Genomic DNA, 48,106 nt, shown 5'->3' with positions numbered 1-48,106 from the left:
GATCGAGACGTCGATGTCGCCCGCGTCGTGCTCGGCGGACATGTGGTTCATCGCCGCCATGAGGCCCTTGAGGTTGCCGCGGACCGTCTCGATCGTGTCGTTGATGAAGGCCTTCTTGCCGGGCAGCTGCTCCATCGGGGCGTCGAAGTCGCCCTCGCCGAACGCCTTGATGACGGCCATCGCCTTCTTCTTCACCGCGATGTGACCGCCGACCATGTGGTTGATCGCCTGCGCGAGCGGTCGGTAGGCCTCGGGGAACCGTGCGACGTCGATGACGACGTCGATGTCGCCCGCGTCGTGCTCGACGGACATGTGGGCGATCTCCGCCTGGAGCGTGGCGATCGTGTCGATGAGCGAGTTCGCCGCGAGGCACAGCGGCAGGTCCTCGTGGTCGACCCCCTCGACCGGCGCTCGAAGGGTGAGGTCGTTACGGGCGGCAGCCTCGAGCGCCGTCGTGACGGCGGCGTGCACGGCTGCGGAACGGGACCCCGGACGGGCCCCCTGACGGCTCAGACGGTCGAACACTCGACGACTCCAGCTCTCGAGACGCGCCGGCGGCGCGTGCCTGTTCGGACGGACGGCTCCGGGGTACTGCTGTCCGCTCACTCCGGGCATCGGCCGCAACGGGCGGGGACTGAAGCGTCCTGATCATCCGGCCGCCGAGATCCCGGGCGGGACGTGCCCGGGACTCCCGGCGGGGGCGCGGAGGACCGTTCGCGACGACCGACGTCCTCAAGTCATCGGCAACCGGTCACGGCCGCTGGACGGCACCGACCGCCGCCTGCCGGGTGACGGGTCGTTGACCCGTCCGGGTCGGGCCGTCACCCGGCGCGACGCACCGCCCCGTCGAGCACCTGGGCCCAGCGCCGCAGCACGCCGCGCCGCCGTCGGCTGTCGTCGGTGAGGACGTCGGCGAGCGCCAGGCCGCGGAGCAGGTCGAGCGTGCCCTGGACGAGCTCCCGGTTGCCGGGCAGCGTCTCGTCGACGCCGAGCAGCGCGACCGCCGTCCGGTGCACCTCGGCGTTGACCTCGGCCTCGGAGCGGGCCACGAGCGCCCGCAGGTCGTCCTCGACGGCCGCGGCCGTGTGCAGGTGCAGGGCGGCGCGGAACAGCGGCCCGGTGTAGACACCGCAGAGCATGACGAGGACGGCCTCGGTCCGCTCCCCCGACGGGGCGAGCCGGGCCGCCTCGCGGCGCACGTGGGCGAGCCGCTCGGCGGCGGTGAGCTCGAAGGCCGCGGCGAACAGCGACTCCCGGGTCGGGAAGTGGTGCTGCGCGGCCCCTCGGGAGACACCCGCCCGCTCGGCGACGGTGACCACCGTGGAGCCCGCCCAGCCGTGCTCGGCGAGGGACTCCACCGCCGCCTCGAGGACCTTGCGCCGGGTCAGCCGGCTGCGGTCCTGCTGCGGCTCGCGACCGGCGGGGTCGCCCCCGGGCCGGCCCGCCGTCACCACCACGTGAACCCTCCTGGTCCGTCCTGCTGCTGCGTCGCGCCCGGGGCGTGGAGACCGAGCGTCCGGTGCGTCAGATCGAGCGCCCGGTGCCCTCCCAGTAGGGCCTGCGGAGCACGTTCTTGAGGATCTTGCCCGTCGCGTTGCGCGGGAGGGCCTCGACGACGTCGACGCTGCGCGGGCACTTGTAGCCGGCGAGGTGCTCGCGGGCGTACGCGACGATCTGCGTGGCGTCGACGACCGCTCCCTCGGCGGGGACGACGATCGCCTTGACCGCCTCGCCCCAGACGTCGTCCGGGACGCCGACGACCACCGCCTCGGCGATGCTCGGGTGCTCGACGAGGACGCGTTCGACCTCCGGGCCGTACACGTTCTCGCCGCCGGTGATGATCATGTCCTTGACCCGGTCCTCGATGAAGACGAACCCGCCGTCGTCGACCCGGCCGACGTCGCCGCTGCGGACGTACCCGTCCGGGGTGATCGTCTCCGCGGTGGCCTCCGGCTTGTTCAGGTAGCCGCCCATCCGCTGCTCGGTCCGCCACCAGAGCTCGCCCGCGGCACCGGGCGGGACGTCCTCGCCGGTCGTCGGGTCGACGACCCGCAGCTCCACCCCGGGGATCGGGGTGCCCGCCGACGCGAGCCGCTCGGGCCGGGCGGCGTCCCGGTGCGCCGCCGGCTTCAGCGTCGTCACGACGCCGCTCAGCTCGGTCATCCCGTAGACCTGGAGGAAGTCGGTGCCCGGGCACGCCTCCATCGCGGCGCGCAGCACCGGCAGCGGCGCCGGGGAGGCCCCGTACCCGAGGATCTTCAGCCGCGCGAGCGCGCCGAGCGCCGGGGCCCCGGCCTGGACGAGCCCGGCGATGACGGCCGGCACGAGGAAGGCGTGCGTGCACCCGCCGAGGAAGCTCCCGACGAGGCCGGGGCCGGTCACCTCGCGCAGGACCGTCGTCGGGACGCCGGCGTCGAACCCGATGAGCGCGTAGCAGCTGCCGCCGACGTGGAAGAGCGGCATCGCGACGAGGTTGCGGTCGCCGGGGCCCATCGGGAAGTCGCTGCGCAGCGCCACGGTGTGCGCCACGAGGCCGCGGTGCGTGAGCGTCGCCCCCTTGGGGAAGCCGGTCGTCCCGGAGGTGTAGAGCACGAGCGCGGTGTCGTCCGGCCCGACCTCGGGCGCGGCGTCCGCGGGCGTGGCCGCGGCGAGGAACGCCTCGTAGGTGTCCTGCTCGCCGCCGACGACGACCACGGTGGTGATGCCGGGCAGCCGGTCCCGGACCGCCTCCCAGGCGGGCACCAGCTCGGCGCCGACGAACAGCAGGCGCGGCGCGGCGTCCCCGAGGACGTACACGAGCTCGTCGGGCGCCAGCCGCCAGTTGACGACGGCGTTCGCGGCGCCCACCGCGCTCGCGCCGAGCGTCACCTCGAGGCACGCCGGGTGGTTCTTGTCGACGAAGGCCACCCGGTCGCCGCGGCCGATGCCGGCGGCGGCGAGCGCACCGGACACGCGGCGCACCCGGTCGTCCCACTGCGCCCACGTCCGCGTGGAGCCCTCGTACGCGACCGCCTCGGCGTCGGGCGTCGTCCTCGCCCAGTGCCGGACGATGTCGCTGACGACCCGGGGGCGCGTTCCCGGCCGCTCGGTACCGCCGGCCTCGGTGGTGGTCATGACGGTCTCCTTCGGTGCGGTCAGCGGGCCCAGGACGGCGGACGGCGCTCGGCGAAGGCCGTCATGCCCTCGCGGGCCTCGTCGGAGGCGAACAGCGACGCGGACAGGGTGGCGAGCGCCGGGCCGGTCGCGTCGAGCGCGGCGAGGACGCCGGCCGCGGCGACCTTCTTCGACTCGGCGAGGCCCTGCGGGGAGCACAGCCGCAGCGCGGCGAGGACCTCCTCGGCCGCGGCGGCCGGATCGTCGGCGGCGACGGTCACCAGCCCGGCGTCCTGCGCCTGCGTGGCGTCGAACGTCTCGCCCGTGAGGTAGTACCGGCCGGCTGCGCGGCTCGTCATCCGGGGTGTCGTGACCGCGGAGATCACCGCGGGCGCGAGGCCCAGCCGGGACTCGGTGAACGCGAAGGTGCTCCGGCGGCCGGCGACGACGACGTCACAGGCCCCGACGAGGCCCAGCCCGCCGGCCCGGACGTGCCCGTCGACGAGCGCGACGACCGGGCAGCGGTGCGCGACGATCCCGCGCAGCAGCCGCAGCAGTGTCCGAGCCGTCGCCTCGACGCCGTCCGCGAGCGCCTCCCGCAGGTCGGCACCGGCGCAGAACGTCGTCCCGGTGTGGGTGAGCACGACCGCCCGCACGTCGCGGTCGGCGGCCGCGCGGTCGAGCGCGGCCTCGAACCCTGCGACGAGCGCCCGGGAGAGCGCGTTGCGGTTGGCCGGTGAGTCCAGGGTGACGGTGGCGACGGCGTCCCGGACGGCGTACCGCACGACCTCGCCGTCGTCCGGCTGCGGACCCGTCGGTGTGGCCGTCGGTGCGCCCATCAGTAGGACCTCGGCAGCCCGAGGCTGTTCTGCGCGACGAAGTTGAGGATCATCTCGCGGCTCACGGGAGCGATCCTGCCGACGCGGGACATCGTGAGCAACGGCGCGAGACCGTACTCCCGGCTCAGGCCGTTGCCGCCCAGGGTCTGGATCGCCTGGTCGACGGCCCGGGCGCCCGCCTCGCCGGCGGCGTACTTCGCCATGTTCGCCGCCTCGCCGGCCGCCTCCTCGTGGCCCTCGTCGACGAGGGCGGCGGCCTTCTGCATCATGAGCCGGGCGAGCTCGACCTCGACCTTCACCTGCGCGAGCGGGTGCGAGAGGCCCTGGTGCGCACCGATCGGCACCGACCAGACCTGCCGTTCCTTCGCGTAGGCGACCGCCTTGTCGAGCGCGTACCGGGCCGTCCCGAGGGCGTAGGCGGCGGCCATGACCCGCTCGGGATTGAGGCCGGCGAAGAGCTGGGCGAGGCCCGCGTCGGGGTGCCCGACGAGTGCGTCGGCCGGTAGCGCCACGTCGTCGAGGAAGAGCGCGAACTGCCGCTCCGGGGTGAGCAGCTCCATGTCGATGGCGCGGTGCTCGAAGCCCGGTGCGGTGCGCGGGACGACGAACAGCGCCGGCCGCAGCCGCCCGGTGCGCGCGTCCTCGGTGCGGGCGACGATCATGACGTCGTCCGCGGCGTCGACGCCCGAGACGTAGACCTTGCGGCCCGTGAGCAGCCAGCCCGCGTCGTCACCGGTCCCGTCGCGCCGGGCGACGGTCGTGATGTTGTGCGAGTTCGACCCGGCGTCCGGCTCGGTGATCCCGAACGCCATGACCCGGCTGCCGTCGGCGAGACCCGGCAGCCAGCTGGCCTTCTGCGCGTCGGTGCCGAAGCGCGCGACGACCGTGCCGCAGATCGCCGGCGACACGACCATCATGAGCAGGCCGCAGCCGGCGGCCCCGAGCTCCTCGAGGACGAGCGAGAGCTCGTAGAGCCCCGCACCGCCGCCACCGTGCTCGGCGGGCAGGTTCACCCCGAGGAAGCCGAGCTTGCCGGCCTCGGCCCACAGCTCGTCGGCGTGCCGGCCGGCCCGGGAGACCCGCTGGAAGTACTCGAAGCCGTACCGCCGCCCGAGGTCGCTCACGACCTCGCGCAGGGCGACCCTCTCCGGGCTCTCGACGAAGCTCATCGCTGCTCCTCCTCGCTCCCTGCCGGCGCTCCTGCCGCATTATCAGCCGTGACATCAGCTGTCTCGTCTGCCGTGTCGTCTGGCGTGTCGTCGCTGACGACCGCGAGCACCGCACCGACCTCGACCTGGTCGCCGACGGCGACCAGGACCTGCGCGACGACCCCGGCGGCCGGGGCCGCGAGGACGTGCTCCATCTTCATGGCGTCCAGCCAGACGAGCGGGGTGCCCGCCTCGACCCGTTGCCCCGCAGCGGGTCCGAGCCGCACCACGGTGCCCGGCATCGGTGCGAGCAACGACCCGGCGGCGGCCGTGGCCCCGGTCCGCGGGAAGCGCGCGAGCGGTGTCAGGGCCACGGGGCCGAGCGGGGAGTCGACGCAGACCAGCGCCGCGTCGCCCTCGCCGTGCGGTGCGCTGCCGTGGGCGGCGACGTCGAACGTGCGGCGGACGCCGTCGACGTCGAGGACGACCCGCTCCGGCCCGGCGCAGACGAGGGCGACGGCGTCGAACGCCTCGGCCTGCAGACCGCCGCGGCCGAGCCGGTAGGCGACGTCGACCCGCTCCCCGGCGTGCTCGAACGCCACCGTCTGCGGGTGGGCGGGGACGTTGCGCCACCCGCCGGGCAGGCCACCGAGCACGGGCGCCGCGCGCCGCCGTCCGGCCGCGGTGGCCAGCGCCGCGGCGAGCGCGGACAGCCGGACGGCGTCCGGCTCGGCGAGCGGGGCCGCGAGGACGGCGACGTCGTGCCGCTCCAGGAAGCCGGTGTCGGTGTCACCGGCACCGAACGCGCTGTGCCGCAGCGTGTTCACGAGCAGGTCGCGGTTCGTCGTGACCCCGTGGACCCGGGCCGAGGCGAGGGCCGCGGCCAGCCGGGCGACGGCGTCCTCGCGGCGCGGGGCCCAGGCGATGAGCTTGGCGAGCATGGGGTCGTAGAACGGGGAGACGACGGCGCCGCTCTCGACGCCGCTGTCGAGGCGGAGCACCGCCCGGTCGGCGGGCCGGTCCGGCACGGTGAAGCGGGCGTCGACGCCGGGGACCTCGAACCGGTGGAGCGTGCCGGTGCGCGGCGCCCAGCCGGCGGCCGGTTCCTCGGCGTAGAGCCGCACCTCGACGGCGTGGCCGCGCGGCGCCGGCGGGTGCGGGTCGAGCGTGCGGCCGGCGGCGACCGCGAGCTGGGCGGCGACGAGGTCGAGGCCGTGGCGCAGCTCGGTCACCGGGTGCTCGACCTGGAGCCGGGTGTTCGTCTCGAGGAAGAAGAAGCGCGGCACGCCGTCCGGGCCGGTGCCCGCGGCGTCCACGAGGAACTCGACGGTGCCGGCGCCGACGTACCCGATCGCCCGGGCCGCCGTCGTCGCGGCGTCGAGGAGCCGCTCCCGCAGCGCGGGCACGGCCTCGACGAGCGGGGACGGGGACTCCTCGACGATCTTCTGGTGGCGCCGCTGGATCGAGCACTCACGCTCGCCGAGCGCCCACACCGTGCCGAGGGTGTCGGCGAGCACCTGCACCTCGACGTGCCGGCCGCGCTCCACGTACGGCTCGACGAAGACGGTGCCGTCGCCGAACGCGGCGAGCGCCTCGGCGGCGGCGCTCTCCACGGCGCCCGGCAGGTCCGCGAGGTCGCGGACGACCCGCATCCCGCGCCCGCCGCCTCCCGCCGACGCCTTGACGAGGACGGGCAGGTCGGCCGCCGTGACGGTGCCGGGGTCCAGGTCGGCGAGGACGGGGACGCCGACGGCCTCCATCGCCTTCTTCGCCGCGGTCTTCGAGCCCATCGCGCTGATCGCGGCGGGCGGCGGCCCGACCCAGACCAGCCCGGCCGCGCCCACGGCCGCGGCGAGGTCGGCGTTCTCGGAGAGGAAGCCGTACCCGGGGTGGACGGCGTCCGCCCCGGCGCGCAGCGCGGCCGCGACGACGAGGTCGCCGCGCAGGTACGTGTCGGCGGCGGCGGTGCCGGGGAGCCGGACCGCGGCGTCCGCCTCGGCGACAAACGGCGCGTCGGCGTCGGCGTCGGAGAAGACCGCGACCGTGCCGATCCCGAGGGCGCGACACGTCGCGAAGACCCGGCGGGCGATCTCGCCGCGGTTCGCGACGAGCAGCGTCGTGATCGGCCGGGAGGTGCTGCGCGGCACGGGCTCCGTCGTCATGGGATCACATCCTGAAGACGCCGTAGCCGCGGGCTCCCGCGACGGGCGCGCTGTGCGCGGCGGACAGGGCGAGCCCGAGGACGGTGCGGGTGTCCCGGGGGTCGATGACACCGTCGTCGTAGACCCGCCCCGACAGGAACAGGGGCAGCGACTCCGCCTCGACCTGGCGCTCGACGGCGGCCCGCAGGTGCGCGTCGGCCTCCTCGTCGAACGGCAGCCCGCGGGACTGCGCCGACGCCCGCGCGACGATCGACAGGACGCCCGCGAGCTGGGCCGGCCCCATGACCGCCGACCGGGCCGACGGCCAGCTGAAGAGGAAGCGGGGGTCGTAGGCCCGCCCGCACATCCCGTAGTGCCCGGCGCCGTAGGAGGCACCCATGAGCACCGAGAGGTGCGGGACGGTCGAGTTGGAGACGGCGTTGATCATCATCGAGCCGTGCTTGATGATGCCGCCCTGTTCGTAGGCGGCGCCGACCATGTAGCCGGTCGTGTTGTGGAGGAAGACGAGCGGGGTGTCCGCGGCGTTGGCGAGCTGGATGAACTGCGCCGCCTTCTGCGACTCCTCGCTGAAGAGCACGCCGCGCGCGTTGGCGAGCACCCCGACCGGGTAGCCGTGGACGCTGGCCCACCCGGTGACGAGGCTCGTGCCGTAGAGCGGCTTGAACTCGTCGAGGTCCGAGCCGTCGACGACCCGGGCGACGACCTCACGCGGGTCGAACGGCGAGCGCAGGTCGCCGGGGACGATGCCGAGCAGGTCGTCCGCGTCGTAGCGGGGCTCGGCGTAGACCGGGGCCGGCGGCGGGCCGGCCTTGCGGTGGTTGAGCCGGGCGACGATGCGGCGGCCGATCCGGATCGCGTCGTGCTCGTCGTCCGCGAGGTGGTCGGCGAGCCCGGAGCGGCGGGCGTGCATCTGCGCGCCGCCGAGCGACTCGTCGTCCGACTCCTCGCCCGTGGCCATCTTCACCAGCGGCGGTCCGCCGAGGAACACCTTCGACTGCTCGCGGATCATGACGACGTGGTCGCTCATCCCGGGCAGGTAGGCCCCGCCGGCCGTGGAGTTGCCGAAGACGATGGCGATCGTCGGGATGCCGGCCGCGGACAGCCGCGTGATGTCCCGGAAGATCCGCCCGCCGGGGATGAAGATCTCCTTCTGGGTCGGCAGGTCGGCGCCCCCGGACTCGACGAGGTTGACGAGCGGCAGCCGGTTCTTCGCGGCGATGTCGAGCGCGCGGTAGGTCTTCGCGGCGGTCCACGGGTTCGTCGTCCCGCCCTTGACCGTCGGGTCGCTCGCGACGACGACGCACTCGACGCCCTCGACGACGCCGATCCCGGTGACGACGCTCGCGCCGACCGTGAAGTCGCTGCCCCACGCAGCGAGCGGGGACAGCTCGAGGAACGGGGAGCCCGGGTCGAGGAGCAGCTCGATGCGTTCGCGGGCCAGCAGCTTGCCGCGGGCCCGGTGCCGGGCGACGGCCTTCTCCCCGCCGCCCGCGACGGCCACCGCGTGCTGGGCCTCGACCTCGGCGAGCCGGGCGAGCATCGTCTCCCGGTTCGCGACGGCGTCCGCCGAGCGCGGGTCGAACGTGCTCCTCAGAGCGGTCACAGCAGCGCCTCCGGGATGTCGACGACCCGGCAGCGCAGCCACTCGGCCAGCCCCTTCGCCTGCGGGTCGAAGCGGTGCTGGGCGGCGACCCCTTCGCCGAGGACGCCCTCGACGACGAAGTTCACCGCCCGCAGGTTCGCGAGCACGAACCGGGTGACCGGCAGGTCGGCGGTCTCGGGCAGCAGGGCCTGGAACGTCCCGACGGTGAGGGTGCGCTCGAGCCAGGGCCAGACGTCGGGCGTCCGGGCCCAGACGCCGACGTTCGCGCTGCCGCCCTTGTCGCCGGAGCGGGCGCCGACGACGGTGCCGAGCGGGGCGCGCCGGGTCGGGTCGCCCGGTGCGCAGCCCGGCGGCAGGGCGGGTACCGGGACGGCGTCGTCCGGTGCCGCTGGAGCCTTCTCGCGCAACGGGTTCGGCCGGACGACGACCCGCGCGCCGTCCGGCAGCACGGCGACGTGCTCGACGTCCGCGGCGTCGACGGCGGCTGCGGTGAAGACGCCGTAGGGGCTCGCGTCCCCGGGCGGGGCGGTGAGGTGGAAGCCCGGGTAGCCGGCCAGGGCGAGCTCGACGGCGGCCGCGGAGAACGCCCGGCCGACGACCTTCGGGTCGCCGTCCTTGACGGCGCAGCGCAGGAAGGCGCTGGCCTCCTCCTGCGTCGCGGCGTCCGGGTGGTCGGTGCGGGCGAGCGTCCACCGGACCTCGCGGGGCCGGCGCGGCAGCGCCGCGAGGGCGTGCTCGAGCTGGGCCCGCGCGAGCGCCGCCTTCGCCTCGACGTCGAGGCCGGTGAGCACGAAGGTCACCTCGTTGCGGAGCCCGCCGAGGCCGGCGAGCCCGGCCTTGAGGGTCGCGGGCGGCGGTTCGCCGCGGACGCCCTCGATCCGCACCCGGTCGGGGCCCTCCTGCACGAGCTGCACGGTGTCGAGCCGGGTGACGACGTCGGGGCCGGGGTAGCGCGGGCCGCCGACCTCGTAGAGGAGCTGCGCGGTGACCGTGCCGACGGTGACCGCACCGCCGGTGCCCGGGTGCTTCGTGACGACGCTGCTGCCGTCGGCGTGCACCTCGACGAGCGGGAAGCCGGGGCGGGTGAGGTCGACCCCCGCGGCGAGCAGGTCGGCGAAGAGCGCGTAGTTGCCGCCGGTCGCCTGGGCGCCGCACTCGACGACGTGGCCGGCGACGACGGCGCCGGCCAGCGCATCGAGACAGGCCGGGTCGTCGGGGCGCCAGCCGAAGTGCGCCGCGGCCGGCCCGACGACGAGCGAGGCGTCGGTGACCCGGCCGGTGACGACGACGTCGGCGCCGGCGTCCAGGCACGCCGCGATGCCCCAGCCGCCGAGGTAGGCGTTGGCGGCCAACGGCTGCGCGCCGTGCGACCCGACCGCGTCGAGCCCGAGCGCGGCGGCGCGGGGCAGGAGGTCGTCGCCCTCGACGTGCGCGACGCGGACGTCGAGGCCGAGCCGGTCGGCGAGCGCCCGGACGGCGTCCGCGAGACCCGCCGGGTTGACCCCGCCCGCGTTGGCGACAATCCTGACGCCCCGGTCGAGCGCCGTCCCGAGGGTGCCCTCGAGCTGGCGCAGGAACGTCTTCGCGTACCCGGTCGCGGGGTCCTTGGCGCGATCCCGGCCGAGGATGAGCATCGTCAGCTCGGCGAGGTAGTCGCCGGTGAGGACGTCGAGGTCGCCGCCCTCGAGCATCTCGGCCACCGCGGAGAACCGGTCGCCGTAGAAGCCGGAGGCGTTGCCGATCCGCAGCGGGGGCGGTGTCACGCCGGCTCCCCCGCCACCGGCTCCCCCGCCGGGGGCCGGCGAAGGCCTGCGCGACGTCGAGCCAGGCGTCGGCGTCCGGGCCGGTCGCGACGAGCGCGGTGTCCGCGCGGTGCCGGCGCCGGACGGCGAGCAGGCACAGATCGAGCGCGGGCCCGGTGACGCGCTGCGCGGCGTCCGGCGGGCCGAACAGCCAGGTGGCGCCGTCCGGTGCGGTGAGCTCGACCCGGATCCCGTCGACCGGGGCCGGGCGCCCGTGCACGGCGAAGGAGAAGCCCGTCGTCCGGACCGCGAGCCGCGCCACGTGCCGCAGCCGCGCCGTCGGCACCCGGGTGACCCCGAGCGCGTCGGCGACGTCCTGGCCGTGCGCCCAGGTCTCCATGAGGCGGGCCGTCGCCATCGAGGTCGCCGCCATCGGCGGCCCGAACCAGGGCAGCCGCGTGCCGTCGGGCACGGCCCGCAGCGCGGTCTCGAGCGCGGCGCGGCCGGTGCGCCACCGGGCGAGCAGGTCGGTGCCCGGCGCGGCCGCACCGGCGTCGGCCTCACGGTCGACGACCTCGTCGGCCGGCCGGCCGGAGGCGAGCAGTGCCTGCACCGCCGCGAGGAACCGCTCCGGGTCGGTCGCGGCGAGCGTGGCGACCTCGTCGGTCCAGGCGAGGTGGGCGATCTGGTGCGCGACGGTCCAGCCCGGGGCCGGGGTGGCCGACCGCCAGGTCGGCCCGGTCGCGGTGCCGGCGTCCAGGCCCGCCGGGTCCGCCGGGTCGGCCGGCGCGTCGGGGACGTCCGCGACGAGCGTGTCGAGGTCGGCGCACTCGGCCCGCAGGTCGGTGAGCACCTCGTCGAGCATCGCCCACCTCCTGCGTCACGGCGCCGTCGCCGCCCCAGGAGGGTGACACGGGCCGGCGCGACAAATCAAGCACTCGTGCTTTGTTCTGCGCGAGCGTGCAGCCATGGGTGCAGGGCGGCGGGTGCCGTCACCCCCGGATGGATGCACCCATCGCTGCACGGGTTCGGCCGACCCGGGACACTGGCGCCATGCCCGACTACGGCCACGACCTGATCTTCGGCACCTTCATCACCCCGGAGGCCGCCGCGGCCGAGCGGGTCGTCGCCCTCGCGCGGCTCACGGACGCCGTCGGGCTCGACCTCGTGACGGTCCAGGACCACCCGTACCAGCCGACGTTCCTCGAGACGTGGACGCTGCTGTCCGTCATCGCCGCGTCGACGCAGTCGGTGCGCGTCGTCCCGAACGTCGCGAACCTGCCGCTGCGCCCGCCCGCCGTCCTCGCCCGTGCCGCGGCGAGCCTGGACCTGCTGAGCAACGGCCGGGTCGAGCTGGGCCTGGGCACCGGCGCCTTCTGGGACGCCATCGCCGCGAACGGCGGCCCGCGCCGCACACCCGGCGAGGCGGTCGGGGCGCTCGAGGAGGCGATCGCCGTCATCCGCGGGCTGTGGGCGGACGGCGGCGCGGTCCGGGTCGACGGCGAGCACTACTCGGTCGTCGGGGCCAAGGCCGGCCCCGCACCGGCGCACCCGATCGGGATCTGGCTCGGCGCGTACAAGCCGCGGATGCTCGCGGTGACCGGGCGGCTCGCCGACGGCTGGTGGCCGAGCCTCGGCTACGCGGCCCCCGACACCCTGGCCGGGATGAACGCCCGCATCGACGAGGCGGCGGAGGCGGCCGGGCGCGGGGCGCAGGACGTGCGGCGGCTCTACAACGTGCACGGCCGGTTCACGGTGCGGGGCAACGGGTTCCTCTCCGGCCCGGCCGAGCAGTGGGCCGAGGAGCTCGCCGACCTCACGCTCACGCACGGGATGAGCGGCTTCGTCCTCGGCAGCGACGACGCCGACGACATCCAGCGGTTCGCCGCCGAGGTGGTGCCCGCCGTCCGCGAGATCGTCGCCGCCGAGCGCACCCGGGTGCAGCAGCCGGCCCCGGCAGGTCCGGTCGACCTCGGCGGTCCGGAGGAACCGGCCCCGACCGAGGTCGCCACCGTGGCGGCGGCCTGGCCGGCCGGGCTCGCGGTCACCCCGACGCCGGACGACGGGACCCGGCGCAGCGCCGTCCGCCCCTGGGACGAGACGACCCGGCCCGTCGTCGCGCCGCCCGACCCGGACCGCCGGTACACCGCCCACGAGCTGGCCGCCGGGCAGCACCTCGTCGACGTCCACGACCACCTGCGCAGCGAGCTGCGCCAGGTGCAGGGCCTCGTAGAGCAGGTCGCCGCCGGCACCCTGGACGCCGGCACCGCCCGGTCGCACATCAACGCGATGACGATGCGGCAGAACAGCTGGACGGTCGGCGCCTACTGCGCGTCGTACTGCCGGGTCGTCACGGTCCACCACACGCTCGAGGACGAGAGCGTCTTCCCGCACCTGCGCCGTGCCGAGCCCCGCCTCACCCCGGTGCTCGACCGCCTCGCCGAGGAGCACCTCGCGATCCACGGCGTTCTCGAACGGGTCGACCAGGCCCTCGTCGCGTTCGTCGCGCCCGGCGGCACGGGCACGGCGGCCCTCCGTGAGGCGGTGGACCTGCTCTCGGACACGCTGCTGAGCCACCTGTCGTACGAGGAGCACCAGCTCGTGGAGCCCCTGGCGCGCCACGGTTTCTACTGACCTCGCCCGCGGCCGCACCGCTGCTCAGGCACCACTCCGGTACGTCGGCACCCCTCCGGGGGCCCGTTCTGCGTACTGCGCGGGTGCCTGAGCCCTGCGTGCACGACACGTGATCGTCACCAAGCCTCGAGGGCGCCCCCTGCCGTCAGCCTGCCCGCTAGCGTCCGACGCTGCCGCTGATCACGCGGCGTCGTACGTCGAAGGAGCATCTGTGGATGCAACAGCCATCACCACGCTGGCAGGTGTGACGTTGGGGGCCGGCCTCACGGCGATGTCGCAGCGCTGGGCCGACAACGGCAATCGCCTGGAGCAGCGGCGGCTGGCGCGTGAGGCCACGTTCGCAGAGTTCCTGTGCTCGTACGAGCGCATGAGGAAGCTGCTTCTCACCGCGGCCGAGGTACGTCTGACCGGCGCGCCGGACGGGCGTCGACTGGGGACTCCGCTGATCGAAGGAGCCGCAACTCACTGGGACGCCGTCCAGTCGGCGAACGCTCGGGTGCAGATCATCGCCTGGCGGACGCCGGTCGACCGCGCCGCCTTCCACGCGATGACCGATCTCCTGGACGTCGCCCGCGCCCGCGCCACCTACGGAGCAGGACAGGTGCCGCAGCCGACCGTCGACTGGTCGCACTCCGTCATCCAGGAGTTTCTCGATGCCGTCCACGCAGATCTCGAGCACGGATCCTGGAAGCGCACGGCCGCGTCGTGGCTCGTGCCCCGCCAACGACGCGGCACCTCCGATGCCCAGATGGTGTTGCCGGACCTTCACCCCGCCTCAGCAGTCGCCGGCCCGGGAGCCACGGGGACGCGTCACCGGGGTGAGCCCCAAGGCGACCTGCCGTAGACGTCACCCCGCTCGCCCGAAGTCCCGCCACCACGGCGAGGACGGGCGAGGGTTGACCGCTCCGAGGCGGATCGCCCGGCGACCGGCCGGGCGACCCGCCTCAGAACACGCAGGACGAGGTCACGGCGTCCCGTGCCGCGCGATGACGTCGCGGTACCAGAGCGCGCTGTCCTTGGGGGTGCGCTCGAGGGTGTCGTAGTCGACGCGGACGATGCCGAAGCGCTGGTCGTAACCGCGGGCCCACTCGAAGTTGTCCATGAGGGACCACGCGAGGTAGCCGCGGACGTCGGCGCCGCGCTCGATCGCGCGGCCGACGGCGTTGATGTGGCCGTCGAGGTAGGCGATCCGGTCGTCGTCGTGGACGGCGCCGTCCTCGCTGACGACGTCCGGGAAGGCCGCCCCGTTCTCGGTGATCATGAGGGGCAGGCCGGGGGCGCGCCGGTGCAGGCGCACGAGCAGGTCCTCCAGGCCCGAGGGGTCGATGCTCCAGCCCATCGTCGTGTAGGGCGGGCCCTGGTCGACGAAGTCGACGTCCTCGCTGCCGACCCACGGGGACGCGTCCGAGTCGCCGTGGCCGTCGGCCTGGACCCGCGGCCCGACGCCGTCCCAGGCCTTCACGACGGTCGGCGTGTAGTAGTTCACGCCGAGGACGTCGAGGCGCTGGGCGGCGGTCTTCTCGTCGCCGTCACGGACGAAGGACCAGTCGGTGACGGCAGCCGTGTCCGCCAGCAGCGCGGCCGGGTAGGCACCGTCGAGCATCGGGCCGAGGAAGACCTGGTTGCCGACGCGGTCGATCCGGGCCGCCGCCTCGACGTCCGCGGCGCTCGCCGGGTCGGCCGGGCGGACCTCGTGGAGGTTGAGGGTCACCGAGCAGCGCGCGGCGTCGCCGAGGACGCCGCGGATCGCCTGGACGGCGAGGCCGTGCCCGAGGTTGAGGTGGTGCGCGGCAGCGAGCGAGGCGGCCGGCTCGCGGCGGCCGGGCGCGTGCACGCCGGAGGCGTAGCCGAGGTACGCCGTGCACCACGGCTCGTTGAGCGTCGTCCAGGTGTGGATCCGGTCGCCGAGCGCCCCGGCGAGCACCTGCGCGTACTCGGCGAACCGGTACGCCGTCTCCCGCTCCGGCCAGCCGCCGGCGTCCTCGAGGGGCTGCGGGAGGTCCCAGTGGTAGAGCGTCGCGATGGGCCGGATGCCCTTGGCCAGCAACGTGTCGACGAGCCGGGAGTAGAAGTCGAGGCCGGCCTGGTTCACGGCGCCCGAGCCGGTCGGGACGATGCGCGGCCACGCGATCGAGAAGCGGTAGCCCTGCAGCCCGAGGCCGGCCATGAGCGCGACGTCGGCGTCGACCCGGTGGTAGTGGTCGCACGCGACGTCACCCGTCGCGCCGTCCAGGGTCAGCCCGGGGGTGTGGGAGAAGGTGTCCCAGATCGACGGGCCGCGGCCGTCCTCGGTGGCCGCCCCCTCGATCTGGTAGGACGCGGTCGCCGCGCCCCACAGGAACCCCTCCGGGAACGTCATCCCCATGCGTGCCTCCAGCGGTCGTGTCGGTCGCCCTCGTGGCGCCCATCCTGTACCGGTCCAGGAGGCACGCTACCCGGTCCGGCTGGGAGCGCTCCCGTCCCGCGGCGGGTGGTACGTCCGACACGCGGTCATCCTGGCGGGACCGGCCCCGCGACCACGAGGATGGTCACGGTCGGGGCCGGACGGCGCACCCCGCCCGGGGACCTCCCCGCCGCACGCCGCACGGAGGTGACCGGTGGTCGACGCGACCGCAGCGGTGGACCCGTTCCTGCGCGGGGCCCTCGCCCCGCCGGAGCGCACGCTCGTCGACGTCTTCCGCGAGACCGTCGCCCGGCACCCGGGTGCCCCGGCGATGGACGACGGCACGTCGGTGCTCACCTACGCCGGCCTCGCCGCCGCGGTCCGGGCGACCGCCGAGGGGCTGCGGGCGGCCGGGATCACGCGCGGCGACCGGGTCGGCGTCCGGATGCCGTCCGGCACCCACGCGCTCTACACCTCGATCCTCGCTGTGCTGTCCGCCGGCGCCGCCTACGTGCCGGTCGACCTCGACGACCCCGACGAGCGCGCCCACCTCGTCTTCCGCGAGGCGGACGTCGCCGCGGTGCTCACCGCGGACGAGGGCCTCGTCGTCCGCCGCCGCAAGGCCCGGACGGCGCGGCCCGCGGCGGGCACGGACGGCGGGGACGGCGAGAGCGGCGCCGCCGCCGACCCCACGCCGGACGACGACGCGTGGATCATCTTCACGTCCGGCTCGACGGGGACCCCCAAGGGCGTCGCCGTGACGCACCGCAACGCCGCGGCCTTCGTCGACGCCGAGGCCCGGATGTTCCTCCAGGACCGCCCGCTCGGCCCCGGCGACCGCGTGCTCGCGGGGCTCTCGGTCGCGTTCGACGCCTCGTGCGAGGAGATGTGGCTCGCCTGGCGCTACGGCGCGTGCCTCGTGCCCGCGCCGCGCGCCCTCGTCCGCAGCGGCATGGACCTCGGCCCGTGGCTCGTCAAGCAGCGGGTCAGCGTCGTCTCGACGGTGCCGACCCTCGCGTCGCTGTGGCCCGCGGAGGCGCTGGACGCCGTCCGGCTGCTCATCTTCGGCGGCGAGGCCTGCCCGCCGGACCTCGCCGCTCGCGTCGTCGTCCCCGGCCGCGAGGTCTGGAACACCTACGGCCCCACCGAGGCCACCGTCGTCGCGTGCGGGGCCACCCTGGACGGCACCGGTCCGGTCCGGATCGGGCTGCCGCTCGACGGCTGGGACCTCGCGGTCGTCGACAAGGACGGCGCCCGCGTCGCCGAGGGTGAGGTCGGCGAGCTCGTCATCGGCGGCGTCGGGCTCGCGCGCTACCTCGACCCGGCCAAGGACGCCGAGAAGTACGCGCCGATGCCGACGCTCGGCTGGGAGCGCGCCTACCGCAGCGGCGACCTCGTGACCCTCGACCCGGCCGGGCTGCTCTTCCAGGGCCGGGCCGACGACCAGGTCAAGCTCGGCGGCCGCCGGATCGAGCTCGGCGAGGTGGACGCCGCGCTCCAGGCGCTGCCCGGCGTCGCCGGCGCGGCCGCCGCCGTCCGCAAGACCGCTGCCGGCAACCAGATCCTCGTCGGGTACGTCGCGCTCGCGACCGACGAGGCCGCGCCCGGATCGGTCGACGGGCCCGCGGACGGGCCGGTCGCGGAGCCCGGGACGGACGACGCAGCACCGGGTTTCGACGTCGCCGCCGCGACCGCCCGGCTGCGCGAGAGCCTGCCGGCCGCGCTCGTCCCGCGGCTCGCCGTCGTCGCCACGATCCCGACCCGCACGTCGGGCAAGGTCGACCGGGACGCCCTGCCGTGGCCGCTCGAGGGCATGACGTCCGAGCCGGCGGTCGCGTCCCACCTCACCGGCACCGCGGCGTGGGTCGCCGAGCAGTGGGCCCGCATCCTCGGCGCGAGCATCGCCGGCCTCGACGACGACTTCTTCGCCCACGGCGGCGGCAGCCTCGCCGCGGCCCAGCTCGTCTCGGTGCTGCGCACCCGCTACCCCGAGGTCACCGTCGCCGACGTCTACGAGAACCCGCGGCTCGGCACGCTCGCCGACACGCTCGAGGAGTTCACCCCGTCGGTGAGCTCGACGGACCGGGTCGTCAAGCCGGTCCGGTGGCAGATGCGCGTCGCGCAGACCGTGCTCGGGGTGCCGCTCGCGGCGGTGACCGGGCTGCGGTGGCTGCTGTGGCTCGCCGTGGCACAGAACCTCGTCGTGGAGCTGTATCTGCGGCGCACCCCGGAGGAGCCGCTGCTCCTCATCTTCACGACGCCTGCGTGGGCGCAGCAGGTCTCCTGGTGGTGGATCGCCCTCGGCTGGCTCGTCCTCGTCTCCCCGCCCGGCCGGTTCCTGCTCGCCGGCGGCATGGCCCGGGTCGTCACCCGCGGCGTCCGGCCCGGCAACTACCCGCGCGGCGGCCGGGTGCACCTGCGGATCTGGTTCGCCGAGGCGTGGGCGTCCGCGGTCGGCGCCGACGGGCTGCTCTGCGCACCGTGGGTCGTGCACCACGCGCGGCTGCTCGGCGCCTCCGTCGCCAAGGACGTCGACCTGCACGCGCTGCCGCCCGTCACCGGTCTGCTGACGCTCGGCAAGGGCTGCTCGGTCGAGCCCGAGGTGGACCTGTCCGGGCACTGGGTCGACGGCGACGTCCTCGTCGTGGGCCGGGTCCGGGTCGGGGCCGGCGCATCGGTCGGGGCCCGGAGCACGCTCGGCCCGGGCGCCCGGCTCGGCCAGGGCGCCCAGCTCGCCCCCGGCTCGGCCGTGCTCGGCTCGGTGCCGCCCGGCGAGCGCTGGGCCGGCTCCCCCGCCGAGTTCGACGGCCCGGCACGGCACGACGCCCCGACCGGACGACCGCCGCGCGGGCTGCGCTGGGTGCCCGTCTTCGGGCTCGGCGCGGCCGCGTTCGCCGGGCTGCCGCTGCTCGCCGCGGGCGCCGGGCTGCTCGTGCTCGCGCCGCGGCTCGACCCCGTGCTCATGTCCGGCACGGAGGCCGCCCGCACGGCGCTGCTCTGGTCCCCGCTCGCCGGGCTGGCCGCGTTCACGACGTACGCCGTCGTCGTCGCGGTCGCCGTCCGGCTGCTGTCGATCCGCCTCACCACCGGGCACCACGCCGTCCGCAGCCGGGTCGGCTGGCAGGCCTGGGGCGTCGAGCGGCTCATGGACGAGGCCCGCACGTGGCTGTTCCCGCTGTACGCCGGGCTGTTCACCCCGGTGTGGCTGCGGATCCTCGGCGCGAAGGTCGGCCGCGGGGTCGAGGCCTCGACGGTCGTCATGCTGCCGAGCCTCACCTCGGTCGGGGAGCACGCCTTCCTCGCGGACGACACGATGGTCGGCTCCTACGAGCTCTCCGGCGGGTGGATGCGGATCGCCCGGGCCAAGGTCGGCAAGCGGGCCTTCCTCGGCAACTCCGGGATGACGGCGCCGGGCCGCAAGGTGCCCAAGGACTCCCTCGTCGCGGTCCTGTCCGCCGCGCCGAAGCGGGCCAAGCGCGGCACGTCGTGGGTCGGCAGCCCGCCGGTGCAGATGCGCCGCGCCGCCCAGGAGACCGACACGAGCCGCACCTACGCACCGGCGACCCGGCTCAAGGTCGCCCGCGGCACCGTAGAGGCGCTGCGGATCGTGCCGACGCTGGCCTCGGTGACGCTCGCGACCGCCGTCCTCGTCGTCCTCCAGGCCGCCGTCGTCACCTGGGGCTGGTGGGCCGCCGCGCTGCTCGGCGGCCCGGTGCTGCTCGCCGCGGCCGTCGTCGCCGCCGTCGTCACCTCGCTCGCGAAATGGCTTCTCGTGGGCCGGATCCGCGCCGTCGAGTACCCGCTGTGGAGCTCGTTCGTCTGGCGCAACGAGCTCGCCGACACGTTCACCGAGATGCTCGCGGCGCCGTTCTTCCTGCGGTCGGCCGCCGGCACCCCGGCGATGGTCTGGTGGCTGCGCTCGATGGGCTCGCGGATCGGCCGCGGCGTCTGGTGCGAGTCGTACTGGCTGCCGGAGGCCGACCTCGTGACGCTCGGGGACGGCGCGACCGTGAACCGCGGGTGCGTCGTCCAGACCCACCTCTTCCACGACCGGATCCTCTCGATGGACCACGTGATGCTCGAGCCCGGCGCCACCCTCGGGCCGCACGGCGTCGTCCTGCCCGCGGCGACGATCGGCACGTCGTCGACCGTCGGGCCCGCCTCGCTCGTGCTGCGCGGCGAGGAGGTGCCCGCGCAGACCCGGTGGCGCGGCAACCCGATCGTCTTCTGGCCGGACGACGCCCCGCGGGCCACCGGGCCCGCCGCCCGGGTCGAGGAGCCGACCGGCGGCGCGGCCCCGGGCGCGGGCGCATAGGGTCGCCACTGATGACGAACCGACGATCGACGGGTCGCGCGCCCGCCGAGGGCTCCGCCGGGGACCCCTACCGCCCGAAGAGCGGCGACGACGCCTACCGGGTGCTCCGGTACGACGTCGACCTCGACTACCGGGTCGCGAGCAACCGGCTCGACGCGACGGTGGCGCTCTCCGTGCTCACCCGGCGCGCGACGTCCCGGCTGCACGTCGACCTCGCGGGCCTGCGGGTCGTCAAGGTGCTCGTCGACGGCCGGCCGGCCCGGTACGTGCACCGCGGCCGCAAGCTCGTCGTCACGCTGCCGAGGCAGGCCCCGGCCGACACCGCCCTGACCCTGTCCGTGCGGTACAGCGGCTCGCCCGCACCGCTCGACGGGCCCTGGGGCGAGGTGGGCTGGGAGGAGCTGAGCGACGGCGTCATCGTCGCGAGCCAGCCGGACGGCGCACCGTCCTGGCTGGCCTGCAACGACCACCCGGGCGACAAGGCGAGCTACCGCTTCACCGTGACGACGGAGTCGCTCTACACGGTCGTGTGCAACGGCTCGCTCGTCGACCGGCGCGCGGGCGCCAGCCGGACGACCTGGGTCTACGAGTCCCCGGAGCCGATGGCGACCTACCTCGCGACCGTGCAGGTCGGCCGGTACCGGCTCGTCGACACGGCGATGGGGCCGGTCCGGCAACGGGCCGCGGTGCCGCCGCGGCTGCTCGCGGCGTTCGACCACGACTTCGCGCCGCAGGCCGCGATGGTGCGGCTGTTCGAGCGGGTCTTCGGCCCGTACCCGTTCGAGGCGTACACGGTCGTCGTCACCGACGAGGAGCTCGAGATCCCGCTCGAGGCGCAGGGCCTGTCGATCTTCGGTGCCAACCACGTCGACGGCCGGCGCGGCAGCGAGCGGCTCGTCGCCCACGAGCTCGCGCACCAGTGGTTCGGCAACAGCCTCACCCTCGGGCGCTGGCAGGACATCTGGCTCCACGAGGGCTTCGCCTGCTACGCCGAGTGGCTCTGGGCCCAGGAGAAGGGCCGCGAGACCGCCGACGCCCTGGCGCGCAAGGCCTGGCAGCGGCTGTCCGGGCTCCCGCAGGACCTCGTCATCGCCGACCCGGGTCCGGACCTCATGTTCGACGACCGGCTCTACAAGCGCGGGGCGCTCGCCGTGCACGCGCTGCGGCTGACGATGGGGGACGCGGCGTTCGGCCCCATGCTGCGGGCCTGGACGACGGAGCACCGGCACGGCACGGTGACCACCGCCGGCTTCGAGGCGCACGCCCAGGCCTGGACGCCGGAGCCGCTCGGCGCGCTGTTCACCGCATGGCTCAGGTCCCCGAAGCTGCCCCGGCTGCCGGGCCCGCCGACCGGCTGACGACCGCGACGGCCGCCGCGCACCCGGTCGGCGCCTCGAGGTCGAGCAGGTGCACCGCCGCCGGGTCGGGCAGCGGCAGGTACGCCGCGACGGTCACCCGGGGCGGTCGGCGCGGCCACTCCTCGAGCACGGGCGGGGCGTCCGGTGCGGAGACGACGACCGACGACGGCTCGACGAGCAGGCCGACCCCGGCCGCCTTGAGGACGGCCTCCTTGCGGACCCAGGTCCTGGCCCGGCCGGCAGGGCTCGCGGCGGCCGGGCCCGCGCGCTCGCGCGGGTGCAGGGCGACGTCCGGGAACCCGGCGAACGCCGTCCCGGCGAGGGCCTCGACGTCGATCCCGACCGGGCCGTCGACGCACACGGCGGCAGCCCCGACCCCACCCGCCGTGGCGACGCTCACGTGGAGGTCCGGGGCGTCCAGGAGCACCGGCCGGCCGTGCGGGGCACCGCACGCCGGGCACGGTGCGCGGCCCAGCCGGACGGCGTCCGGCGTCGTCCCGAGCCGCGCGGCGGCGAGGGCGCGCAGCAGCGCGTGGACGTCGTCCGTGCCCGTGACGACGACGTCGAGCCCGGCACGGACCGCGGCCACCGGCGTCAGACGCCGAAGATCGCGCCGATCCGGGCCCGCATCACCGCGGGGTCGACGTCGACACCGGTCCAGTGCTTGATGCTGATGACGCCCTGGTTGACGAGCATCCCCAGCCCGTCGAGCACCGTGCAGCCGCGCTCCTCCGCCTCCCGGACGAGCAGGGTGCGCGGCGGGTTCGGGATGACGTCGGCGACGACGAGACCGGGGCGCAGCGAGTCGAGGTCCAGGTCGAGCCGGCCCTCGACGTCCGGGTAGAGCCCGATGGACGTCGTGTTGACGACGATCGAGGCGTCGTCCGGCACCCGGTACGTCGAGTCCCAGACGACGAGCCCGGACGCCGCGGGCGTCTTCTCCGCGACGAGCGCCGCGAGCTCGGCGCCCCGCTCCGCGGAGCGGTTGACGACGGTGACCCGGGAGGCGCCCGCGAGCGCCGTCTCGACGGCGACCGCACGGGCGGCACCACCGGCGCCGAAGAGGACGACGTGCGCGCCGGCCGGGTCGGCGACGGTGAGCAGCGACGCGAGGAAGCCCTTGCCGTCGGTGTTCTCGCCGAGGTACGAGCCGTCGGGCTGCCGGACGGCGCAGTTCACCGCACCGATGATCTCGGCGGACCCGCCGAGCCCGTCGAGGTGCTCGATGACGGCGACCTTGTGCGGCAGCGAGCAGTTGAAGCCCGCCCAACCCATGGCCCGGGCGCCGCGCACGGCGTCCCCGAGGGCCTCGGGCTGCACGTCGCAGTTGATGTAGCGGGCGTCGATGCCGTGGTGGGCGTAGGCCGCCTCGACCATCGCGACCGTCGGGTTCTCCGCGCACGGCGTCGCGAACGACCCGGTGATCGTCGACAGGAAGTTGACCGTCATCGCCCCTCCAAGGCTGGACCCGGGCCAGACCTTACGCGGCGGGGCGCCCCGGGCACGAGCATCCGCCCGGCCCGGGACGCCCCGGTGCAGCACCTGGTGCGTGCTCGGTGCGTGCGTCGGTGCGTGTGCCGACGGAGGTCAGTCGGCGTGCTTGGAGAGCGCGACGAGGACGCCCGCGACCGCGAAGTACTTGTTGCTGCCCAGGTCGCGGACGGTCTTGATGCCGAACGCGGCGGCCAGGTGCTCGGCGTCCGAGTCGCTGACGCCGGCGAGGGCCGCCACGGGCGCGTCGAGGATCTCCGCGAGGGACTTGCCCTCGTACGCCTTGTCCAGTGCCTTGTCGAGGTTGACCTGTACTGCCACGGTCGACTCCTTCGTCGTCTGCCGGGTCCCCCGTCACGCGTCCGCGTCCGGCGGGTGCGCCGCAGGTGCGGCGCCGGGATCACGCTGCCACAGCGCCGCACCGATCGCGAGGACCGCCGTCCCGGCCGAACGGGTGGGTCCGCGGGGCATCCCGTCGTCGCCGTCAGGCGGGCAGCGGCTCCGCGGGCGGCAGCTCGGCGAGGCTGTCCCGCTGCGACAGGGCGACGACGCCCGCGATGGCGACGCCGAACGCGGCGACCGCCGCGACCCCCCAGCCGGCGTCGACGCTGTCGCCGAGCCACACGACGCCGACGACGGCCGGCACGGCGGTCTGTGTGACGATGAGCGCGGACGTCGTCGCGAGCACCCCGGCGCGCTGGAGCGCCGTCGAGTAGAGCAGGAACGCCGTGACGCCCGCGATGACGAGCGCGTACGTCGCGGGGTCGGTGACGAGGGTGCCGACGGACAGGTCCGGCACGACCCGGCCGGCGAGCGCGACGACGGCGTAGCCGCACCCGGAGAGCAGGCTGAGACCGACGGCTGCCCACTCGGTGCGGATCCGGCCGACGACCTGGCCGAGGACGACGACCAGGCCGGCTGCGACGAGCAGCAGGGCCCGCTCGCCGGTCGTCGTCGTCACCGTGCCGTGCGACTCGGCGGCGACGGCGAGCACGAACAGGCCCGAGCAGACGGCGACCACCGCGACCTGCTCGACCCGGCCGAAGGGCGCACCCACGGTGCGGGCGGCGAGCACGGCGGTCACGGCGACCGACGAGGAGATCACCGCCTGCGCCAGGAAGAGCGGGGCCGTGCGCAGGGCGACGAGGTGCAGGACGAAGCCGGCGAGGTAGAGCACGACCGCGCCGATGTAGACCGGGTGCCTCAGCAGCCGCACGAGCAGCCGGAAGTCGACGCCCGCCGTGGTCTGCTCCCGGCGCGCCGAGACGGCCTGGAGGAGCGCGCCGACGCCGAAGGCGAGGGCGGCCGCGAGGGCGCAGAGCAGTCCGAGAGCCACACCTGAGGTTACGTCCCGGCGACGCAGCGCGTTCCCCGACCCGGCCTGCTCACAGCCGGGACCCAGCGAGCTGTCAGTGTTCCCCGGCGGCCGCGGGTGCCATCGGGGTGACCCCGAGAGCCGCCGTCCGGCGACGGGTCACCGTCAGGTGCAGGCTCATGGCGAGGTAGTAGACGAGGTACGCCAGCGAGGCCCCGACGACGATCGGGTTCGGGTTCGGCATCTGCGTGAGGAGGACGGCGTAGAGCACGAGCCAGCCCGCGGTGAAGGCGAGGTTGGTGCGCCGGAAGGCCGCCGTCCGCGACGGGTAGATGTAGCAGATGGGCACGAAGACGAGCGCGCTGCAGACGAGCAGGATCGCGGTCACCGTGGCCGGGCTGAGGTCCGCGATGATCACGTAGAACGCGACGACGTTCCAGTAGCTCGGGAAGCCCAGGAAGAAGTGGTCGTCGGTCTTCGCGTCGACCCGGCAGAACTGGTAGCTCGAGGCGAGCAGCGGGATCGTCGCCAGCGCCGTGCCGAACGCGCCCTCGGGCAGGTACCCGCCGCTCCAGAGCAGGAGCATCGGCGCGAACGCGTAGGTGAGGTAGTCGACGATGTCGTCGAGACGGGCGCCGTCGAACCACGGGATGCGCTCCTTGACGCGCATCCGGCGGGCGAGCATGCCGTCCGTGCCGTCGACGATGAGCGTCACGAGACCGAGCCACAGCGCGGTGATCGCGTCCCCGGCGAAGGCGGCGAGCACGATGAGCAGGGCGAGGGCGCTGCCGCTCGCGGTGTACAGGTGCACGGCACCTGCTCCGGCACGCGCCCAGTTCCCGTCGTGCAGGAATCCCGCCTTGAGGTCGGGCGTGGCCACGGCACTCCTTCGGCTGGTGCGCCCTCGCGCTGTCCGGGCGGCACTCTCGACTATGTCGGGCGGCAGTCTGGCCGGGCGCATCCGGCGCGCCCGCTGCTGCAGGCGTGAGGAGCACGATATCTCGCCCAGCCACCGGACAGATGCCTCGTCGTTACCCGCCTATGCCGTTATGTCCAGAATTTTCATGATCTCCGGGGTGCGAGCGGCGTAAGAGTCGTGTAACGCGATGCCCTCCGCGGGGCACCGAGACTGGCGAAGGGGTCAGAGGTGACCCGCCGCGACGACGCGATCACCAGGAGGCCGCCCCGTGGACGACCGTTCGACCGCACCCGCATCCCGCCCCGTGGAACGACGACCGCGCCGGCTCGTCGCCTCGCTGCTCGTCGTCGCGGTGGTCGTCGCCGGCGCCGGCGTCGCGGCCTGGCTGTTCCAGCCCTGGCGGCTGTGGACGACGACCGTCGTCGCCGAGGCCGCGCCCGGTGCCGTGCCCGGTGCCGTGCCCGGTGCCGCGCCCGCACCGACCGGGGCGACCACCGCGGGGGCACCGGCGCCCGCCAGCGGTCCCGCGGGGTCGCCGTCCGCGGCCGGCCCGCAGGTGGTCGCGGGCGGCGACCTCGTCTCCCTCGCCCACGAGACCACCGGCCGGGTCACGCTCGTCGCGCTGCCGGACGGCGGGCACGCCGTCCGGATCGAGGACCTCTCGACGTCCGACGGCCCAGACCTGCGGGTGTGGCTCTCGGCGCGGCCCGTGGCGGACGTCGAGGACGCGGACGCCGGTCGCTGGCTCGAGCTCGGGCCGCTGCGCGGCAACCGGGGGGCGCTGACCTACCCCGTGCCCGCCGGGACCGACGTCGCGCAGTTCGAGAGCCTCGTCATCTGGTGCAAGCGGTTCTCGGTCGGCTTCGGCGCGGCACCGCTGACGGCGGCCTGAGCCCGCGGCCGTTCGTCAGCGGGGCGGGTGCGCGCCGCCGGGCCGGAGGCCGTCCGCCGGGCCGGCGAGCGGCACCCGCAGCTCGAACCGGCAGCCGCCCGGGGCGTCGCCGACCGTCACGTCGCCGCCGTGCGCCCGGGCGACGCCACGGGCGATCGCGAGGCCGAGCCCGCCCCCGCCGTCCGCGCCGGGTGTGCGGGCCGTGCTCGCCCGCCAGCCCGGCTCGAAGAGCCGCTCGACGTCGGCGGCCGCGATGCCGCCGCAGCCGTCCTCGACGCCGACGACCGCGACCGGCGTGCCGTCGTCCGCCCGGCCGGGTCCGGCGTCTGCCCGGACGTCTATCCGGACGTCTATCCGGACGTCGGCCCGGACGTCGACCCGGACGCTCGAGCCCGCCGCCGAGTAGCGGACGGCGTTCGCGACGAGGTTGCCGACGACGCGGGCGAGCGCCCGGCCGTCGCCCCGGACCGGGACGGCGCCCGGGTGCGCGACCGGCGCCACGGTGACGTCGCGGGCCGCCGCACCGGCCGCCGCGGCCGCGGTGACGTCGCGGGCGAGGGCGGCGAGGTCGAGCGGGGCGAGGTCGAGCAGGACGGTGCCGGCCTGGAGCCGGGACAGCTCGAAGAGGTCGTCGACGAGGCCGCCGAGCCGGTCCACCTCCTGGAGGATCTGCCGGTGGTAGCGGGCCGGGTCGGGGGCGAGCCCGTCCTCGAGCGCCTCGGCCATCGCTCGGACGCCCGCGAGCGGGGTCCGCAGGTCGTGGCTGACCCAGGCGACGAGCTCCCGGCGGGACGCCTCGAGCGACCGCTCCCGGGCCCGGGCGGCGGCGAGCCGGTCACCGGCACCGACGAGCTCGTCGTGGATCTCCGCGAGCTCGAGCAGGTGCGGGGCGTCCGCACGGGCGTCACCGCCGGGACCACCGGGACCATCGGGCCCGTCGGGCCCGTCGGCCGTGGTGAGCCGGGCGAGCCGCCGGACGGCCACGACGTCCCGGACGACGACCCGGCCCGCGACGACGGCGACGGCGAGCGCGACGGCACCGGCGGCGAGGCTGACCTGGACGACGACCCCGAGGTCGTGCTCCGAGATGAACATGGCCCGGGCGGCGCCCCAGACGCCCGCGACGAGCGAGGCGACCCCGACGACGGCGGTCGCGACGAGCGTGGACCGCACGGACCGGCGCGGCCCGAGCCGCACCACGAGCAGCCCCACAAGCCCGACGGCACCGGACCAGGCCAGGGCCAGCAGCACGACCTGCAGGCCGTCCGGGATCCTCACGTCTGCTCCCAGCGGTAGCCGACGCCCCACACGGTCGCGAGGAGCACGGGGGCCGACGGGTCCCCCTCGATCTTCTCCCGGAGCCGGCGGACGTGGACGGTCACGGTCGAGGTGTCCCCGAAATCCCAGCCCCACACGTCGCGCATGAGCTGCTCCCTGCTGAACGCCGTCCCCGGGTGGGCCATGAGGTGGGCGAGCAGGTCGAGCTCGCGGGCGGTGAGGGTGAGCGGTGCGCCGTCCCGGGTCGCGGTCCGGGCCGCAAGGTCGACGACGAGCCCGCCCGCGACGAGCCGTCGGCGCCCGGCCGCGGCGAGGGCGGCCGCCGGACCGGGTGTGCCGACCGCCCCCGACGGTGCGGCCCGCCGGAGCACCGCCTGCACCCGCAGCACGAGCTCGCGCGGGCTGAACGGCTTGACGACGTAGTCGTCCGCGCCGCTCTCGAGGCCGGCGAGCCGGTCCGCCTCGTCGCCGAGCGCGGTGAGCATGACGACGGGCAGGTCGGCGCGGGCCTCCCGGAGCCGGCGGCACACCTCGAGCCCGTCGAGGCCCGGCAGCATGAGGTCGAGGACGACGAGGTCGGGCCGCTCCCGGGCAGCGACCGCGAGCGCGGTCACCCCGTCCGCGGCCCGGACGACGGTCAGCCCGGCGTCCTGCAGGTAGGCCGTGACGACGTCGGCGACCGTCTCGTCGTCCTCGACGACGAGCACGGTCGGCGAGGCCGTCATGACCGCAGCCTAGGCGGCCGGGGCGTGCACCGGGCCGCAGCCGGGCTCACGGTCCCCTTACGGCCCCGGCCCTGCGTCGGCATGCTGGGACGGTGAAGCTGCGCACCGTCGTCGGGGACCTCGCCGGGCAGCCGGCGGACGCCGTCGTGCGCGTCGTCCCCCCGCCCCGCCGCCGGCGCACCCCGGACGACGAGCTCGGGCTGCTGCGGGCCGCCGGCCCGCAGGCGCTGGCCGCCTTCGAGGAGCTGCTCGCGCTGTCGCACCCCGCGGGTCTGCCCGCGGGCCAGGCGGTCTCGACGACGGCCGGCACCCTGCCGGCACGCTGGCTCGTGCACGTCGCCGCGCCGCAGTACGACCTCCGGATCGACCGGGAGCACCTGCTCTCCGCGGCGTACCGCTCTGTGCTCGCGGTCGCCGACGCGCTCGGTGCGCGCACCCTCGCGCTCACCCCGATCGGGATGACGCAGCCCTACTGGCCGCTCGACGTCGCGACCCGGGTGGCCCTGACGACCCTGCCGAACACCCCGACCCGGGTCCGCGAGGCGACGCTCGTCGTCCGGACGCCCGCCGCCCTGGACGTCGTCGCATCGGCGCTGGCGCGGTAGCGCTCCGGGGCATGCCGGCCGGGGCCGCCGGTGACCGGGTCGCCGCGTGGGCGGACCTGTCGCGCGCAGGCTTTGCTCTGCCATCACCAGCGAGCCACGGCAGGCTCGGCATCGTCGATGCAGGGATCGATGTGTCGTCGCCGGGGCGATGACCCCGCAGGCCGCACATCGATGCGTGCATCGACGAGCCTGCGCTGCGCCCCGGGACGTCGGCCCGCAGCCGCTGTCGGTGGGCGGTCGTAGGTTCGACCCGTGATCGACCACGTGGGCATCCAGGTCGGGGACGTCGAGGCGTCCGTGCGGTTCTACACCGGCGTCTTCGCCGCGATCGGGCTCAAGGAGGTGATGCGCTTCCCCGTCGCGAAGTCCTACGCGGTCGGGTTCTCCGGTCCGGACGGCAACCCGGACTTCTGGCTCAGCCCCGCGTTCGGCGAGGAGCGCCGTGAGGCGCATCTCGCGCTGCAGGCGCCCGACCGGGGCGCGGTGGACGCCGTCCACGCCGCGGCGGTGGCCGCCGGGGTCGAGGTGCTGCACGCGCCGCGGGAGTGGCCCGAGTACCACCCGGGCTACTACGCGGTGTTCCTGCGGGACCCGGACGGGCACAACGTCGAGGCCGTCACCCACGCCTGACCGGGGACGAGCCCGGCCGGCGGTCAGCGCGGCAGCAGGCGGGTGGTCGGCAGGGCGGGGGCGGGCAGCGCCGGCACCGGGTGCACGACGGCCGCGAACCGGTCGGACGGCGCCGACCGCGCCACCTCCCAGTCCGCCCGGGCGCGGGCGATGTCGTCGTGGTCGCGGCCGACGAAGTTCCACCACATGACGAGCCGCTCGCCGAAGGGCGGCCCGCCGAGGAGGAACACCCGCGCGCGGCCGTCGACGGCCGAGAGCGTCACGGTGCCGCGTCCCGGCGGCAGGTGGAGCAGCGCGCCGCGCGGGACGGTCACCCCGTCGGCCCGGACCTCACCTTCGACGGCGATGACACCGTGCTCGAAGGCGGGGTCGAGCGGGACGGCGGTCCCGGGCGCCCCGGGGCCGGCCTGCGCGGCGTCGAGCACGAGGTCCGCGCCGACGATCGGCGAGTACGTCGCGGCCGGTGAGCGGACGGCGTCCCGTGCGTCCGCCGGGCCGAGCGCCCCGAGGACGACGGTCGCCGTCGCTCCCGGGAGCCCGACGGTCGGGAGCCCCGCGTGGTGCTCGAAGTGCGGTTCCTGGTGGCGTTCGCCGTCCGGCAGGGCGACCCACAGCTGGAGGCCGTGCATCGTCGCCCGGTCGACCGGCGGCCCGTCCGGGCCGTCCGGGCCCTCCGCACCGTCCGGGCCGTCGAGCACCGAGTCCTCGGCGTGCGCGATCCCCCGGCCGGCCGTCATGAGGTTGAGCTCGCCGGGGCGGACGACCTGCTCCGAGCCGAGCCCGTCGCGATGGAGCACCTCACCGGAGTAGAGCCACGTGACCGTCTGCAGCCCGATGTGCGGGTGCGGCGGCACGTGCATGCCGGTCTCGGCGACCGGCGCCGGGCCGAAGTGGTCGACGAAGCACCAGGCACCGATCGTGCGGATCTGCTTGTGCGGCAGCGTCCGCCGCACGAGGAGCGCACGCGGGCCGCCGAGCGGCACCTCGCGCGGCTCGAGCAGGCTCGTCCCCGGGCCGTCGGGGGCGGGTGCGGCGTCCGTGCCGACGACGTCGGGGTCGAGCCTGCTCATGCGGTCCTCCGGCGGGGCGGTCGGTCGGCGGTGGCCGCCGGCTCAGCTGAGCCGTGCGTGCATCTCCCAGACGAGGATCTCGGCGTCGGTCGACGCCGTGATCTTCTGGCCGCCGCCGAGGATCCGGGCGGCGTCGCCGTCCGTCAGCTCGCCGGCGCCCTCGAGCCGCACGGTGCCGCGCGGCACGAAGAGGTGGACGAACGGCGCCTCAGGCAGCGTCACGGTGTCACCCGCGGACATCCGCGAGGCGAGCAGGGCGGCGTACTTGTTCTTGATCCGGATGGCCGCGTGGTCGGCGTGCCCGGGCATCCCGGACGCCACCGGCACGAGCCCGCCGCGCATGAGCTCGTCGGCGATCTCGAGCTGCTCGTAGCCCGGCGCGATCGAGCCCTCGTCGGGCACGACCCACATCTGCACGAAGTGCACCGGGTCGAGGTGCTCGGGGCCGCCCTTCAGCCGCCACGAGTCGTTCTTCTCGCTGTGCAGGATGCCGGTGCCGGCACTCATCCGCTGGGCCAGACCCGGGTAGATGACGCCGCTGTGCCCCGTCGAGTCCTGGTGCACGAGCGACCCCTGCATGACCCAGGTGACGATCTCCATGTCCTGGTGGGGGTGCGTCTCGAAGCCGGTGCCGGGCTTGACGATGTCGTCGTTGTTGACGAGCAGCAGCCCGAAGTGGGTGTTCCGCGGGTCGCGGTGGTGCCCGAAGGAGAACGAGTGCTTGGAGTCGAGCCAGCCGCCCGCCTGGGTCACGAACCGCTCTCCGGCCCGCCGGACGTCGATGGCCGGGTCCACGACCTCGAGGGTCGACGCGCTCGCGGGGGTGTCGCTCATGGGTCCACGCTCCTGTCCGTCCCGACGAGTCTGCCGTGCCTGCTCATGGCCGGCACGCCGTCCTCGCGGGTAGTTTCGAATTCAACTATCCCGAGAACGGTACAGGACGCCGGGACATTCCGGCAGCGGACGACGGGACGACGACGGGTCGCCTGCGCGGCGTCGGCGCCTGCCCGGAACGCCAGGAGGCGGGGGCCGGTGACCTCCCCGTGGAGTCACCGACGCCCCGCCCCAGGGACCGCCCCCGGTCCCGCCTCAGAGACGATAGTCATCGCTACGCATGTTTGAAAGCGTTCTCCGCGCCTGTCCACTACTTGTCAACTATGGTGTGACCGCGCATGGAGGCCGTGTCAGGGCGGTCGATCTCGGGGCCATCGCCACATCCGCCGGTACCGGGCGGACGACTTACGGGGCACGTGTGGCAACGATGACCGGGGGAACCTCCGGGCCGACGCCGGACGGGCGGGCCGACGACGGCCCGACCGTCCTCGAGGCCCGTCACGACGACCTGGACGGCCTGCGGGTCGAGCGGTCCGGCAGGAACGGCACGCCGGCCCCCGACGCGCCGCCCGAGGACCACCTCGGCGGCCGGCGCGACGACGACGCCGACGTGGGCGACGACGGTGACGACCACCTCGACGATCATGGTGACGACCAGCTCGACGACCCGCTCGACGACCACGGCGACCCGAACGGCGTCGCGCAGGTCGACGTCGACACCCTCACCCGGGACCTCATGGCCCTGCGCAAGGGGCGGGCGCTGCAGTCGCCGGGGCTGGTGTCCCGCCTCGGGCCCGCTCTCGTCGCGGCGCTCGACCTCGACCTGGCCCTCCCCGAGACCGAGCTGCGCCGGCTGGCCCAGAGCGGGATCGTCGAGGCGGCCCAGGCGCTCGCCGGGGACCTGCGCGAGGCCGTGCTCGTGAGCCTGGCCGTCGACGGCTGGACCAACGTGCCGCTGCTCACCGACCGGATCGACGCCATCGCGACCGCGATGGACCGCGACGCCCGGACGGCCCGCCGCCGGCTGGACGCCGCGACCCGCCAGCTCGCCGACGCCCTGGTGTCCCGCCAGAGCGGCGAGCCGGGCAACCCGTTCGCCCCGACCGGCTGGTACGTCGAGAGCCTCGCCGCCACCATGCGCCTCGACTCGGCGTCCGCCCGGCTCACCGAGGACCGCGTCATCGTCGCCGACGCCGACGGGCTCGACACCGTGACGGCGACCCTCAGCGTCCAGGCGCTCGAGCCGGGGACCCTGCCCGAGCTCGGCATCGTCGCCGAGGCGGGCTGCCGGATCCGCGGCGCGCACCGCGTCTCGGAGAGCCACTGGCGGTACGAGCTGGCTCTGCCGCGGCCGCTGCGCGCCGGCGAGCGCCACCGGTACGTCGTGAGCTTCACCGCGGACCGGGACCGGATGCGGCCGCACTACGTGCTCATCCCGCTGCGGCGCACACGGCGGTTCTCCGCCGAGATCCGGTTCGCCGACGCCGACGCGGTGGCGCTCGCCTGGCGGCTGGACGGCGTCCCGCCGGCGGTGCTCGAGGACGCGCACCCGACGACCCGCACGCTGACGCCCGACGACACCGGGGTGATCCGGGTCCGGTTCGAGCAGGTCGTCCAGGGGCTCTGCTACGGCGTCCAGTGGCGCTGGGCCTGACCGCCGACCGCACCGCAGGCCTCACCACAGGCCTCACCACAGGCCGCACCACAGGCCTCACCGCAGGCCACTGACCCGACCGCTCGTCCGGGCCCGACCCGTCCACACCCCGGACCGGACCCGGCTTGTCCACAGGGGCAGGTCCCGTCCGCCCCGGACCGTCACCCCCGCCCCGAAGCCTCGTCGCTCGAACGACCGGCACCGCCGGTCCCGAGCGAGGAGGCCCCCGTGCAGCTGGTCGTCCACGAGATCGTCGAGTCCCCCGCCCGCCCGTGGCGCGTCGCCTGCATCTGCGACGCGGACGGCGACCCCGCCGGGGCCTGCGCCGTCACCGTCGGGCTGCACAGCCTCGGGCTGCCCGAGCTGGTCCTGCCCGCCCGGCCCGAGAACCTCGACCCCGGGCCCGGCTGGAGGCTGTCGCACTGCGACCTGAGCAGCCTCCTCGGGGACCTCGGCGACGCCCTCCTCGGGGGCGACCTGTGGGAGCAGGACCTCCTCGCCGAGCTCGACACCGGCGTCACCGCGGCCCGGCTGACCCCCGGGCACCCGGTCGGCCTCGCCGCACTCACACCGCTCGACGCGTCCCTGCCACGCCTGCCCACGACCGGGCCGCTGCTGTCCGTGCTGCGGGACCTGCTCCCCGCCGCGGGCCGCCCCGAGGTGGCGTTCGTCCGTTGGGAGCTCGTCGACGGCCCGCGCGCCGTCGAGGCCTTCCTCGGCTCGGTCGGCGGGCACGACCCGGTGCCGCTCGCCGCGGAGCTGGCCCAGGTCCGGGCCAGGACGGCGGCCCTGCGAGCGCAGATCCTCGACCGCGCGGGGCGACCGGGCCGGGTCCCCGCCCGCTGGCGCCCGAACCCGCGACCGGCCGCGCACCCGGCGACCGCACCCCGGCAGCGGTTCGGGCCGCGGCACCCGGTCGTCGTGGCCCGGGCCGAGCAGGTCCTGCTCGCCGACGTCCGCCTCCTCAAGGCCTTCCTGACGACCGCCTGGGACCTCGAGGACGACACCACGTGCGAGGTCCTCGGCGCGGTCGGCGCGCTGGCAGGTGCCTCCGGACGCCTGCACGTGCCCGCTGAGCTCGAGGTCGCCGCCGAGGACGTGACGACGCTGCTCACCGGCCGGCACGGGGACGCGATGCGTTGGCAGCGGGCCTACCTCGCACAGCAGCACCGGGTCTGCGCGCAGCACCGCCCCGCGCTGGAGCGGCTCGCCCGGGAGCGGCTCAGCACCCACGTGCACGTCCTGCTCGCCACCGAGGCGTTCGCGGACAGCCTCCCCGCGGCGACGGTCACCCGCGGGCGGCTCGCGTGGTCCGCAGCGCTCGAGGCCCGGCCGTGGTGACCGGCCGGCAGCCGACCCCGGAACGACCGGGGGAAGAAAAACTTGAACACTCAAGTTCTCCTGGTAGAGTCCGACAGAAGTTGAGCGCTCAAGGAGTCCACCATGCGACTGACCCGCCCCACCACCGGACCGGACCTGCCCGGCACCGTGCCGCCCTCGGCGGCGGCGACCGGGACCACCCCGGCGGCCGGCATCCCTGCGGCGACCGTCCGGACCGCGGTGTCGGTGCCACTGCGGTTCGCCGACGGCTGGACGACGACGTCGGACGTCTTCACGTTCGACGGGCTCGCCGACGGCAAGGAGCACCTGGCGATCGGTCTCGGCGACTGGCGCGCGGCCCTCGCGGGTGGCACCCCGGGCGGTCGGACGCTCGTGCGCCCGCACTCCGAGTGCCTCACCGGCGACGTCCTCGGCTCGCTGCGCTGCGACTGCGGCCCGCAGCTGCGCGAGGCGGCCGAGCGGATCGCAGAGGCGGGCGGGTTCCTGCTGTACCTGCGCCAGGAGGGCCGCGGCATCGGGCTCTACGCCAAGCTCGACGCCTACGCCCTCCAGGACGGCGGCCTCGACACCTACGCCGCCAACCGCGCGCTCGGGCGTGCGGACGACGAGCGCGACTACACGGCGGCCGCACAGATGCTGCTGGCGCTCGGCGCCGACGAGATCGACCTGCTGAGCAACAACCCCGACAAGGCGGCGCAGCTCGAGGGCCTCGGCGTCCGGGTCGCGCACCGGGTGCCGACCGCGGTGCACCTGTCGACGGCGAACGCCCGGTACCTGCAGGCGAAGGTCACGCACACCGCGCACACCATCGCGCTGCCCCTCGCGGTCTGACCCGCGCACCCGGCGGGCCTTGACGGACCCGCGCCGCCCACCCACCCTGACGACACCAGAACGAGCGAGGACGCGATGAGCAGCAGCTTCACCTCCCGACCGGCCGCCCCGGCCGAGTACGAGGAGTTCCTCCGGACGGCGCTGCCGGCGACCCGCGCGCAGCGCGCGTGGACGCCCGCCGACGGCCCGCTGCCGGCCATGTACTACGGCCACGGCGCACCCCCGCTGCTCGAGGACGCGCGCTGGATGAGCCAGCTCTTCGCGTGGACGCAGTCGATGCCCAAGCCGAAGGACGTGCTCGTCATCAGCGCGCACTGGGAGTCGGCCCCGCTCAGCCTGTCCGGCACCGCGCAGGGCACGCCGCTCGTCTACGACTTCGGCGGGTTCCCGCAGATGTACTACGAGATGACGTACGCCAGCCCCGACTCGAGCGCGCTCGCCAAGCGGGTCGCGTCCGCGATGCCCGACACCGAGCCGGTCTACGAGCACAAGCGGCGCGGCCTCGACCACGGCGCCTGGGTGCCGCTCAAGGTGATGTACCCGGACGCCGACGTGCCCGTGGTCCAGATGAGCCTGCCGACGCACGACCCGGCCCGGCTCCTGGAGATCGGCCGCCGGATCCACGACCTGCGCGCCGAGGGCACCCTCGTCATCGGCTCGGGGTTCCTGACCCACGGCCTGCCGTTCCTCACCCGCGAGCACTGGACGAACCGCGACGCGGCACCGCCGGCGTGGTCGTCGGAGTTCGACGCATGGGCCGGCGAGGCGCTCTCCAAGGGTGACGTCGACACGCTCGCCTCGTTCGCGAGCGCGGCGCCCGGCATGCCCTACGCCCACCCCACCGTCGAGCACTTCACGCCGCTGTTCGTGACGCTCGGCGCCGCGCAGACCCCGGACGCCCCGGTCGAGCCGACCGTCGACGGCTTCTGGATGGGGCTGTCGAAGCGGTCCTTCCAGGTCACGTGATGACGGACCCGACGTCGGCGACCCTGGCGGCCGCGAGGGCCGAGGAGCCCCCGGGCGCAGCCGCCGGGCCGGGGCCGCGGTGGCTCACGGACGCCGAGCAGCAGGTGTGGCGCGGGCTCATGCCCGTGCTCCACGAGCTGCCGGCCGCCCTCGACCGCCAGCTCCAGTCCGACGCCGGGATCCCGCACACGTACTACGTGATCATGGCAATGCTCTCCGAGGCGCCCGGCCACGAGCTGCGGATGAGCGAGCTGTCCCAGGTCACCGCGAACTCCCTGAGCCGGCTGTCCCACGCGGTCGCCCGGCTCGAGGGGTACGGCTGGGTCCGGCGCCGCAAGTGCCCGACGGACCGGCGCGGCCAGATCGCGATGCTCACGGACGCCGGCATGGCGAAGGTCGTCGAGCTCGCCCCCGGCCACGTCGCGGCCGTCCGCCGGTTCGTCTTCGACGCGCTCTCCCCCGAGCAGGTGGAGACGCTCGGCCGGATCTCCTCGGCGATCACCGAGGCGATCGGCTCCGCGGGCCCCGGTACGCCGGGCGACGGCGCGGTCGACGGCGCCTGACCCTGCCACCGCGCGGACCGCTCAGCGGACGAGGTTCACCGCGGAGAGCACCGTGACGACGAGGACGATCCGTTCGAACAGCGCCTGGTCGATCCGGCGGATCGCCCAGCGGCCGACGGCGGCACCGACGACGACACCCGGTGCGAGCACCAGGTCGACCCCGAGCGCGCGCCAGTCGAGCAGTCCGAGGCCGATGCTGAACGGGACCTTGACGAGGTTGAAGAGGGCGAAGAGCCAGGCGCCCGTGCCGAGGAAGGCGAGCATCGGCATCCGCATGGAGAGCATGTAGAGCGACATCACCGGGCCGCCCGCGTTCGCGACCATCGTCGTGAAGCCGGTGAGCGAGCCGTAGAACGCGGCGGCGGTGTGCCGGGCCCTGCGCGTCCCGGCGGCCGACGCCGCGTCCGCCGCGTCCGCGGAGGACGTCGCGGCGGACGACGTCGCGGCGACGGTCGTCGTGGCGGCGTGCGTCGTGGTGTCCACAGGGGCGGTCGGAGCCGCCGGGGCCGCCGGGGCCGCCGGGGCGGCCGGGGCCGTGANCGCTCACCGGCTTCACGACGATGGTCGCGAACGCGGGCGGCCGGGGCCGTGACCGCGGCCTGCTCCTGGGCCTGCCGGGACCGGGTCCACAGGTTCACGGCGACGAGCAGCACGAGGACGACGCCGATCGTGCGGCGCATCACCGTGTCGTCGACCGTCGCGACGAACACCGCGCCGAGGAGGATCCCGACGACGACCGTCGGCATGAGCCTCAGCAGCGTGCGCCAGTGCGCGTGCTTGCGGTAGGACCACACCGCGAAGACGTCACCCAGGATGAGCAGCGGCAGCAGCACCCCGGTCGACTCCCGGGCCGGCATCGTCGCGGCGAAGATCGCCACGCTGATCGAGGCGACCCCGCCGATCGCGGTCTTCGCGAAGCCGACGAGCACCGCCGCGACGACGAGCAGGACGATCTCGACCGGCGACCAGCCGGCGAACCACGACGCGACGTGGTCGCCCAGGGAGGTCACAGGGTCAGGGTTGGCCATGGGCGCCCGCAGCGTCCAGTCGGCGGGCGGGCGTCCCGGCGACAGGGCGCACCGTACGCTTCGAGGACCCGTCGAGGGACCGCCGCAGGCCCCCGCAGCAGGAGGAGAACACCGTGGTCGTCGAGCACGTGCTCATCACCGTGACGCCCGGCCGTGAGGCCGAGTTCGAGGCCGAGTTCCCCAAGGCCCGGGCCGTCCTCGACGAGGCCGAGGGCTTCCTGTGGGGCGAGCTGCACCGCTTCGTGGAGCGCCCGTCGACGTTCCTCGTGCTCCTCGGCTGGGAGACGCTCGAGGCGCACACCGTGACCTTCCGCAACAGCGACCTCTTCCCGCGGTGGCGCGCCGTCGTCGGTCCGTTCTTCGCCGAGCCGCCCGTCGTCGAGCACCTGCGCCCCGTCACGGCGGGGATCACGGCCGTCAGCTCGTGAGCTTCCCGAGGGCCTGCCCGCCGTGCTCGAGCTTGGTCGCGGTGTCGGCGAGGCCCTGACCCGCGTGGTCGACGAGGCCGCCGATCTTCCGCAGCACGTCGGCCACCTTCGCGAGCTCCGCGCCGACCCCGTCGAAGCGCTCGGCCCCCTCGCGGACGCGCGCGCTCGCCACCCCGAGGAGCTTGCCCTCGCCGAGGTCGAGCCCGGTGACGAGCTTGTGGCCGAGCACCTCGGAGTAGGTCGCGCGCACGCTGGGGATCGGGACGTCGGCGAGCTCGTCACCGAGCTTGTCGAGCAGGTCGCGGGCCGAGGCCAGCTCACGCCGGCACGTGTCGAGCGCCTCGCCGGCGAGCGTGGCGAGGGCCTTGACCCCGCTGCCCTCCGCACCGCCGTCCCCGGTGAGGAAGGCCGCCGCGCCGCGGGCGTCGTCCGCCGCCCCGGTGAGGAATTCCGAGACCGAACCGAGCAGCTCGGGCAGCCGGGCCGCGAGCCGGACGAGGTCGTCGCCGTGGTCCCGCACGAACTCGACCGCCGACGCGACGTCGTCCTTGTGGTCCCAGACGGCCGAGACGACGTCCTTGACCCGGTCCGGGTCGACCCCGGCGAACCCCTGCGGGGCCGTCGCGTCCCCGTTGCCCGCTGCGCTCATGAGCGGGGACTGTAGCGATCACCCGCCCCGGCGCGGGGGCGGACGCGGATCCGGTGCAGAGTCAGGAGGCCGGTCAGACGGCGGGTCAGGACGCCGGGTCCGGCGGCGTGCTCGGCGCCGGCGGGACGGCGAGCGGGTCGGGCCGGCCCCACGTCGTCCAGACCGCGCAGACGGCGTCGGCGACGGCTCGTGCCTGGACGTCGTCGAGCACCGCGTCCGCCCCGTCGAGCACGCACCGGGGGCCGAGACGCAAGGTCGCGCCCCCGCGCTGGGAGACCGCGCTCCCCCGCGCGAGCGGGACCCGCACGGCGGCCACGTACCCGGGCCCGCCGGGCTCCCACGCGACGTCGGCCGGCAGGTCCCCCAGGCGGACGCCGTCCGGCAACGCCGACTCGACGGCGACGAACGCCTCGTTGAGCGGGAAGCCCACCGGCAGGCTGGTGCCGCCGAAGTCCCCGATCGCCGTCCCGGCGCTCTGGCTCGGGCTCGCCGTCGGCCCGAGGGCCGTCCCCGGCTGCCGCTGCGCCCCGGGCCATCCCGGCGCGCCGGCCGAGAGGAACGCGGCGCCGCTCGCGGCGACGAGCACCCCGGCCCCGAGACCGACCCGGGTCCGCCGGCGGCGGCGCTGCAGGAGCCGGCCGCGCCGTTCGGCGTCCTCGACCGTGAAGCGCATCGGCGGCTCGTCCCGGACGAGCGTCCCGAGGGCGGCGGTGAGCAGCGCCCCGGCGGCCTCGTCGGCAGCCGGGCCGGCAGCCGGGCCGGCAGTCGGGTCGGTGGGGTACGGGTCCGTCGTCATGGGGTGACCTCCTGGTCCGGGCGCGCGCCGAGGGCGTCGCGCAGGTGCGCCAGCCCGCGGGCGGCCTGGCTCTTCACGTTGCCGGTGCTGCAGCCGAGCACCCGGGCGACCTCGTCGACGGGCAGGTCGTCCCAGTAGCGCAGGACGACGACGGCCCGCTGCGAGGCGCCGAGCCCGGCGAGGGCCCGCAGGAGCACGTCGCGGGTGCCGTCGTCCGCGCCGGCGGGCGCACCGTCGCCGGACCGCGGGTCGGGGACGTCGGGCAGGGCGGGCGCCACGACCTCGCGCCGCCACGGCCGCCGCCGGTGGGCGAGCACACCGTTGACGACGACCTTGCGCGCGTACGCCTCGACCGGACCGCGCGCCGCGAGCCGGGGCCAGTCCGCGTAGAGCCTGGCGAGGGCGTCCTGGACGACGTCGTCCGCCAGGTGCCAGTCACCGCACATGAGATAGGCGGTACGTCGCAGCGCCGCCCGGCGTGCCGTCGCGAACTCGCGGAACGACGGCGTCACCGGTCCGGGTGCGCCCCGCCCCGACGCATCGTCCGGTGCTGCGTCGGGCGTCACGTCGCCCGGCGGCGCGCCGTCAGCGCCGGCGATGCCCGCACCTGCGGCCGCTGCGGCCGTCGTCCTTCTCGTGCCCACGTCCCTCACATGCGCGCCGGGGCCCCCGAGGTTGCACGCGGGTCACGCCCCGGCCGCCGGGCCTCCTCAGCCGAGCATCCACAGGTCGGCGTCCGACGGACCGCGCGGGCCCTCCGGGACCGGGTCGGGCGGGGTCCGGCGCCGGCGCACCTGCTCGGCGGCCCACCCCCGCACCGTTCCCGCGAGCCCCTCGGACCCGGCGCCGAGCCGGGTGAGGTCGCCCGCCCGCGGGCCCGCCGGGACGTCCCGCGGCAGCGACGACGCCGCGACGAGCCAGCCGGGCAGGCCGAGCAGCCGGAGCACGCCCGCGAGCCGCTCGGACTCGATGACGCTGTCGTGGTCGAGCTCCTCGGCGAGCAGCTCGGCGAGGTCGTCGGCGTCGTCGGAGCGCCCGCACGCCGCGGCGAACGCCTCGGCGTGCTCGACGCCGAGCGGGTCGGGCAGCGTGTCGTCGTCCTCGGCCCGCCCCACCGAGGGGTCGCTGACGTAGCGGCCCAGCTCCTGCGCGCCGTCCCAGACGGCGACGAGGAGCTGCCGGTCCGCGAGCACCCGCAGGACGACGACGGTCGCCGCGAGCGCGGCCGCAAGGTCGGCACCGAGGCCGGCGACGCCCCGCCGCCCGGAGGCGACGGTGCCGGCACCGGACCGCGGCACGGCCGCCACCCACCCGTCCTCGTCGGCCCCGACCCATCCCGAGAAGCCCGCGGCCCGCAGCGCCGCGAGCACGCCGTCCCGGGTCGGGGCCGGCCGCAGCGAGCCGTCGAGGCGCCCGCGACCGGCGTCCGGAGGCGTCGCGAAGACGTCCTCGGGCACGTGCGCGGTCCGGTCCCCGACGCGGACGACGAGCGCGGCGTAGGTGTAGCCGACCGGGCCGGTGCGGTCCCCGCCTGGCCCGACGAGGGGGTAGCTCACCCGTGCATGATGCCGCGCCCGACCGCTCCCTGCGGATCGGTCGTCCGGCGGGTCGCCGCCCGGCCCGGGACCCGCGACCCGCGCGCCCGGCCGGGGTCGGCGGGACACTGGCAGGGTGGAACGGATCGGGGTCGTCGGGGCAGGGATCGTCGGGCTCGCGGTCGCACGTCGGGTCACGCAGCTACGGCCGGACGCCGTCGTCACGGTGCTCGACAAGGAGGACCGCGTCGCGGCGCACCAGACCGGTCACAACAGCGGCGTCGTCCACGCCGGCCTCTACTACGCGCCCGGGTCGCTCAAGGCGACCCTGTGCCGGCGCGGGGTCGGGCTGCTGCGCGAGTTCTGCGCCGAGCACGCACTGCCCTTCGAGGAGGCCGGCAAGCTCGTCGTCGCCGTCGACGAGTCCGAGCTCCCGGCGCTGGAACGGATCCGTGAGCGGGCCGTCGCGAACGCCGTCCCCGACCTGCGCCCGCTCGACGCCGCCGGCCTGCGGGACGTCGAGCCGCACGCCGCTGGCGTCGCCGCGCTGCACTCCCCGCGCACGGCGATCACCGACTTCGTCGCCGTGACCGCCGCGCTCGGGCGCGACGTCGAGGCGGCGGGCGGCCGGGTGCTCCTCGGCCGCGAGGTCACGGCGGTCGAGCGCACCGGCCCGACCCGCGAGCAGGTCACGGTGACGACCCGCCGGTCCGGGCTGTCCCGGGCCGACGACGGCGAGCGCTTCACCTTCGACCGGCTCGTCGTCTGCGCCGGGCTGCAGTCCGACGTCGTGGCCCGTCGGGCCGGGGACGACGCGGCGCCGGCGATCGTGCCGTTCCGCGGCGAGTACTGGACCCTGCGGCCCGAGCGCACCTCGCTCGTCCGCGGCCTCATCTACCCGGTGCCCGACCCGGCCTACCCGTTCCTCGGCGTGCACTTCACCCGCCGGGTCGACGGCCGGGTCGACGTCGGCCCGAACGCCGTCCTCGCCCTGGCCCGCGAGGGCTACCGCCGCCGCGACGTCGCCCTGCGCGACCTCGGCTCGACGCTCGCCTGGCCCGGGTTCCGCTCGATGGCCCGGTCGCACTGGCGGATGGGGCTCGGCGAGATGGCCGGCTCGGCGAGCCGCACGCTGTTCATGCGGCGCGCCCGTCGCTACGTCCCGGAGGTCACCGCGGCGGACGTCGTCCCCGCGCCGGCCGGCGTCCGGGCCCAGGCCGTCGACCGCGACGGCGGCCTCGTCGACGACTTCCGGATCTCCGACCTCGGGCCCGTCCTCGCCGTCCGCAACGCCCCCTCCCCCGCGGCGACGTCGTCGCTCGCCATCGCCGAGCACGTCGTGGCGATGCTCCTGGGGACGGCGCCGAGACCGGTCTGACGCACCTTCCCGGCGGCGCGTACCGGGTCAGACCGGGTCAGACCGGCCGGTCCGCCTCGAGGTCGGCGGCGATCTTCTCCTCGTTCGCGGCGACGTACTCGTCGAACGACATCGACAGCCCGAGCTGGCGGTACCGGGCCGCGAGGACGACCCGCTCGTCGGCGTCCGGCCAGGTCTGCGGGTCCCACAGCCGGCTGCGTCGGAACGCCTTCGCGCAGTGCGAGAACACCGTCCCCACCTCGACGACGACGGCGAGCACCGGCCGGCGCACCTCCTCGACGAACAGGTCGAGGACGGCGTCGTCCGTGCTCAGGTGCGCCGGCCCGTCCAGGCGCAGCGTCTCGGACTGCCCGGGGACGACGAACAGCAGCCCGGCGTACGGGTTGAGCACGACGTTGCGCAGCGAGTCGAGCAGGTTGTTGCCGTTGAGGTCGGGCACCGCGACCCGGGTGTCGTCGAGCACCTTGACGAAGCCGGGCGGCCCGCCGCGCGGGGAGACGTCGCAGCGGCCCTGCCCGTCGGCCGTCGCGAGCAGCACGAACGGCGACGCCGCGATCGCGGCGCGCACCCCGTCGTCCAGCCGCTCCTTCTTCTTGGCCCGGGTCCGGTCGAGCGCCGGCGGGTAGAGGGCCTCGAGCCCGTCGAGCGTGTCGATCGTCGCCATGCGACGAACGGTAGGCGTGTCACCGGCGTGCGGTCGACGGCAATACCGGCGAAACGCGCACGCCGCAGACTCCCGCGGGTGACGACGAGCACGCCGGCACCGCCCCGTGCGCAGGAGCGCACCCGCGAGCCAATACGCTTACCAGTCGTGTCCAAGGTGCTGACCAGCCTGCCTGTCGGGGAACGTGTCGGGATCGCCTTCTCAGGCGGCCTCGACACCTCTGTCGCCGTCGCGTGGATGCGTGAGAAGGGCGCCGTCCCCTGCACGTACACCGCCGACCTCGGGCAGTACGACGAGGACGACATCTCGACCATCCCGGGCCGCTCGATGCAGTACGGCGCCGAGCTCGCCCGGCTCGTCGACTGCCGTTCGGCGCTCGTCGAGGAGGGCCTGTCCGCGCTCGCGTGCGGCGCCTTCCACATCCGCTCGGGCGGCCGCGCGTACTTCAACACGACGCCGCTCGGCCGCGCCGTGACCGGCACCCTCCTCGTGCGCGCCATGCACGACGACGAGGTGATGATCTGGGGCGACGGCTCGACGTTCAAGGGCAACGACATCGAGCGGTTCTACCGCTACGGCCTGCTCGCGAACCCGAAGCTGCGGATCTACAAGCCGTGGCTCGACGCGGACTTCGTCGAGGAGCTCGGCGGCCGCGCCGAGATGTCCGCCTGGCTCACCGAGCGCGACCTGCCGTACCGGGCGAGCCAGGAGAAGGCGTACTCGACCGACGCGAACATCTGGGGCGCCACCCACGAGGCCAAGCGCCTCGAGCACCTCGACGCCTCGATCGAGCTCGTCGAGCCGATCATGGGCGTGCGGTTCTGGGACCCGTCCGTCGAGATCGCCACCGAGGACGTCACCGTGACGTTCGACCAGGGCCGCCCCGTCGCCCTCGACGGCAAGCAGTTCGAGGACGCCGTCGAGCTCGTCCACGCCGCGAACGTCATCGGCGGCCGGCACGGCCTCGGCATGAGCGACCAGATCGAGAACCGGATCATCGAGGCGAAGAGCCGCGGCATCTACGAGGCCCCCGGCATGGCGCTGCTCTTCGCGGCGTACGAGCGGCTCGTCAACGCGATCCACAACGAGGACACCGTCGCGGCGTACCACAACGAGGGCCGCCGCCTCGGGCGCCTGCTCTACGAGGGCCGCTGGTTCGACCCGCAGGCGTTCATGCTCCGCGAGTCCCTGCAGCGCTGGGTCGCGGGCGCCGTCACCGGCTCGGTGACCCTGCGGCTGCGCCGCGGCGAGGACTACTCGATCGTCGACACGACCGGCCCGCACCTGTCGTACCACCCGGACCGACTCTCCATGGAGCGCACCGAGGACGCCGCGTTCGGCCCGCTGGACCGGATCGGCCAGCTGACGATGCGCAACCTCGACATCTCCGACTCCCGGCAGAAGCTCGAGCTGTACGCGGCCCAGGGCCAGCTCACCGGCCAGGCCGAGATCCTCGGCCGCCTCGAGCCGGGCGGTGCCGACCCGATCGCCGCGATCGGCACCGTCGACGAGGGCGACGTCGAGCCGCTCGACCGGGCCGCGATGGAGTCCGGCACCGACTGAAGGTGGTCGGTCCGCCGGGCGGCCCTCGTGGCCGGGCCCGGCGGACCGGGCTCGTCAGCCGCCGAGCAGCGTCAGGTAGAGACCGATGGCCAGGTCGGCCCGGACGTCGCCGTCCGGCCCGCCGCTCACCGGGGTGAGCACCACCGCGGTGGTGTGCGTCTGCGGCCACGCGAAGAGGATCGACGTGTAGCCGGCGTAGTTGCCGGCGTGGCCCCAGAACGGCGTCCCGTCCCAGTCGGCGATCATCGTGCCGAAGCCGTAGCCCCAGTCCCCGCCGAGCGGGTTCGGCGTCGTCATGACGTCGACGAGCGAGCGGTCGATGAGCCGCCCGCCGTAGAGCAGGTAGCCCCAGCGGGCCAGGTCGAGGGCGTCGGAGACGACGCCGGTCCCGCCGCAGAAGGACGTCGCGGCGGCCGTCGACGGCAGCAGCGGGCTCGTCCGGTCGACGACCGGGGTCACCGGGTCGTCCACGGGCAGCGCCCGCGGTGGGCGCGGTCGCTCGGGCCGGGCACCGGTCTCGGTCCACGTCCGGTGCAGCCCGGCGGGTGCGACGAGGTCACGCCGCAGCGCCTCCGCGAGCGGGAGCCGGGTCACCTTCTCGACGACCATCGCGAGGACGACGTAGTTGAGACCGTTGTAGGCCGCCGCCCCGCCCTGCTCGCCGAGCCGCGGTGCGTCCGCCGGGACGAGGGCCACGGTGTCCCGGCAGGTCCAGCGCCGGTCCAGGTCGGCCGACGCCGCGGCGATCGCGGTCTCGTCCGGGATGAAGGGGAAGCCCGACGTCATCGTCGCCAGCTGACGGACCGTGGCACCGTGCGCGTCGAAGGGCAGCGCCACGTAGCGGGTCACCGGCGCGTCGAGGTCGATCCGGCCGCGCCGGGCGAGGACCAGGACCTCCGCGGCCACGAAGGTCTTCGTCGTGCTGGCGATCGGCATCGCCGACGCCGCACGCAGCCGGACGCCGACGCCGTCGGCACCCGCCGCCCCGGTCCAGCTGCCCTCGGGCGTCACCAGGGCGGCCGTGACCCCGACGATGCCGGTGCTGCGCACGTACTCGTCGACCGCTGCCTGGAGCTGCCGGGCGGTCGGCGCGGGCAGCGCGGCGCGGGCGGGCCTGGGCCAGACCGACGGGGACGGCGAGGACGACGAGGTGTGCGCCGCGGCGCGCAGCGGCATCGGCGCCGCCGCCGCCGGGCCGCCGCCCCAGCCGCCCGCGGTCGTCACCGCCACGGCGAGAACGGTGACTGCGGCCCGGCGGACCAACCGACGACGGGACATGTCCACGACTGCCACCCCCTGGCACGTGATCGGACGATCACGATCACGCTGCTCGCCGGGGGCGCCACGTGTCATGAGGCGAAAGTACGAGTCACGCGCGCAGAGACCGGGCTCACACGTGAGCGTGGCCGGTCGGCGACTGGCGGTCCCCTCAGCGCACCGCGCGGAAGCCGTACCCGTCGCCGAGCGCGAGGCACTCGGCGGCCGCCACCACGCCGTCCGAGGTGCCCGCGCCCTGCAGGTTCGCCGCGGCGGCGCAGACGCCGAGCCGCAGGCACTCCTCGACGGGGAGGTCCTCGTGCAGCCCGAGGACGACGCCCGCGGCGAAGGCGTCCCCGGCCCCGGTGGCGTTCTTCACGACGCCCGGCGGCAGGAGCACGGAGCCCTGGCGCGAGACGTCCCCGTCCTTCGTGACGGCGAGGGCGCCGGTCGGGCAGTGCACGACGACCAGCCGGCCGACCCCGAGGTCGAGGCAGCCGCGGGCGGCGGTCTCGATGCCGGCCCAGTCGACGGCGCCGTCCACGCCGACGGCCTTGACCTCGACGCCCGCGACGGCCGAGGCCTCGACCTCGTTGACGACGAGGTAGTCCAGGTGCGGCAGGCACGGCCGCGCGAGGTCGCGCAGGCGGTCGGCGTCGAGCCCGACGAGCTCGAGGTTCGTCCGCAGCCCGGCCGCCCGCGCGGCGCGCAGCAGGCGCACCCAGCCGCTGTCGCCCGCCGCGTCGAGGGCGTCCATCGCCGCGTGGATCCCGGGCGAGCCGCAGTGGAAGACGCGCGCGGACGACGCCCCGACCGGGACGTCGTCCGGCACAAGGAGGTCGTTCGCCCCGGCGTGGTGGAAGAACGTCCGCACGCCGGAGCCCTTGAGCACCATGGCGTCGGTGAAGGACGTCGCAGCGTCCGCGGTGACCCGGACGCCGCCCGTCCCGACGCCGACCGCGGCGCACTCGTCGAGCACGAACCGGCCGTGGTCGTCGTCCCCGACGACCCCGGCCAGCCCGACCGGGAACGGCGCCCCGAGCCGGGCCAGGTCGACGGCCATGTTGAGCCCCGGCCCGCCCGTGCTGAGGTTCACCGACTCGATCATCGCGAGCCGCTCCGGCGTCGGCCAGACGTCGACGACCTTCGCGGCGTCGACGACGATGCACCCGGCGCACAGCACGCCCGCGCGCTCCTGCCACGACAGCCCCATCGCCGTCCGTCCGCCGTCCGCCGGTCCGCGGGCCGCCGTCAGGCCCCGGCGCCGGCGGCGAGCACCGGCTCGGTGACGCGCAGGTCGTCCTCGAGGGACCGCACCGGCGTGAGCCCGGCCGCCGCGAGCGCCGCGTGGTACTCCTTCACCGCAGCCTCGGGGGTGTGCTCCCCGCGCAGGACGGCACGCATGAGGCGCACGAGGTCGAGCTGGGACTCCGCGCGCTGGATCTTGCGACCGAACAGCGCGACCCGGGCACCGTTCCGCTCGCCCTGGTGGAGCAGCTCGAAGCAGTCCCGGGTCGTGCCCGCCGAGCCGCCGAGGATGCCCACGACGAGCGAGGGGTCGTTGTCGACGAGCTCGCGCATCGCGGCCGGGCCGTTGTACGCCATCTTGAGGAAGAGCGGCCGCTCGGACGACGTCACGCCGGCGAGGGTGCGCAGGATCGAGTCGTTGACGAACGCCCCCACCTCGTCGGCCGCGAGCCCCACGGGCGCGTTGGGGTTGAACACCTCGAGGAAGTGCCGCATCCCGACCGCACGGGCGTCGGCCCGGAACCGGGCGTACTCCTCGACGCTGCGCAGGTCGTGGTCGAGGTCGTTGTTGAACGTCACCGAGTACAGGACGAGGTCGCAGAAGCCGCGGACGACCTCGAGGTTCGCGCTGCGGAACGGCCGGGACGGGACCGTCGTGTAGGCCGAGCAGCGCTGGTTCCAGATGTCGGTCGTGTCGTTGCCCCGGACGGCGAGCGTCACCGGCGAGGAGTCGAGGACGCCGTCGGCGGCGATCCGCTCGCCGTTGGACGCGCTCGTCAGGAGGATGTCGATCGCCTCGGCCTCGACGAGGGCCTTCATGTGGGCGAGGTACTCGGGGCGGCTGCGGAAGCCGGACCCGTCGGGGCGGGGGCCGGCCGAGGCCGCCCCGAACGCCATGTCGGCGTCCTTCGCGTCCGCGAGGACGAAGTCGTCCCCCGTGTAGCTCCCGTCGCCGATCGCCGCCAGCTTGCGCTCGAGTGCCTTCATCGCGTGTGCCACTGCCCCTTCCGGACGTCGGCGCACCGATCGCCGCGGACGGTCCTCGGCCGGGCGCCGGACGCCACGCTACGCCGGTAGACAGCGCTGTCATAGAGGCTGTCCGGAGCATGGACGCCCCCGCCCCGCCACCTCGGAGGGCGGCGGGGCGGGGGGGTGCCGGTGCGCGAGGG

Annotated in this window: 42 protein-coding genes and 2 pseudogenes; 15 read left to right on the top strand and 29 right to left on the bottom strand. The window is 75.4% G+C overall.

Features of this window, described 5'->3' with window-relative positions; translation table 11 throughout:
* The 9 genes and pseudogenes from ECOMGDLI_RS34630 to ECOMGDLI_RS36810 all read right to left on the bottom strand — a co-directional run.
* A pseudogene (locus ECOMGDLI_RS34630) lies at positions 1–471 on the bottom strand (methyl-accepting chemotaxis protein); the annotation flags it as partial.
* Between the two features lie 350 nt (positions 472–821).
* Positions 822–1,454, bottom strand: a complete 633-nt coding sequence (locus ECOMGDLI_RS13730; RefSeq protein ID WP_088317391.1) for a TetR/AcrR family transcriptional regulator — start codon at positions 1,452–1,454, stop codon at positions 822–824.
* A 70-nt stretch (positions 1,455–1,524) separates the two neighbouring features.
* Positions 1,525–3,114 carry a long-chain-fatty-acid--CoA ligase gene (locus ECOMGDLI_RS13725; protein ID WP_088317385.1) on the bottom strand — a complete coding sequence of 530 codons (1,590 nt, stop codon included), beginning with the start codon at positions 3,112–3,114 and terminating at the stop codon, positions 1,525–1,527.
* Between the two features lie 20 nt (positions 3,115–3,134).
* Positions 3,135–3,932 carry an enoyl-CoA hydratase family protein gene (locus ECOMGDLI_RS13720; protein WP_088317384.1) on the bottom strand — a complete coding sequence of 266 codons (798 nt, stop codon included), beginning with the start codon at positions 3,930–3,932 and terminating at the stop codon, positions 3,135–3,137.
* On the bottom strand, positions 3,932–5,101 hold the full coding sequence (locus tag ECOMGDLI_RS13715; protein ID WP_088317383.1) for an acyl-CoA dehydrogenase family protein: 1,170 nt from the start codon (positions 5,099–5,101) through the stop codon (positions 3,932–3,934). Before ECOMGDLI_RS13715 ends, ECOMGDLI_RS13720 begins: the two co-directional genes overlap by 1 nt.
* A complete protein-coding gene (locus ECOMGDLI_RS13710) occupies positions 5,098–7,242 on the bottom strand; it encodes a biotin carboxylase N-terminal domain-containing protein (protein ID WP_088317382.1) in 2,145 nt (714 codons plus the stop codon). Before ECOMGDLI_RS13710 ends, ECOMGDLI_RS13715 begins: the two co-directional genes overlap by 4 nt.
* A 4-nt stretch (positions 7,243–7,246) precedes the next feature.
* The gene (locus ECOMGDLI_RS13705) at positions 7,247–8,845 is read right to left on the bottom strand and encodes an acyl-CoA carboxylase subunit beta (RefSeq protein WP_088317390.1); all 1,599 of its coding nucleotides are present in this window, start codon (positions 8,843–8,845) and stop codon (positions 7,247–7,249) included.
* Positions 8,842–10,536, bottom strand: a complete 1,695-nt coding sequence (locus ECOMGDLI_RS13700) for an acyclic terpene utilization AtuA family protein (RefSeq protein WP_369812747.1) — start codon at positions 10,534–10,536, stop codon at positions 8,842–8,844. The genes ECOMGDLI_RS13705 and ECOMGDLI_RS13700 overlap by 4 nt, the downstream gene beginning before the upstream one ends.
* Positions 10,537–10,696: 160 nt before the next feature.
* Positions 10,697–11,452, bottom strand: a pseudogene (locus ECOMGDLI_RS36810) (TIGR03084 family metal-binding protein); the annotation flags it as partial.
* Positions 11,453–11,640: 188 nt separating this feature from the next.
* On the opposite strand from ECOMGDLI_RS36810, the gene ECOMGDLI_RS13690 reads away from it, so the two are divergent.
* Complete coding sequence (locus ECOMGDLI_RS13690) at positions 11,641–13,221, top strand: LLM class flavin-dependent oxidoreductase (RefSeq protein WP_088317381.1); 1,581 nt, start codon at positions 11,641–11,643, stop codon at positions 13,219–13,221.
* A gap of 211 nt (positions 13,222–13,432) precedes the next feature.
* A complete protein-coding gene (locus tag ECOMGDLI_RS13685) occupies positions 13,433–14,065 on the top strand; it encodes a hypothetical protein (RefSeq protein WP_088317380.1) in 633 nt (210 codons plus the stop codon).
* A 120-nt stretch (positions 14,066–14,185) separates the two neighbouring features.
* Here the strand turns inward: ECOMGDLI_RS13685 and ECOMGDLI_RS13680 are convergent, their stop codons facing one another.
* Positions 14,186–15,586, bottom strand: a complete 1,401-nt coding sequence (locus tag ECOMGDLI_RS13680) for a GH1 family beta-glucosidase (RefSeq protein WP_088317379.1) — start codon at positions 15,584–15,586, stop codon at positions 14,186–14,188.
* 232 nt (positions 15,587–15,818) lie between these two features.
* On the opposite strand from ECOMGDLI_RS13680, the gene ECOMGDLI_RS13675 reads away from it, so the two are divergent.
* Together ECOMGDLI_RS13675 and ECOMGDLI_RS13670 are read left to right on the top strand one after the other, a co-directional pair.
* On the top strand, positions 15,819–19,919 hold the full coding sequence (locus ECOMGDLI_RS13675; protein WP_088317378.1) for a Pls/PosA family non-ribosomal peptide synthetase: 4,101 nt from the start codon (positions 15,819–15,821) through the stop codon (positions 19,917–19,919).
* Between the two features lie 11 nt (positions 19,920–19,930).
* Entirely contained in the window at positions 19,931–21,277 is a 1,347-nt protein-coding gene (locus tag ECOMGDLI_RS13670) for a M1 family metallopeptidase (protein WP_088317377.1), read from the top strand.
* Here ECOMGDLI_RS13670 and ECOMGDLI_RS13665 read toward each other — a convergent pair.
* From ECOMGDLI_RS13665 to ECOMGDLI_RS13645, 5 genes are all read right to left on the bottom strand, one after another.
* On the bottom strand, positions 21,231–21,866 hold the full coding sequence (locus ECOMGDLI_RS13665; protein ID WP_198954835.1) for a 4'-phosphopantetheinyl transferase superfamily protein: 636 nt from the start codon (positions 21,864–21,866) through the stop codon (positions 21,231–21,233). The two genes, ECOMGDLI_RS13670 and ECOMGDLI_RS13665, sit on opposite strands and share 47 nt — an antisense overlap.
* A 5-nt stretch (positions 21,867–21,871) precedes the next feature.
* The gene (locus ECOMGDLI_RS13660) at positions 21,872–22,726 is read right to left on the bottom strand and encodes a shikimate dehydrogenase (protein WP_088317376.1); all 855 of its coding nucleotides are present in this window, start codon (positions 22,724–22,726) and stop codon (positions 21,872–21,874) included.
* 138 nt (positions 22,727–22,864) lie between these two features.
* The gene (locus tag ECOMGDLI_RS13655; protein ID WP_088290067.1) at positions 22,865–23,089 is read right to left on the bottom strand and encodes a hypothetical protein; all 225 of its coding nucleotides are present in this window, start codon (positions 23,087–23,089) and stop codon (positions 22,865–22,867) included.
* A 163-nt stretch (positions 23,090–23,252) separates the two neighbouring features.
* On the bottom strand, positions 23,253–24,104 hold the full coding sequence (locus tag ECOMGDLI_RS13650) for a hypothetical protein (RefSeq protein WP_088317375.1): 852 nt from the start codon (positions 24,102–24,104) through the stop codon (positions 23,253–23,255).
* 73 nt (positions 24,105–24,177) lie between these two features.
* Positions 24,178–24,963 (bottom strand): phosphatidylcholine/phosphatidylserine synthase, encoded by a 786-nt coding sequence (locus ECOMGDLI_RS13645; protein WP_198950773.1) that lies wholly within the window; start codon positions 24,961–24,963, stop codon positions 24,178–24,180.
* 343 nt (positions 24,964–25,306) lie between these two features.
* Between ECOMGDLI_RS13645 and ECOMGDLI_RS13640 the strand changes: the two genes are divergently transcribed.
* The gene (locus ECOMGDLI_RS13640; RefSeq protein WP_088317374.1) at positions 25,307–25,894 is read left to right on the top strand and encodes a DM13 domain-containing protein; all 588 of its coding nucleotides are present in this window, start codon (positions 25,307–25,309) and stop codon (positions 25,892–25,894) included.
* A gap of 15 nt (positions 25,895–25,909) precedes the next feature.
* On the opposite strand, the gene ECOMGDLI_RS13635 is transcribed toward ECOMGDLI_RS13640, so the two are convergent.
* Together ECOMGDLI_RS13635 and ECOMGDLI_RS13630 are read right to left on the bottom strand one after the other, a co-directional pair.
* Positions 25,910–27,172 (bottom strand): sensor histidine kinase KdpD, encoded by a 1,263-nt coding sequence (locus tag ECOMGDLI_RS13635; RefSeq protein ID WP_198954834.1) that lies wholly within the window; start codon positions 27,170–27,172, stop codon positions 25,910–25,912.
* Complete coding sequence (locus ECOMGDLI_RS13630) at positions 27,169–27,897, bottom strand: response regulator transcription factor (RefSeq protein ID WP_088317373.1); 729 nt, start codon at positions 27,895–27,897, stop codon at positions 27,169–27,171. Before ECOMGDLI_RS13630 ends, ECOMGDLI_RS13635 begins: the two co-directional genes overlap by 4 nt.
* Before the next feature lie 92 nt (positions 27,898–27,989).
* Here ECOMGDLI_RS13630 and ECOMGDLI_RS13625 point away from each other — a divergent pair, with 92 nt between their 5' ends.
* Positions 27,990–28,502: a macro domain-containing protein gene (locus tag ECOMGDLI_RS13625; RefSeq protein ID WP_158220998.1), complete on the top strand. Its 513-nt coding sequence runs from the start codon at positions 27,990–27,992 to the stop codon at positions 28,500–28,502.
* 252 nt (positions 28,503–28,754) lie between these two features.
* A complete protein-coding gene (locus tag ECOMGDLI_RS13620; protein WP_088317371.1) occupies positions 28,755–29,132 on the top strand; it encodes a VOC family protein in 378 nt (125 codons plus the stop codon).
* Between the two features lie 23 nt (positions 29,133–29,155).
* Here ECOMGDLI_RS13620 and ECOMGDLI_RS13615 read toward each other — a convergent pair whose 3' ends face one another.
* Positions 29,156–30,202, bottom strand: a complete 1,047-nt coding sequence (locus ECOMGDLI_RS13615; RefSeq protein WP_088317370.1) for a pirin family protein — start codon at positions 30,200–30,202, stop codon at positions 29,156–29,158.
* Positions 30,203–30,244: 42 nt separating this feature from the next.
* Positions 30,245–31,036: a pirin-like bicupin family protein gene (locus tag ECOMGDLI_RS13610; RefSeq protein WP_088317369.1), complete on the bottom strand. Its 792-nt coding sequence runs from the start codon at positions 31,034–31,036 to the stop codon at positions 30,245–30,247.
* A gap of 427 nt (positions 31,037–31,463) precedes the next feature.
* Here ECOMGDLI_RS13610 and ECOMGDLI_RS13605 point away from each other — a divergent pair, with 427 nt between their 5' ends.
* The 5 genes from ECOMGDLI_RS13605 (at position 31,464) to ECOMGDLI_RS13585 (ending at position 36,391) form a co-directional block, all read left to right on the top strand.
* Entirely contained in the window at positions 31,464–32,690 is a 1,227-nt protein-coding gene (locus ECOMGDLI_RS13605) for a hypothetical protein (RefSeq protein WP_088317368.1), read from the top strand.
* A 228-nt stretch (positions 32,691–32,918) separates the two neighbouring features.
* Positions 32,919–34,031, top strand: a complete 1,113-nt coding sequence (locus ECOMGDLI_RS13600; RefSeq protein ID WP_088317367.1) for a hypothetical protein — start codon at positions 32,919–32,921, stop codon at positions 34,029–34,031.
* A gap of 102 nt (positions 34,032–34,133) precedes the next feature.
* Positions 34,134–34,862, top strand: a complete 729-nt coding sequence (gene ribA / locus ECOMGDLI_RS13595; RefSeq protein ID WP_088317366.1) for a GTP cyclohydrolase II — start codon at positions 34,134–34,136, stop codon at positions 34,860–34,862.
* 75 nt (positions 34,863–34,937) lie between these two features.
* Positions 34,938–35,828 (top strand): dioxygenase, encoded by an 891-nt coding sequence (locus ECOMGDLI_RS13590; RefSeq protein ID WP_088317365.1) that lies wholly within the window; start codon positions 34,938–34,940, stop codon positions 35,826–35,828.
* Positions 35,828–36,391: a MarR family winged helix-turn-helix transcriptional regulator gene (locus ECOMGDLI_RS13585; RefSeq protein ID WP_198954833.1), complete on the top strand. Its 564-nt coding sequence runs from the start codon at positions 35,828–35,830 to the stop codon at positions 36,389–36,391. Before ECOMGDLI_RS13590 ends, ECOMGDLI_RS13585 begins: the two co-directional genes overlap by 1 nt.
* 21 nt (positions 36,392–36,412) lie before the next feature.
* Here ECOMGDLI_RS13585 and ECOMGDLI_RS36805 read toward each other — a convergent pair whose 3' ends face one another.
* Positions 36,413–36,874 carry a sulfite exporter TauE/SafE family protein gene (locus tag ECOMGDLI_RS36805; RefSeq protein ID WP_088317364.1) on the bottom strand — a complete coding sequence of 154 codons (462 nt, stop codon included), beginning with the start codon at positions 36,872–36,874 and terminating at the stop codon, positions 36,413–36,415.
* Between the two features lie 57 nt (positions 36,875–36,931).
* Positions 36,932–37,419 (bottom strand): sulfite exporter TauE/SafE family protein (locus ECOMGDLI_RS13575; protein ID WP_143447696.1); only part of this gene is annotated, 488 nt, incomplete at its 3' end.
* Between the two features lie 113 nt (positions 37,420–37,532).
* On the opposite strand from ECOMGDLI_RS13575, the gene ECOMGDLI_RS13570 reads away from it, so the two are divergent.
* The gene (locus ECOMGDLI_RS13570) at positions 37,533–37,847 is read left to right on the top strand and encodes an antibiotic biosynthesis monooxygenase (protein ID WP_088317363.1); all 315 of its coding nucleotides are present in this window, start codon (positions 37,533–37,535) and stop codon (positions 37,845–37,847) included.
* On the opposite strand, the gene ECOMGDLI_RS13565 is transcribed toward ECOMGDLI_RS13570, so the two are convergent.
* The 4 genes from ECOMGDLI_RS13565 to ECOMGDLI_RS13550 form a co-directional block, all read right to left on the bottom strand.
* Complete coding sequence (locus tag ECOMGDLI_RS13565) at positions 37,837–38,496, bottom strand: hypothetical protein (protein WP_088317362.1); 660 nt, start codon at positions 38,494–38,496, stop codon at positions 37,837–37,839. The genes ECOMGDLI_RS13570 and ECOMGDLI_RS13565 overlap by 11 nt on opposite strands.
* A gap of 85 nt (positions 38,497–38,581) precedes the next feature.
* On the bottom strand, positions 38,582–39,292 hold the full coding sequence (locus tag ECOMGDLI_RS13560; protein ID WP_088317361.1) for a hypothetical protein: 711 nt from the start codon (positions 39,290–39,292) through the stop codon (positions 38,582–38,584).
* Entirely contained in the window at positions 39,289–39,804 is a 516-nt protein-coding gene (locus ECOMGDLI_RS13555; RefSeq protein ID WP_088317360.1) for a SigE family RNA polymerase sigma factor, read from the bottom strand. Before ECOMGDLI_RS13555 ends, ECOMGDLI_RS13560 begins: the two co-directional genes overlap by 4 nt.
* A 198-nt stretch (positions 39,805–40,002) precedes the next feature.
* Positions 40,003–40,848, bottom strand: a complete 846-nt coding sequence (locus ECOMGDLI_RS13550; RefSeq protein ID WP_088317359.1) for a hypothetical protein — start codon at positions 40,846–40,848, stop codon at positions 40,003–40,005.
* A gap of 115 nt (positions 40,849–40,963) precedes the next feature.
* On the opposite strand from ECOMGDLI_RS13550, the gene lhgO reads away from it, so the two are divergent.
* Positions 40,964–42,205, top strand: a complete 1,242-nt coding sequence (gene lhgO / locus ECOMGDLI_RS13545; RefSeq protein ID WP_088317358.1) for an L-2-hydroxyglutarate oxidase — start codon at positions 40,964–40,966, stop codon at positions 42,203–42,205.
* A gap of 37 nt (positions 42,206–42,242) precedes the next feature.
* Here lhgO and ECOMGDLI_RS13540 read toward each other — a convergent pair whose 3' ends face one another.
* Positions 42,243–42,869, bottom strand: a complete 627-nt coding sequence (locus ECOMGDLI_RS13540; RefSeq protein WP_088317357.1) for an MSMEG_1061 family FMN-dependent PPOX-type flavoprotein — start codon at positions 42,867–42,869, stop codon at positions 42,243–42,245.
* 147 nt (positions 42,870–43,016) lie between these two features.
* Here ECOMGDLI_RS13540 and argG point away from each other — a divergent pair, with 147 nt between their 5' ends.
* The gene (argG, locus tag ECOMGDLI_RS13535; RefSeq protein WP_088317356.1) at positions 43,017–44,432 is read left to right on the top strand and encodes an argininosuccinate synthase; all 1,416 of its coding nucleotides are present in this window, start codon (positions 43,017–43,019) and stop codon (positions 44,430–44,432) included.
* A gap of 54 nt (positions 44,433–44,486) precedes the next feature.
* Here argG and ECOMGDLI_RS13530 read toward each other — a convergent pair whose 3' ends face one another.
* From ECOMGDLI_RS13530 to ECOMGDLI_RS13520, 3 genes are all read right to left on the bottom strand, one after another.
* Positions 44,487–45,662, bottom strand: a complete 1,176-nt coding sequence (locus ECOMGDLI_RS13530; RefSeq protein ID WP_158220997.1) for a serine hydrolase — start codon at positions 45,660–45,662, stop codon at positions 44,487–44,489.
* Between the two features lie 199 nt (positions 45,663–45,861).
* Positions 45,862–46,902: a carbohydrate kinase family protein gene (locus ECOMGDLI_RS13525; RefSeq protein ID WP_088317354.1), complete on the bottom strand. Its 1,041-nt coding sequence runs from the start codon at positions 46,900–46,902 to the stop codon at positions 45,862–45,864.
* Positions 46,903–46,940: 38 nt separating this feature from the next.
* On the bottom strand, positions 46,941–47,924 hold the full coding sequence (locus ECOMGDLI_RS13520; protein WP_088317353.1) for a hypothetical protein: 984 nt from the start codon (positions 47,922–47,924) through the stop codon (positions 46,941–46,943).
* Positions 47,925–48,106: the final 182 nt, after the last annotated feature.

The organism is Kineosporia sp. R_H_3 (assembly GCF_002198675.1).
Taxonomy (GTDB): domain Bacteria; phylum Actinomycetota; class Actinomycetes; order Actinomycetales; family Kineosporiaceae; genus R-H-3.
This window is presented reverse-complemented; position numbering and strand designations above follow the sequence as displayed.

Bases quoted from the DNA above. Each gene is read 5' to 3' on its own strand.
- ECOMGDLI_RS13715 (WP_088317383.1), bottom strand. From the start codon at position 5,101: ATGAGCTTCGTCGAGAGCCCGGAGAGGGTCGCCCTGCGCGAGGTCGTG.
- ECOMGDLI_RS13670 (WP_088317377.1), top strand. From the start codon at position 19,931: ATGACGAACCGACGATCGACGGGTCGCGCGCCCGCCGAGGGCTCCGCC.
- ECOMGDLI_RS13610 (WP_088317369.1), bottom strand. From the start codon at position 31,036: ATGAGCGACACCCCCGCGAGCGCGTCGACCCTCGAGGTCGTGGACCCG.
- ECOMGDLI_RS13540 (WP_088317357.1), bottom strand. From the start codon at position 42,869: ATGGCGACGATCGACACGCTCGACGGGCTCGAGGCCCTCTACCCGCCG.
- ECOMGDLI_RS13690 (WP_088317381.1), top strand. From the start codon at position 11,641: ATGCCCGACTACGGCCACGACCTGATCTTCGGCACCTTCATCACCCCG.
- ribA (WP_088317366.1), top strand. From the start codon at position 34,134: ATGCGACTGACCCGCCCCACCACCGGACCGGACCTGCCCGGCACCGTG.
- ECOMGDLI_RS13525 (WP_088317354.1), bottom strand. From the start codon at position 46,902: ATGGGGCTGTCGTGGCAGGAGCGCGCGGGCGTGCTGTGCGCCGGGTGC.
- ECOMGDLI_RS13585 (WP_198954833.1), top strand. From the start codon at position 35,828: ATGACGGACCCGACGTCGGCGACCCTGGCGGCCGCGAGGGCCGAGGAG.
- ECOMGDLI_RS13605 (WP_088317368.1), top strand. From the start codon at position 31,464: ATGACCGGGGGAACCTCCGGGCCGACGCCGGACGGGCGGGCCGACGAC.
- ECOMGDLI_RS13725 (WP_088317385.1), bottom strand. From the start codon at position 3,114: ATGACCACCACCGAGGCCGGCGGTACCGAGCGGCCGGGAACGCGCCCC.
- ECOMGDLI_RS13560 (WP_088317361.1), bottom strand. From the start codon at position 39,292: ATGACGACGGACCCGTACCCCACCGACCCGACTGCCGGCCCGGCTGCC.
- ECOMGDLI_RS13660 (WP_088317376.1), bottom strand. From the start codon at position 22,726: ATGACGGTCAACTTCCTGTCGACGATCACCGGGTCGTTCGCGACGCCG.
- ECOMGDLI_RS13520 (WP_088317353.1), bottom strand. From the start codon at position 47,924: ATGAAGGCACTCGAGCGCAAGCTGGCGGCGATCGGCGACGGGAGCTAC.
- ECOMGDLI_RS13565 (WP_088317362.1), bottom strand. From the start codon at position 38,496: ATGAGCGCAGCGGGCAACGGGGACGCGACGGCCCCGCAGGGGTTCGCC.
- ECOMGDLI_RS13615 (WP_088317370.1), bottom strand. From the start codon at position 30,202: ATGAGCAGGCTCGACCCCGACGTCGTCGGCACGGACGCCGCACCCGCC.
- ECOMGDLI_RS13710 (WP_088317382.1), bottom strand. From the start codon at position 7,242: ATGACGACGGAGCCCGTGCCGCGCAGCACCTCCCGGCCGATCACGACG.
- ECOMGDLI_RS13680 (WP_088317379.1), bottom strand. From the start codon at position 15,586: ATGGGGATGACGTTCCCGGAGGGGTTCCTGTGGGGCGCGGCGACCGCG.
- ECOMGDLI_RS13630 (WP_088317373.1), bottom strand. From the start codon at position 27,897: ATGACGGCCTCGCCGACCGTGCTCGTCGTCGAGGACGACGAGACGGTC.
- ECOMGDLI_RS13700 (WP_369812747.1), bottom strand. From the start codon at position 10,536: ATGCTCGAGGGCGGCGACCTCGACGTCCTCACCGGCGACTACCTCGCC.
- ECOMGDLI_RS13720 (WP_088317384.1), bottom strand. From the start codon at position 3,932: ATGGGCGCACCGACGGCCACACCGACGGGTCCGCAGCCGGACGACGGC.
- ECOMGDLI_RS13590 (WP_088317365.1), top strand. From the start codon at position 34,938: ATGAGCAGCAGCTTCACCTCCCGACCGGCCGCCCCGGCCGAGTACGAG.